Origin of the sequence: Aquimarina sp. MAR_2010_214 (assembly GCF_002846555.1) — a bacterium.
Taxonomy (GTDB): Bacteria; Bacteroidota; Bacteroidia; order Flavobacteriales; family Flavobacteriaceae; genus Aquimarina.
Map to the genome: position 1 here is coordinate 5,376,542 of NZ_PJMS01000001.1, position 57,671 is coordinate 5,434,212.

General features: G+C 33.9%; 59 protein-coding genes (2 of these 59 running past the window's edge). 24 read left to right on the forward strand and 35 right to left on the reverse strand.

Features of this window, described 5'->3' with window-relative positions:
* The 22 genes from rpsE to rpsL all read right to left on the reverse strand — a co-directional run.
* Positions 1-374, reverse strand: partial view of a 30S ribosomal protein S5 gene (rpsE, locus tag ATE84_RS23095; protein WP_025666460.1) — the 5' portion only. It extends 151 nt beyond the left edge of the window; the window shows 374 of its 525 coding nt (coding positions 1-374); the start codon lies at positions 372-374; the stop codon falls past the left edge of the window.
* A gap of 6 nt (positions 375-380) precedes the next feature.
* Complete coding sequence (rplR, locus tag ATE84_RS23100; protein WP_025666459.1) at positions 381-737, reverse strand: 50S ribosomal protein L18; 357 nt, start codon at positions 735-737, stop codon at positions 381-383.
* An 11-nt stretch (positions 738-748) separates the two neighbouring features.
* On the reverse strand, positions 749-1,291 hold the full coding sequence (rplF, locus tag ATE84_RS23105) for a 50S ribosomal protein L6 (protein WP_101450177.1): 543 nt from the start codon (positions 1,289-1,291) through the stop codon (positions 749-751).
* Between the two features lie 20 nt (positions 1,292-1,311).
* Positions 1,312-1,710, reverse strand: a complete 399-nt coding sequence (gene rpsH, locus ATE84_RS23110; RefSeq protein WP_101450178.1) for a 30S ribosomal protein S8 — start codon at positions 1,708-1,710, stop codon at positions 1,312-1,314.
* Positions 1,711-1,780: 70 nt separating this feature from the next.
* Positions 1,781-2,050 carry a 30S ribosomal protein S14 gene (gene rpsN / locus ATE84_RS23115; RefSeq protein WP_101450179.1) on the reverse strand — a complete coding sequence of 90 codons (270 nt, stop codon included), beginning with the start codon at positions 2,048-2,050 and terminating at the stop codon, positions 1,781-1,783.
* A 2-nt stretch (positions 2,051-2,052) separates the two neighbouring features.
* Positions 2,053-2,604 carry a 50S ribosomal protein L5 gene (rplE, locus tag ATE84_RS23120; RefSeq protein ID WP_101450180.1) on the reverse strand — a complete coding sequence of 184 codons (552 nt, stop codon included), beginning with the start codon at positions 2,602-2,604 and terminating at the stop codon, positions 2,053-2,055.
* 2 nt (positions 2,605-2,606) lie between these two features.
* On the reverse strand, positions 2,607-2,918 hold the full coding sequence (rplX, locus tag ATE84_RS23125) for a 50S ribosomal protein L24 (protein WP_101450181.1): 312 nt from the start codon (positions 2,916-2,918) through the stop codon (positions 2,607-2,609).
* Positions 2,919-2,931: 13 nt separating this feature from the next.
* A complete protein-coding gene (rplN, locus tag ATE84_RS23130; RefSeq protein WP_024770870.1) occupies positions 2,932-3,300 on the reverse strand; it encodes a 50S ribosomal protein L14 in 369 nt (122 codons plus the stop codon).
* Between the two features lie 2 nt (positions 3,301-3,302).
* Complete coding sequence (gene rpsQ, locus ATE84_RS23135) at positions 3,303-3,560, reverse strand: 30S ribosomal protein S17 (RefSeq protein ID WP_024770871.1); 258 nt, start codon at positions 3,558-3,560, stop codon at positions 3,303-3,305.
* Positions 3,561-3,572: 12 nt separating this feature from the next.
* Positions 3,573-3,767: a 50S ribosomal protein L29 gene (gene rpmC / locus ATE84_RS23140; RefSeq protein WP_025666452.1), complete on the reverse strand. Its 195-nt coding sequence runs from the start codon at positions 3,765-3,767 to the stop codon at positions 3,573-3,575.
* A gap of 12 nt (positions 3,768-3,779) precedes the next feature.
* Positions 3,780-4,199 (reverse strand): 50S ribosomal protein L16, encoded by a 420-nt coding sequence (gene rplP, locus ATE84_RS23145; RefSeq protein ID WP_025666451.1) that lies wholly within the window; start codon positions 4,197-4,199, stop codon positions 3,780-3,782.
* Positions 4,200-4,219: 20 nt separating this feature from the next.
* A complete protein-coding gene (gene rpsC, locus ATE84_RS23150) occupies positions 4,220-4,948 on the reverse strand; it encodes a 30S ribosomal protein S3 (protein ID WP_101450182.1) in 729 nt (242 codons plus the stop codon).
* A gap of 8 nt (positions 4,949-4,956) precedes the next feature.
* Positions 4,957-5,364, reverse strand: coding sequence for a 50S ribosomal protein L22 (gene rplV, locus ATE84_RS23155; protein WP_101450183.1), 408 nt, complete (start codon positions 5,362-5,364; stop codon positions 4,957-4,959).
* 8 nt (positions 5,365-5,372) lie between these two features.
* Positions 5,373-5,651, reverse strand: coding sequence for a 30S ribosomal protein S19 (rpsS, locus tag ATE84_RS23160; protein WP_024770876.1), 279 nt, complete (start codon positions 5,649-5,651; stop codon positions 5,373-5,375).
* Between the two features lie 6 nt (positions 5,652-5,657).
* Positions 5,658-6,482, reverse strand: a complete 825-nt coding sequence (gene rplB / locus ATE84_RS23165; protein WP_101450184.1) for a 50S ribosomal protein L2 — start codon at positions 6,480-6,482, stop codon at positions 5,658-5,660.
* Between the two features lie 9 nt (positions 6,483-6,491).
* Positions 6,492-6,782 (reverse strand): 50S ribosomal protein L23, encoded by a 291-nt coding sequence (gene rplW / locus ATE84_RS23170; protein ID WP_101450185.1) that lies wholly within the window; start codon positions 6,780-6,782, stop codon positions 6,492-6,494.
* A 5-nt stretch (positions 6,783-6,787) separates the two neighbouring features.
* Complete coding sequence (rplD, locus tag ATE84_RS23175) at positions 6,788-7,417, reverse strand: 50S ribosomal protein L4 (protein WP_101450186.1); 630 nt, start codon at positions 7,415-7,417, stop codon at positions 6,788-6,790.
* Positions 7,417-8,034 carry a 50S ribosomal protein L3 gene (gene rplC, locus ATE84_RS23180; RefSeq protein WP_101450187.1) on the reverse strand — a complete coding sequence of 206 codons (618 nt, stop codon included), beginning with the start codon at positions 8,032-8,034 and terminating at the stop codon, positions 7,417-7,419. Before rplC ends, rplD begins: the two co-directional genes overlap by 1 nt.
* 179 nt (positions 8,035-8,213) lie before the next feature.
* Complete coding sequence (gene rpsJ, locus ATE84_RS23185; RefSeq protein WP_010181931.1) at positions 8,214-8,519, reverse strand: 30S ribosomal protein S10; 306 nt, start codon at positions 8,517-8,519, stop codon at positions 8,214-8,216.
* Positions 8,520-8,530: 11 nt separating this feature from the next.
* Positions 8,531-10,657, reverse strand: coding sequence for an elongation factor G (gene fusA, locus ATE84_RS23190; protein WP_101450188.1), 2,127 nt, complete (start codon positions 10,655-10,657; stop codon positions 8,531-8,533).
* Between the two features lie 10 nt (positions 10,658-10,667).
* The gene (gene rpsG, locus ATE84_RS23195) at positions 10,668-11,144 is read right to left on the reverse strand and encodes a 30S ribosomal protein S7 (protein WP_024770882.1); all 477 of its coding nucleotides are present in this window, start codon (positions 11,142-11,144) and stop codon (positions 10,668-10,670) included.
* Positions 11,145-11,167: 23 nt separating this feature from the next.
* A complete protein-coding gene (rpsL, locus tag ATE84_RS23200; protein WP_024770883.1) occupies positions 11,168-11,542 on the reverse strand; it encodes a 30S ribosomal protein S12 in 375 nt (124 codons plus the stop codon).
* Between the two features lie 556 nt (positions 11,543-12,098).
* Here rpsL and ATE84_RS26375 point away from each other — a divergent pair.
* From ATE84_RS26375 to rlmB, 5 genes are all read left to right on the forward strand, one after another.
* Positions 12,099-12,572 carry a SusD/RagB family nutrient-binding outer membrane lipoprotein gene (locus tag ATE84_RS26375; protein WP_255412059.1) on the forward strand — a complete coding sequence of 158 codons (474 nt, stop codon included), beginning with the start codon at positions 12,099-12,101 and terminating at the stop codon, positions 12,570-12,572.
* Between the two features lie 65 nt (positions 12,573-12,637).
* The gene (locus tag ATE84_RS26840; protein WP_369828570.1) at positions 12,638-13,048 is read left to right on the forward strand and encodes a SusD/RagB family nutrient-binding outer membrane lipoprotein; all 411 of its coding nucleotides are present in this window, start codon (positions 12,638-12,640) and stop codon (positions 13,046-13,048) included.
* A gap of 279 nt (positions 13,049-13,327) precedes the next feature.
* Complete coding sequence (locus tag ATE84_RS23215; RefSeq protein ID WP_101450190.1) at positions 13,328-16,417, forward strand: TonB-dependent receptor; 3,090 nt, start codon at positions 13,328-13,330, stop codon at positions 16,415-16,417.
* 18 nt (positions 16,418-16,435) lie between these two features.
* On the forward strand, positions 16,436-17,893 hold the full coding sequence (locus ATE84_RS23220; RefSeq protein ID WP_101450191.1) for a RagB/SusD family nutrient uptake outer membrane protein: 1,458 nt from the start codon (positions 16,436-16,438) through the stop codon (positions 17,891-17,893).
* Between the two features lie 88 nt (positions 17,894-17,981).
* The gene (gene rlmB / locus ATE84_RS23225; RefSeq protein WP_101451213.1) at positions 17,982-18,716 is read left to right on the forward strand and encodes a 23S rRNA (guanosine(2251)-2'-O)-methyltransferase RlmB; all 735 of its coding nucleotides are present in this window, start codon (positions 17,982-17,984) and stop codon (positions 18,714-18,716) included.
* Positions 18,717-18,722: 6 nt separating this feature from the next.
* On the opposite strand, the gene ATE84_RS23230 is transcribed toward rlmB, so the two are convergent.
* Positions 18,723-19,466: a rhomboid family intramembrane serine protease gene (locus ATE84_RS23230; protein ID WP_101451215.1), complete on the reverse strand. Its 744-nt coding sequence runs from the start codon at positions 19,464-19,466 to the stop codon at positions 18,723-18,725.
* 183 nt (positions 19,467-19,649) lie between these two features.
* Between ATE84_RS23230 and ATE84_RS23235 the strand changes: the two genes are divergently transcribed.
* Positions 19,650-20,933 (forward strand): replication-associated recombination protein A, encoded by a 1,284-nt coding sequence (locus ATE84_RS23235; protein WP_101451217.1) that lies wholly within the window; start codon positions 19,650-19,652, stop codon positions 20,931-20,933.
* A gap of 50 nt (positions 20,934-20,983) precedes the next feature.
* Here the strand turns inward: ATE84_RS23235 and ATE84_RS23240 are convergent, their stop codons facing one another.
* The 6 genes from ATE84_RS23240 to radC all read right to left on the reverse strand — a co-directional run bounded on the left by ATE84_RS23240 (position 20,984) and on the right by radC (position 27,029).
* The gene (locus tag ATE84_RS23240; RefSeq protein ID WP_101450192.1) at positions 20,984-21,790 is read right to left on the reverse strand and encodes a hypothetical protein; all 807 of its coding nucleotides are present in this window, start codon (positions 21,788-21,790) and stop codon (positions 20,984-20,986) included.
* 5 nt (positions 21,791-21,795) lie between these two features.
* Positions 21,796-23,181 carry a DUF5723 family protein gene (locus ATE84_RS23245; RefSeq protein ID WP_101450193.1) on the reverse strand — a complete coding sequence of 462 codons (1,386 nt, stop codon included), beginning with the start codon at positions 23,179-23,181 and terminating at the stop codon, positions 21,796-21,798.
* Complete coding sequence (locus ATE84_RS23250; RefSeq protein ID WP_101450194.1) at positions 23,178-23,753, reverse strand: hypothetical protein; 576 nt, start codon at positions 23,751-23,753, stop codon at positions 23,178-23,180. Before ATE84_RS23250 ends, ATE84_RS23245 begins: the two co-directional genes overlap by 4 nt.
* Before the next feature lie 548 nt (positions 23,754-24,301).
* Entirely contained in the window at positions 24,302-24,988 is a 687-nt protein-coding gene (locus ATE84_RS23255) for a YjjG family noncanonical pyrimidine nucleotidase (protein WP_101450195.1), read from the reverse strand.
* Positions 24,981-26,285 carry a hypothetical protein gene (locus ATE84_RS23260; protein WP_101450196.1) on the reverse strand — a complete coding sequence of 435 codons (1,305 nt, stop codon included), beginning with the start codon at positions 26,283-26,285 and terminating at the stop codon, positions 24,981-24,983. Before ATE84_RS23260 ends, ATE84_RS23255 begins: the two co-directional genes overlap by 8 nt.
* A 45-nt stretch (positions 26,286-26,330) precedes the next feature.
* On the reverse strand, positions 26,331-27,029 hold the full coding sequence (gene radC, locus ATE84_RS23265) for a DNA repair protein RadC (RefSeq protein WP_101450197.1): 699 nt from the start codon (positions 27,027-27,029) through the stop codon (positions 26,331-26,333).
* 230 nt (positions 27,030-27,259) lie between these two features.
* On the opposite strand from radC, the gene ATE84_RS23270 reads away from it, so the two are divergent.
* Positions 27,260-27,703, forward strand: coding sequence for a hypothetical protein (locus ATE84_RS23270; RefSeq protein ID WP_101450198.1), 444 nt, complete (start codon positions 27,260-27,262; stop codon positions 27,701-27,703).
* Positions 27,704-28,051: 348 nt separating this feature from the next.
* Here the strand turns inward: ATE84_RS23270 and murC are convergent, their stop codons facing one another.
* On the reverse strand, positions 28,052-29,410 hold the full coding sequence (gene murC, locus ATE84_RS23275) for a UDP-N-acetylmuramate--L-alanine ligase (protein ID WP_101450199.1): 1,359 nt from the start codon (positions 29,408-29,410) through the stop codon (positions 28,052-28,054).
* Between the two features lie 392 nt (positions 29,411-29,802).
* Between murC and ATE84_RS23280 the strand changes: the two genes are divergently transcribed.
* Positions 29,803-35,838 (forward strand): alpha-2-macroglobulin, encoded by a 6,036-nt coding sequence (locus ATE84_RS23280; protein ID WP_233195882.1) that lies wholly within the window; start codon positions 29,803-29,805, stop codon positions 35,836-35,838.
* An 88-nt stretch (positions 35,839-35,926) separates the two neighbouring features.
* Complete coding sequence (locus tag ATE84_RS23285) at positions 35,927-36,586, forward strand: TIGR02117 family protein (protein ID WP_101450201.1); 660 nt, start codon at positions 35,927-35,929, stop codon at positions 36,584-36,586.
* A 63-nt stretch (positions 36,587-36,649) separates the two neighbouring features.
* Here the strand turns inward: ATE84_RS23285 and ATE84_RS23290 are convergent, their stop codons facing one another.
* Positions 36,650-37,252: a fasciclin domain-containing protein gene (locus tag ATE84_RS23290; RefSeq protein ID WP_101450202.1), complete on the reverse strand. Its 603-nt coding sequence runs from the start codon at positions 37,250-37,252 to the stop codon at positions 36,650-36,652.
* Positions 37,253-37,566: 314 nt separating this feature from the next.
* Between ATE84_RS23290 and ATE84_RS23295 the strand changes: the two genes are divergently transcribed.
* From ATE84_RS23295 to ATE84_RS23305, 3 genes are all read left to right on the forward strand, one after another.
* Positions 37,567-38,019, forward strand: coding sequence for a carboxymuconolactone decarboxylase family protein (locus ATE84_RS23295; RefSeq protein ID WP_101450203.1), 453 nt, complete (start codon positions 37,567-37,569; stop codon positions 38,017-38,019).
* Positions 38,020-38,035: 16 nt separating this feature from the next.
* Complete coding sequence (locus ATE84_RS23300) at positions 38,036-38,461, forward strand: DoxX family protein (protein WP_101450204.1); 426 nt, start codon at positions 38,036-38,038, stop codon at positions 38,459-38,461.
* A gap of 103 nt (positions 38,462-38,564) precedes the next feature.
* Positions 38,565-39,389 (forward strand): hypothetical protein, encoded by an 825-nt coding sequence (locus tag ATE84_RS23305; protein ID WP_101450205.1) that lies wholly within the window; start codon positions 38,565-38,567, stop codon positions 39,387-39,389.
* 187 nt (positions 39,390-39,576) lie between these two features.
* On the opposite strand, the gene obgE is transcribed toward ATE84_RS23305, so the two are convergent.
* Together obgE and ATE84_RS23315 are read right to left on the reverse strand one after the other, a co-directional pair.
* Entirely contained in the window at positions 39,577-40,575 is a 999-nt protein-coding gene (obgE, locus tag ATE84_RS23310) for a GTPase ObgE (protein ID WP_101450206.1), read from the reverse strand.
* Positions 40,576-40,661: 86 nt separating this feature from the next.
* Entirely contained in the window at positions 40,662-41,768 is a 1,107-nt protein-coding gene (locus ATE84_RS23315) for an adenylate kinase (RefSeq protein ID WP_101450207.1), read from the reverse strand.
* A gap of 304 nt (positions 41,769-42,072) precedes the next feature.
* On the opposite strand from ATE84_RS23315, the gene ATE84_RS23320 reads away from it, so the two are divergent.
* The 3 genes from ATE84_RS23320 to ATE84_RS23330 all read left to right on the forward strand — a co-directional run bounded on the left by ATE84_RS23320 (position 42,073) and on the right by ATE84_RS23330 (position 46,413).
* Complete coding sequence (locus ATE84_RS23320) at positions 42,073-43,227, forward strand: 5-(carboxyamino)imidazole ribonucleotide synthase (protein ID WP_101450208.1); 1,155 nt, start codon at positions 42,073-42,075, stop codon at positions 43,225-43,227.
* 94 nt (positions 43,228-43,321) lie between these two features.
* A complete protein-coding gene (gene purE / locus ATE84_RS23325; RefSeq protein WP_101450209.1) occupies positions 43,322-43,807 on the forward strand; it encodes a 5-(carboxyamino)imidazole ribonucleotide mutase in 486 nt (161 codons plus the stop codon).
* Positions 43,808-44,391: 584 nt separating this feature from the next.
* On the forward strand, positions 44,392-46,413 hold the full coding sequence (locus ATE84_RS23330) for a M3 family metallopeptidase (RefSeq protein WP_101450210.1): 2,022 nt from the start codon (positions 44,392-44,394) through the stop codon (positions 46,411-46,413).
* Between the two features lie 74 nt (positions 46,414-46,487).
* On the opposite strand, the gene ATE84_RS23335 is transcribed toward ATE84_RS23330, so the two are convergent.
* Entirely contained in the window at positions 46,488-48,869 is a 2,382-nt protein-coding gene (locus ATE84_RS23335; RefSeq protein WP_101450211.1) for a M20/M25/M40 family metallo-hydrolase, read from the reverse strand.
* A gap of 659 nt (positions 48,870-49,528) precedes the next feature.
* Here ATE84_RS23335 and ATE84_RS23340 point away from each other — a divergent pair.
* From ATE84_RS23340 to ATE84_RS23375, 8 genes are all read left to right on the forward strand, one after another.
* On the forward strand, positions 49,529-50,032 hold the full coding sequence (locus ATE84_RS23340; RefSeq protein ID WP_025666415.1) for a GbsR/MarR family transcriptional regulator: 504 nt from the start codon (positions 49,529-49,531) through the stop codon (positions 50,030-50,032).
* A gap of 89 nt (positions 50,033-50,121) precedes the next feature.
* On the forward strand, positions 50,122-50,565 hold the full coding sequence (locus ATE84_RS23345) for a hypothetical protein (protein ID WP_101450212.1): 444 nt from the start codon (positions 50,122-50,124) through the stop codon (positions 50,563-50,565).
* Positions 50,566-50,577: 12 nt separating this feature from the next.
* On the forward strand, positions 50,578-51,459 hold the full coding sequence (locus ATE84_RS23350) for a cyclopropane-fatty-acyl-phospholipid synthase family protein (RefSeq protein WP_101450213.1): 882 nt from the start codon (positions 50,578-50,580) through the stop codon (positions 51,457-51,459).
* Between the two features lie 12 nt (positions 51,460-51,471).
* Positions 51,472-52,380: a TIGR01777 family oxidoreductase gene (locus ATE84_RS23355; RefSeq protein ID WP_101450214.1), complete on the forward strand. Its 909-nt coding sequence runs from the start codon at positions 51,472-51,474 to the stop codon at positions 52,378-52,380.
* Positions 52,381-52,386: 6 nt separating this feature from the next.
* Positions 52,387-52,860 (forward strand): SRPBCC family protein, encoded by a 474-nt coding sequence (locus tag ATE84_RS23360; RefSeq protein ID WP_101450215.1) that lies wholly within the window; start codon positions 52,387-52,389, stop codon positions 52,858-52,860.
* Between the two features lie 112 nt (positions 52,861-52,972).
* On the forward strand, positions 52,973-53,527 hold the full coding sequence (locus ATE84_RS23365) for a sigma-70 family RNA polymerase sigma factor (protein ID WP_101450216.1): 555 nt from the start codon (positions 52,973-52,975) through the stop codon (positions 53,525-53,527).
* A 5-nt stretch (positions 53,528-53,532) separates the two neighbouring features.
* Positions 53,533-53,787: a hypothetical protein gene (locus ATE84_RS23370; RefSeq protein WP_101451218.1), complete on the forward strand. Its 255-nt coding sequence runs from the start codon at positions 53,533-53,535 to the stop codon at positions 53,785-53,787.
* A 49-nt stretch (positions 53,788-53,836) separates the two neighbouring features.
* Positions 53,837-54,091 (forward strand): hypothetical protein, encoded by a 255-nt coding sequence (locus ATE84_RS23375; protein WP_101450217.1) that lies wholly within the window; start codon positions 53,837-53,839, stop codon positions 54,089-54,091.
* Here ATE84_RS23375 and ATE84_RS23380 read toward each other — a convergent pair.
* Positions 54,080-54,820 carry a hypothetical protein gene (locus tag ATE84_RS23380; protein ID WP_143273694.1) on the reverse strand — a complete coding sequence of 247 codons (741 nt, stop codon included), beginning with the start codon at positions 54,818-54,820 and terminating at the stop codon, positions 54,080-54,082. The two genes, ATE84_RS23375 and ATE84_RS23380, sit on opposite strands and share 12 nt — an antisense overlap.
* A 227-nt stretch (positions 54,821-55,047) precedes the next feature.
* Here ATE84_RS23380 and gcvP point away from each other — a divergent pair, with 227 nt between their 5' ends.
* Positions 55,048-57,671, forward strand: the 5' portion of a protein-coding gene (gene gcvP, locus ATE84_RS23385) for an aminomethyl-transferring glycine dehydrogenase (protein ID WP_101451220.1). It continues 232 nt past the right edge of the window; 2,624 of the gene's 2,856 nt are visible here — the first part of the coding sequence; the start codon lies at positions 55,048-55,050; its stop codon lies beyond the right edge, outside the window.

The window sequence follows — 57,671 nt, forward strand, 5'->3', positions numbered from 1 at the left end:
ACAGATTCTAATACTGCACGGATTGCTCCACCAGCAATTACTCCGGTACCCGTAGCAGCAGGTAAGAGTAATACTCTTGCGCCACCATACTTACCTTTTTGTTCATGAGGTAATGTACCTTTATGTAATGGAATACGAACCAAATTCTTTTTTGCATCTTCTACCGCCTTAGCGATAGCTTCTGCTACTTCTTTAGACTTACCTAAACCATGACCTACAACACCGTTTTCATCACCTACAACAACTATAGCCGAGAAGCCAAATGCTCTACCACCTTTAGTTACTTTAGTTACACGTTGTACACCAACTAAACGATCTTTTAGTTCAAGTCCGCTTGGTTTTACTAATTCTGCGTTTTTATATTTTTGATACATATTTTCTTAGAATTTAAGTCCTGCTTCTCTAGCACCGTCTGCTAATGATTTTACTCTACCGTGATACAAATACCCTCCTCTATCAAAGGATACTGTTTCTACACCAGCTTTCTTAGCTTTTTCAGCAAGCGCTTTACCTACTAAGTTTGCTTTTTCTATCTTACTTCCTTTTGCTGAAGCAATGTCTTTATCTCTTGAAGAAGCAGCACTGATTGTCTTACCAGTTACATCATCTATGACCTGAGCATAGATTTCTTTATTACTTCTAAAAACAGATAATCTAGGACGTTGTTCTGTACCGCTTACATTTCCGCGAATACGCTTTCTTATCTTTAATCTTCTTAAATCTTTTGAGAATGCCATAACGTTAGTTATTATGCAGATTTACCTGCTTTTCTTCTTAATTGTTCTCCTACGAATTTGATACCTTTCCCTTTATAAGGCTCTGGTTTACGGAAGCCTCTAATTTTAGCTGCTACCTGACCCACCAATTGCTTATCATGAGAGGTTAATTTTACTATAGGATTCTTACCTTTTTCTGAAATAGTTTCGATCTTAACTTCTGGTGCTATGTCTAAAACTATATTGTGAGAGAATCCCAAAGCCAAGTCTAATTTTTGACCTTGATTAGAAGCTCTATATCCAACTCCTACCAATTCTAACTCTTTACTAAATCCTTCAGAAACACCATTAACCATATTATTAATCAAAGCTCTATATAAACCGTGCTTTGCTTTATGATCTTTGGCTTCACTAGGTCTTTCTAAAACAACCTGGCCTTCTTCCACTTTCACTTCGATACTATCGATCTCTTGAGAAAGCTCTCCTAATTTTCCTTTAACAGTAACAACATTACCTGTCACTTCAACAGTGACACCAGACGGAATAGTTACTGGATTTTTTCCTATTCTTGACATTTCTTTTGTCTTTTATACTGTTAATATACGTAACAAAGTACTTCACCACCTACATTCTCTTGCTTTGCACGTTTACCGGTCATTACACCGTGAGAAGTAGAGACTATCGCAACACCTAATCCGTTAAGAATTCTTGGAATATCATTAGACCCTGCATACTTACGTAGACCTGGCTTACTGATTCTTTGTAATTCTTTAATAACTGGTTCTTTAGTTAATTTATCGTATTTAAGTGCAATTTTGATAGTACCTTGTGTTGTATTATCTTCAAATTTATAACTTAAGATATATCCTTGATCGAATAATATCTTAGTGATCTCTTTTTTAACCTTCGATGCAGGAATCTCAACTACTCTGTGTTGAGCACTATTTGCATTACGGATTCTGGTTAAATAATCTGCTATAGGATCTGTATTCATTGTTTATGAATTTATGGTTTTGGTTTTCAATTTTTTAACTGAACCTTAAACCAATTAATTTACTTTATTATTACCAACTAGCTTTTGTTACTCCCGGAATTAATCCTTGGTTCGCCATCTCTCTGAATGTTACACGAGAAATTCCAAACTGACGCATATATCCTTTTGGTCTTCCTGTTAACTTACATCGATTATGCTTACGAACTGGTGAAGCATTTTTAGGCAATTTCTGTAATGCATCATAATCTCCAGCTTCTTTTAAAGCCTTACGTTTCTCTGCATATTTTTCTACAGTCTTAGCTCTCTTCACCTCACGGGCTTTCATTGATTCTTTAGCCATAATTAATTCTTTTTAAAAGGTAATCCTAGTTCGGTTAACAATGATTTTGCTTCTTTATCGGTTTTTGCCGAAGTTTCGAAGGTAACGTTCATTCCAGAAATCTTATTTACCTTATCGATATCGATTTCAGGAAAAATAATCTGTTCCAAAACTCCTAATGAGTAATTACCTCTACCATCAAAACCTGTAGCTTTAATTCCGTTAAAATCTCTAACACGTGGTAAAGCTGAAGTAATAAGACGATCTAAAAATTCATACATTCTTTCTCCTCTTAACGTAACTTTTGCTCCGATAGGCATTCCTTTACGTAATTTGAAAGAAGCTACATCCTTTTTAGAAATCGTTGCTATAGCTTTCTGACCTGTTATATTTGTTAATTCGTCTACTGCATAGTCGATTAACTTTTTATCAGCTACTGCTGCTCCAACACCTCTACTTAAAACTATTTTTTTAAGTTTTGGTACTTGCATTACATTATCATAGCTGAATTCTTCTGTAAGAGCTGACACTACTCTGTCTTTATACTCTTGTTTTAATCTTGGGATATAAGCCATAATTATATTACTTCATTAGATTTTTTAGAAAATCTCACTTTCTTATCTCCTTCTACTCTATATCCAACTCTTGTAGTTTCCCCTTTAGTGGTTAACAATGATAAGTTAGAAATATGAATAGGTGCTTCTTGTTTTACAATACCACCTTGTGGATTTGTAGCACTAGGCTTCTGGTGTTTTGACACTAAGTTCACACCTTCTACAATTGCCTTGTTTTTATCTTTCAATACTTTTTGTACTGTTCCCTCTTGACCTTTATTGTCTCCAGCGATAACACGTACTGTATCTCCTGATTTTATTTTTAGCTTTGTCATCTTTACAAATGTATTAAAGCACTTCTGGCGCTAGTGAAACAATCTTCATGAATTGCTTATCACGAAGTTCTCTTGCTACGGGACCAAAAACACGTGTTCCTCTCATCTCTCCTGTTGGAGTTAATAAAACACACGCATTATCATCAAAACGGATATAAGAACCGTCTGGTCTACGTACTTCTTTTTTGGTACGAACTACAACTGCAGTTGAAACTGCTCCTTTTTTAATGTTTCCATTTGGAGTCGCTTCTTTTACACTGACAACTATTTTGTCTCCTACAGAGGCGTATCTTCTTTTTGTACCACCTAAAACACGAATGACTAAAACTTCTTTTCCACCTGTGTTATCGGCTACTTTTAATCTAGACTCTTGTTGTACCATAATTACTTCGCTCTTTCAATTACTTCTACTAATCTCCAGCATTTGGTTTTACTCATAGGTCTTGTTTCCATGATCTTTACAGTATCACCAATATTGCAGTCGTTTTTCTCGTCGTGTGCAACGTATTTTTTCGTCTTTAACACGAATTTTCCGTACATAGGATGTTTTACTTTTTTAACTTCAGCAACCACAATGGATTTCTGCATTTTGTTACTAGTAACAACTCCTATACGCTCTTTTCTTAAATTTCTTTTTTCCATCTTTCAGCAGAATTAACCGTTTAATTCTCTTTTTGTTAGCTCTGTAGCCATTCTTGCAATAGATCTTCTTACTTTACGTAATTGTAAAGGGTTTTCTAATGGAGACATAGCGTGAGCCATTCTTAAATCTGAATACGCTTTTTGAGATTTACCAAGTTCCTCTTGTAATTCAGCTGTAGATAATTCTTTTACTTCTGATTGTTTCATAATCCTCAAATATTAAGCTTGATAATCTCTAGCTACTATAAACTTAGTTTTTACAGGAAGCTTCTGAGCTGCCAAACGTAAAGCTTCTTTAGCTACGTCATAAGGCACTCCACTTATTTCAAATAATATTCTTCCTGGTTTTACTACTGCTGCCCAATACTCAACAGCACCTTTTCCTTTACCCATACGTACTTCAAGAGGTTTCTTAGTTATAGGCTTGTCTGGGAAAATTTTAATCCACAGAGAACCTTCTCTCTTCATATAACGAGTAGCAGAAATACGAGCTGCTTCTATTTGTCTAGCAGTAACAAAACTTGAATCTAATGATTTGATTCCGAAAGTACCGTTAGAAAGTGTGTGTCCTCTTTGTGAAAGACCTTTCATACGTCCTTTTTGTTGCTTACGGAATTTTGTTCTTTTAGGCTGTAACATTGTTAATTTACTTTAAAAAATTACTTTCTACGACGTGATTTGTTATTACCTCCACCACTTCGTCCACCTCTGTCACCTTTTCCTTGTTTTTTGGATAAACCAACCAAAGGAGAAAGCTCTCTTTTACCATATACTTCGCCTTTCATAATCCATACTTTAACACCCAATCTACCATAAGTAGTGTGTGATTCTACTAAAGCATAATCTATGTCAGCTCTAAATGTTGATAAAGGAATACGACCTTCTTTATAAGACTCTGTACGTGCCATTTCTGCACCGTTCAAACGTCCTGAAATCTGGATTTTGATACCTTCTGCATTCATTCTCATTGCAGCCGCGATAGCCATTTTAATAGCACGACGATATGAGATACGGCTTTCGATTTGTCTTGCAACACTCGAACCTACCAAAAATGCATCAAGTTCTGGTCTTTTAATTTCAAAAATATTGATCTGAACTTCCTTTTCAGTAATTTTCTTAAGCTCTTCTTTTAACTTGTCTACCTCTTGTCCACCTTTTCCGATAATAATACCAGGTCTGGCAGTAGTGATAGTAACGGTTACAAGTTTAAGCGTACGCTCAATAATTACTCTAGATACACTAGCTTTTGATAAACGTGCGTGTACATACTTTCTAATCTTATCGTCTTCGGCAAGTTTATCACCGTAGTCATTACCTCCGTACCAGTTGGATTCCCATCCTCTGATAATACCAAGGCGATTTCCGATTGGATTTGTCTTCTGTCCCATAGTTTATATTAGCTTTGTGTATTATTGTTTGCTGCAACCACTATTGTCACGTGGTTAGAGCGTTTTCTTATTCTGTGTGCGCGACCCTGTGGAGCAGGACGAAGTCTTTTCAACATACTTCCTCCATCTACACGAATCTCTTTTACAAAAAGATCTGCATCTTCGATGCTAGCGTCTTCATTTTTCGCCTGCCAGTTTGCTATTGCAGAAAGCAATAACTTCTCTAAACGACGTGATGCTTCTTTAGGATTAAATCTAAGAATATGAAGCGCCTTTTCAACTTTTACACCACGAACCAAATCTGCGACTAAACGCATTTTGCGAGGTGACGTAGGGCAGTTATTAAGTTTAGCAAAAGCAATTTGCTTTTTATCTTCCTTAATTCTTTCTGCCATTTCTCTTTTACGAACTCCCATGACTTAAATTATTTTTTACCTTTATTTTTAGCACCAGCGTGTCCTCTAAAGGAACGTGTTGGCGAAAATTCTCCTAATTTATGCCCTACCATATTCTCAGTAATATATACTGGTACGAACTGGCGACCATTATGAACTGCAATTGTTTGCCCTACAAAGTCAGGAGTAATCATAGATGCTCTCGACCAAGTCTTAATAACAGACTTTTTATTAGCTTCTACATTTGCAGCTACTTTTTTCTCTAACTTATAGTGAACGTAAGGTCCTTTTTTTAATGAACGTGCCATATCTTATTATTTCTTTCTACGTTCTACAATATACTTATTACTCGCTTTCGTCTTAGAACGGGTTCTAAATCCTTTTGCAGGAAGACCTTTTCTAGAACGTGGGTGACCTCCAGAAGAACGTCCTTCTCCACCACCCATTGGATGATCAACAGGGTTCATTGCTACTGGTCTTGTACGAGGACGACGACCTAACCATCTTGTTCTACCGGCTTTACCTCCTACGATCAATTGATGATCACTATTAGATATAGCACCTATGGTAGCCATACAGTTAACTAATATCATTCTCACTTCACCAGAAGGTAATTTTACAGTAGCAAATTTACCATCTCTAGCCATAAGCTGTGCGAATGATCCAGCACTACGTGCCATAACAGCACCTTGACCTGGGCGTAATTCTATACAAGAAATGATTGTTCCTAGTGGAATATCACTAAGCGGCATCGCATTACCAATTTCCGGAGCAATACTACTACCAGAAACGATATTCTGACCTACCTGTAAACCATTTTGAGCGATAACATAGCGCTTCTCACCATCTTGGTAATTTAACAACGCTATAAATGCAGTTCTGTTTGGATCGTATTCTATTGTTGCAACTGTAGCAGGAACTCCTTGCTTATCACGTTTAAAATCAATGATACGATACCTTCTTTTATGACCACCACCTTTGTAGCGCATGGTCATTTTTCCTTGACTGTTTCTACCTCCAGATCTTTTTTTCGGAGCCAATAGGCTTTTTTCCGGCTTATCAGTAGTAATGGCGTCAAATCCATTTACTACTCTAAAACGCTGACCTGGGGTAATTGGCTTTAATTTTCTTACTGACATTTTCTAGTCTTAAAGATTACTATATAAATCAATTACTTCACCTTCCGCCACCTGTACAATTGCTTTTTTATAAGCACTTGTTTTACCAGTAACCATACCTGTTTTTGTATAACGAGTATTACGGTCTGGACGGACATTTAATGTTCGAACTTTAGTAACAGATACACCATAAGCAGCTTCAACTGCTTTTTTGATCTCTACCTTATTCGCTTTCTTGTCTACTACAAAACCATAGCGATTAAACACTTCACTATCTGCAGTAGCCTTTTCTGTAATAATAGGTTTTATTAAGATACTCATGGCTTCTATTTACTTAAATTCGTTTCAATTCCTTTCAAAGAACTTTCCAAAAGAATAACATTATTCGCATTAAGTATTTTATAAGTACTTAATTCTGAAGAAGTTACAACTTCTGAACTTTTCAAATTGCGTGACGACAAATATACATTTTTATTCGACTCTGCCAACACAAACAAAGATTTTTTGTTTTCAAGTCCTAAAGACTTTAAAACAGCAGTAAAATTCTTAGTTTTTACAGTATCAAAAGTAAAGTCTTCAATTACTGTTATCGCTTTGTCATTTGCCTTAATGCTTAGTGCAGATTTACGCGCTAATTTCTTTAAGTTCTTGTTCAATTTAAAAGAGTAGCTACGTGGTCTAGGACCAAAAACTCTACCTCCACCTTTAAATATAGGAGACTTTATACTACCTGCTCTTGCGGTACCCGTCCCTTTTTGTTTCTTTATCTTTCTAGTACTACCTACAATTTCTGCACGTTCCTTAGCTTTATGAGTACCTTGACGCTGATTAGCCAAGTATTGCTTCACATCTAAGTATACAGCATGATCATTTGGTTCTATACCAAAAACAGCATCAGAAAGGTCTGCCTTTCTTCCTGTTTCTTTTCCGTTTATATCAATTACCGCTACTTTCATTACTTCTGAATCGTTACATAAGCGTTTTTATGTCCAGGAACACATCCTTTAACAACAAGTATATTCTTTTCAGGAACTACTTTTAACACTCTTAAGTTTTGAATTTTTACTTGATCTCCACCCATTCTTCCTGCCATTTTCATTCCTTTGAAAACTCTTGCAGGGTATGATGCAGCACCGATAGAACCAGGAGCTCTTAAACGGTTATGTTGACCGTGAGTTGCTTGACCAACACCGCCAAAATTGTGTCTTTTCACAACCCCTTGAAAACCTTTTCCTTTTGAAGTTGCTGACACATCAACAAATTCTCCCTCGGCAAAGTGCTCAACAGTTACTGTATCACCTAATTTGTACTCCTCATCAAAACCTTTGAATTCGACAACTTTACGTTTAGCAACAGTTCCTGCTTTTTTAAAGTGACCTAGAGCCGCTTTAGTAGCATTTTTGTCTGCTTTGTCATCGAAACCTAATTGAACAGCTTCATAACCGTCAACCTCATCAGTTCTGACTTGGGTTACCACACATGGCCCAGCTTCGATCACTGTACATGGAATATTCTTTCCATTTTCATCGAAGATGCTGGTCATGCCGATCTTTTTTCCTATTAACCCAGACATATTTAATTATTTATTAATGATTTACTTATTCTCTATTGAAATTACTTTCAATTTATTTTATTCTTTTGCAAAAAAACAGGGTCAAAATACTTTCAACCCTGAATGTATTTTTTTGCCGTTTTTCCCTTGCATACAGCTTGGGACATTTTATTGTAAGCGCACTTACTATTAAAGTTTTATCACACTTTAATCTCCACTTCTACTCCACTTGGCAATTCAAGCTTCATCAACGCATCAATCGTTTTTGAAGAAGAGCTATAGATATCCAAAAGTCTTTTATAAGAACTTAATTGGAATTGCTCTCTGGATTTTTTGTTTACGTGTGGAGAACGAAGCACAGTAAAAATTTTCTTATGTGTTGGTAAAGGAATTGGCCCAGTTACTACAGCTCCTGTACTCTTTACCGTCTTTACGATTTTCTCGGCAGACTTATCTACTAAGTTATGATCGTAAGATTTTAGTTTTATTCTGATTTTTTGACTCATTTCTGTAATAATTAAGCGTTAACTCCTTTTGCAGCTGCAATTACTTCTTCTGAAATATTAGAAGGAGTTTCAGCATAGTGAGAAAATTCCATTGTAGATGTTGCTCTACCAGATGACAATGTTCTTAATGTTGTTACATATCCAAACATTTCAGAAAGTGGAACAGTTGCTTTTACAGTTTTTGCTCCAGCACGGTCTCCCATATCACTTACTTGTCCTCTACGACGGTTAAGATCCCCTACAATATCACCCATATTTTCTTCTGGTGTAATAACCTCTAATTTCATAATCGGCTCCATAATTACGGCTTTAGCAGCTTTTGCTGAATTTTTAAAACCTAATTTTGCAGCTAATTCGAAAGATAGTTGATCAGAATCCACATCGTGATAAGATCCGTCAGTCAATGTTACTTTAATAGCATCCACTTCATAACCAGCTAAAGGTCCATTTACCATTGCCATTTTGAAACCTTTCTCTATAGAAGGAACAAATTCTTTTGGTACGTTTCCACCTTTTATCTTATTAATAAACTCAAGTCCAACTACACCTTCATCTGCTGGTTCAATTGTAAATACAATATCTGCAAATTTTCCTCGTCCACCAGATTGCTTCTTGTACACTTCTCTATGTTCTGCTACAGCAGTAATAGCTTCTTTGTACTCTACTTGTGGCTGACCTTGATTTACTTCAACTTTGAATTCTCGTTTTAAACGATCTACAATAACATCTAAGTGAAGCTCACCCATTCCAGAAATGATTGTTTGTCCTGAAGCTTCGTCAGAACGCACTGTAAATGTTGGATCTTCTTCGGCCAATTTCCCTAATCCAATCCCTAATTTATCAACATCTGCTTTAGTCTTAGGCTCAACCGCAATACCAATTACAGGATCTGGGAAGTCCATAGATTCTAAAACAATAGGGTTTTTCTCATCTGTGAGTGTATCTCCTGTTTTGATAGATTTAAATCCAACAGCAGCTCCAATATCTCCAGCTTCTATATACTCAATTGCATTTTGCTTATTAGCGTGCATTTGATAGATACGAGAAATACGTTCTTTTTTACCAGAACGATTGTTCAACACATAAGAACCTGCTTCTAAACGACCAGAATAAGCTCTAAAAAACGCTAAACGTCCTACAAAAGGATCTGTAGCAATTTTAAAAGCTAAAGCCGCAAAAGGCTCCTTTACATCTGGCTTACGTATTTCTTCTTGATCTGTATTAGGGTTTATACCTGCAATACCTTCTTTATCCGTTGGAGAAGGCAAATAACGACATACCGCATCTAATAAAAACTGAACACCTTTATTTTTAAATGCAGATCCACAGATCATAGGAATAATACTCATATCCATTACAGCAGCTCTTAGCGCAGCATGCACTTCTTCTTCCGTAATTGAATCTTCATCTTCCATAAATTTCTCAAGAAGATCTTCATCATACGCAGCAACTTCTTCAATAAGTTTACCACGAAGCGTTCTTGCTTCTTCTTTAAGATCATCCGGAATATCAATAACATCAAACGTTGACCCTTGTCCTTCTTCATGCCATACAATAGCACGGTTCTTTACCAAATCAACAATTCCTTTGAAATCTTCTTCGTCACCAATATTTAATACAATAGGTACTGCATTAGAACCTAGCATATCCTTAACCTGCTGACATACTTCCATAAAATTAGATCCTTGACGGTCCATTTTATTCACAAAACCAATTCTTGGTACTTTATAGTTATCAGCAAGTCTCCAGTTAGTTTCTGATTGAGGCTCTACACCATCAACAGCACTAAACAAAAACACTAACCCATCTAGCACACGTAAAGAACGGTTTACCTCTACCGTAAAATCAACGTGACCCGGAGTATCAATTATATTAAAATGATATCCTTTAGTATCATCTACTGGTTTACCATTTTCTGTTGGAAATTTCCACTCACAAGTAGTCGCAGCAGAAGTAATCGTGATACCACGCTCTTGCTCTTGCTCCATCCAGTCCATCGTAGCTGCACCATCATGCACCTCACCTATTTTATGACTCACCCCGGTATAGTAAAGAATACGTTCGGTAGTTGTAGTTTTCCCTGCGTCAATATGCGCAGCAATTCCTATATTTCTAGTATATTTTAAATCTCTAGCCATTTCTTAATGATTAAAATCTAAAGTGAGAGAATGCTTTGTTTGCTTCAGCCATTTTATGAGTATCTACTCTTTTCTTAACAGCAGCTCCTTCTTCTTTTTCTGCAGCTATAATCTCTGCAGCAAGTTTCTGAGCCATAGATTTCTCATTTCTTTTACGTGAAAATTGAATCAACCACTTCATAGCAGTAGATATTTTACGATCTGGTCTGATTGGATTAGGAATCTGAAAAGTTGCTCCTCCTACACGACGGCTTCGCACCTCTACGTGTGGCATCACATTAGATAATGCATCTTTCCAAATTTCTAAAGACGTTTTTTCGTCATTTTGTTTTTTCTCTTCTACGATATCGATTGCATCATAGAATATTTTGAAAGCTGTCGATTTCTTTCCATCCCACATCATCATGTTCACAAAACGTGTAACTAACTGATCGTTAAAACGTGGATCTGGCAAAATCGGTCTTTTTTTAGCCTTTCTTTTTCTCATGTCTTCTTCTTAAAGTTTTTTAATTACTTCTTAGGGCGTTTAGCACCATACTTAGATCTACGTTGCGTTCTTCCTTCAACACCAGCGGTGTCTAAAGCTCCACGAACAATGTGATATCTAACTCCCGGTAAGTCTTTTACCCTTCCACCTCTAACTAATACTATCGAATGCTCCTGAAGATTATGTCCTTCACCACCGATGTACGCATTTACTTCTTTACCATTTGTTAACCTAACACGAGCTACTTTACGCATAGCTGAATTTGGTTTTTTTGGTGTAGTAGTATAAACACGTGTACAAACACCGCGGCGTTGCGGGCACGAATCCAAAGCAGCCGATTTACTCTTCTTAGTTATTTTGGCTCTACCTTTTCTTACTAATTGTGAAATTGTTGGCATAATTTGCTTTACACTATTATTAAATAATTTTATAATATCCCTTTTAAAGGGCTGCAAAGGTAGAAATATTTTTCAGCAAATCAAATCCTAAGGGATTAATTTTTATTCCTTTATAGATCTCACATAAAATAAATGAGGTAAAACAATCTTATTACTAATTATAATCAAGAATAAAACCTTCTATTCTAAACTTTAAAGTAGTGTCATAATTTAAAAACATCTACACACTTTTCTTTTTACCACACACACTTCATACCCTTTCAACCAAACAACCCATCACACAAATCCAAATCACTGCACTAATTAACACCATTTCAAAATCACTAAGAACACAAAAAAAGGAAGCAAAGGTCAAAGATTTAGTATTGATTTCACCTCACAAACAACAATCGACCAAGTAACTTCTGTTTTTGATCTTCAGAATACGGATATCAAGCAGTGGATCCAACACAACGATCGATTGGTAAGCCAAACCCTGATTTCATTTTAGGATGGAAAAACAGCTTTAGCTGCAAAAATTTTCATTTTTATTAGACTGGAAACAAGGTTTGGACAAATACTCAAGGTACGTTCATTAATATTAGCCGCAGATGAATGGAGAGACATACCTTTTACCGAAGCAGGTCAAGGCCTTGATATCACCTCACCCAAGTTTGATGATCAAGCTAAAGTAATCTATCCTGCTATTTTCCCCTTAATGCAAGGCGGTATTGAAAACCTAGAAAAAGAAGACGGGGATTTCCCCCTTACAGATATAAGGAGGAGATGTTTTTTATGGGGTAATATTTCATTATGGATAAAAACAGCAAGAGCAATAAGAGTGAGAGCACACTTACATCAAGGTAGTTACACCGAAGCATTAACAGACGCTCAAGCATCTTTCGCAGCAAGAGCTGACAACCTAAGATATACTTATACATCTACCAAACCTGGTCAATGGTACAGATTTAACGATGGAAGAACAGGCGATACTGAATTCCATCCATTTATAAAAAGCTTAATGGATGCCTTAATGACTCCTATAGAGTAGCTGTTTTTTCTGAAACATTCAAGACAGGCCATTCTTATTTAATAAGTGCGTTTGGGCAAGATTTAATTTCATATAGAGAGATTAAATTCATAGAAGTCGAATGTTTATCAAGAACAGGAGGAAGTGACGCCGCAATTTCTACAGCTTATCTAGCTGGTATCGAAGCCCCCTTTGAAGAAGTAGATCTTACAAGTACTCAGTATAACTCTTATATCGGTAATGCGGCTGTTAACCCCGGCGTAGGAAGTATTGCTTTAGATCCTCATATTTATACTCAGAAATATATTGAGCTTTTTGCACAACCAGAAGTTTATAATGATTATAGAAGGACTGGTTTTCCAAATCTCACCCCTACTTCTGGGACACAAGTACCAATAAGATGGAATTATTCTAGTAACGAATTATTATTTAACACAAATACTCCAGGCCCTAGTGAAGCAGATTTATTTAAGCCAAAAGTTGATTGGGATCAATAAGGTTTGCGATCGACATTATTAGAAATAAGTTTAAAAAATTATGATAGTTACAACACTAATTTCTAAGTACTTATCTTTTAAATCAAAATTAAAAACCTGTAATTCAGTTTACAGGTTTTCTTTTGTTTTTGTGCCATAATCTAGTGTAAAAAAAGCCATCTACTATTATAAATATTTGGCCTCTTGCGATTCTTATTTTTAAATTTTTAATAACTAAAAGTTGTTTTATTAAGATATTATGATGAATTTTGGAACTGGCTAATTCAAATAAATTGTAAAATGAGAACAAAGTTTAGTGGAATTTTAACGCTACTACTAGCGTTTGTTGTGCAATTCACTTTTGCACAAGAAAAAATGATTTCAGGAACTGTAACCGATGATAAAGGGTTACCTCTTCCTGGAGTTAATGTTGTTGTAAAAAATACAGCAAGTGGTACTCAAACTGATTTTGATGGAAACTATACACTTCAAACAAATCGAGGTGCTGTACTTTCTTTTAGTTATGTCGGATTCGAGACAAAAGAGGTAATAGTTGGGGATAACACCTCAATTAGTGTTCAATTAACAACTTCATCAGCAGAACTTGAAGAAGTTATAGTAACTGCCTATGGTCTTGGAAGAAAGTCCACAGTAACTGCAGCTATATCAACAGTTGCAGCACAAGATATTGAAGATTTTGTCCCTACAACGAGTATTGACAACATTCTTCAAGGTCAAGCAGCTGGTGTTTCAGTAACAGCAGCAAATGGTAGACCAGGTAACACAGCATTTGTACAAATTCGTGGAGTTGGTTCCATTAATGCTAGTACAACTCCTTTGTATGTTATTGATGGTGTACCAATACCTATTAATGAAAATGAGCAATTCAACCCTTTAAACAATCTTAACCCTAATGACATTGAGTCATTATCTATATTAAAAGATGCAGCTTCTGCATCCAAATATGGTTCTAGGGGTGCAAATGGTGTTGTTTTAATAACAACTAAAAAAGGTAAAGCTGGTGAAGCTAAAATTAGTTTCAACTCTTCTTACGGTTTTGGAAAGCGTACTTCTGATCCTTTTGATCTAATGAATGCAGAACAAAAATTAGAGATTGAACGTCAATTTGCTGCTTTAAGAAACACTGATGGATCTATTGGTGTGCCTGCAGCACAAAGTCTTCCTGGAGCTACATCTACTCCCGAACAATTACGAGCACTGATTGCATTGGACACTGATTGGGAAGAAGAACTTCTAAGAACGTCTGTAATACAGAATAATTCATTATCTATATCAGGAGGATCTGAAGATTTGACATATTTCCTATCACTTGGATACAATGTAGATACTGGAATTATTGATCGTATTGATGGTTTTGAAAGGATATCAGCGAGATTAAACACTACTTACCAAGCAAAGAAGTGGTTAAGTATTGGAGCAAATGTATCTGCTGCACGTAGTACAACAGATCTACCAAGAGATAGAAACAATGTTCAGAATCCATTTAGAGGAATGTACGACTACAATCCTTATGCTCCGTTATATGCAAGAGATGCAAATGGTGCTATCGTAACTGATGCAGATGGAAGACCTGTTTTCAACCGTGGTGGAGGGATATTTTTCCCAATTGCAGAAGCTTTAACCACAGAACCAGAAGATAACCGAAATCTTTTATTCTTAGGTAGTGTATATGCAGATATTGCGTTTTCAGATAAATTCTCAAATCGTTTTGCTGTAGGTTTAACTAACAATAGATTTAATAGAACCAATCGATCACTTCCAGGTGGGGTATTACAAGGATTTATCGGGGTTGCAGGATTTGAAGGAACACAAACTGAAAACATCAATATTGATTTTGAATATAATGTAAGTAACCTGTTCACATATACTGATACCTTTAATGATTCACATAACCTTAATGCTAGTATATTATTAGAGTATAATGAAAGTATAAGAAACGAAAAATTTGTCTCTTCAAGAGGATTTCCTTCTCCTAACATTCCATTTTTAGATGTTGCCGCTGAAGCAACAGCTGCTGGTGGAAATGAAGCCAGAAGAATTTTATTCTCTCAAGCATTTTTTGGTGATTATAACTATGAAGAAAAATATATTGCTTCAGTTTCTGTAAGACGTGATGGATCATCACGATTTGGGCCAGATAATAAGTTTGGTACTTTTTACAGTGGTAGTTTAGCATGGAATATAGCACAAGAATCTTTCTTACAGTCTTCTGCTTTCAATAACCTTAAATTAAGAGCTTCTTATGGTACCTCTGGAAATCAGAATATACCTGATTTCGAATTTATCAATGCAGCAGATTTCTCTACTTATAACAGAAACACTGCACTTCGTCCTTTAAGAGTGGGTAATCCTGAAATCCAATGGGAATCACAAGCTATTCTTGATATTGGTTTAGAATTTGGATTATTAAACAACAGAATAAACGGTGTTGTTGATTACTTTAAGAAAAATTCTCGTGATTTATTATTAAACAGACCTATTTCTCAAACCGTAGGAGATGAAGATAATGGTTTATTTTCTAACGTAGGAGAAATTGAAAATTCAGGTGTTGAAATAAGCCTTAATGCTGATATTATCAAAACCCAAGATCTTCTTATTTCTCTTGGAGGTAATATAACTTTCATCGATAATAAAGTGAAAAAATTAGTAGATGGGCAAGATATCATTACAGGTGTTTTCGGAAATATTATTCTAAGAGAGGGAGAAGAAACGTTTTCTCATTATTTAGTTGAGTATGCTGGTGTGAACCCTAATAATGGTGCTCCTCAATATGTTGATTTAAATGGTAATATCACAGAAACCTTTAGTGCTGGTGATTTAAAAATACAAAAAGACAAAAGCCCGCTACCGAATATGCAAGGAGGCTTTTTCGCATCCTTAAAATACAAAGGTTTTGGATTAAGAGGAGATTTTGTATTTTCAGCAGGAAACTACATATTAAATAGACAAAGAGCAAGTGGAGAATTTATTGGAAATATAGATTCAAACCTTCGTACTAGCGCGTTCAATTATTGGAAACAACCTGGTGATACAAACGTACTACCAAGTCCTCTTTTCCAAAATGATGCCGATCAATTTGCAACTACAAGATTCTTAGAAAAAGGAGACTACGTTAGACTAAGAACTTTAACTGTAGACTATACTGTTCCTAGAAAGTTTATAGATGTATTACCAATAGACAAACTGAGACTTTATGTTACCGGGCAAAATATCTTAACCTTTACAGATTATGAAGGTGACCCTGAAATTGGTCTTGGATCAGCTGAAAATGGTGAACCAGGAGATGCTGGTTTCGTTGCCGGATCATTCTCACAGTTTAGTTATCCACAGATTAAATCTTACCTTTTTGGTGTAGAGATTGGTTTTTAAAATTTAAAAAATAAAATAATGAAAAATAATATTTCAAAATTAATTGTTTTATTCCTTACGTTCGGCTTTTTTGCCTGTGACGACGAATTAAACGATCTACAACCCTTTACTGAGGTTAATCCTGAAACATTTTTAACGGATCTTAGCTCTTTCCAAAATGGTATTGATGGAATTTACCTTCAAATGCGGAACTATTATGCTAGTCCAGGATCTGGTTATCAAGGAATTCCTGACATACTATCTGATAATACAATACAAGTACAGAGTGGTAGAAAATCTAATGACGTCTATCATGATTATAGATATGTTGCAACAACGGCAGGTGCTATTCAATTATATTGGAGTGAAGCCTATGAAGCCATTAATGTCGCTAACATAGTTATTGGTCAAATTGACAATTTATCAGCTAGTGCTGAGAAAAATAATATTTTAGGTCAGGCGTTAGCAGCTAGAGCATGGGCTCATTTTGATTTAGTAAGAATGTATGGTCAAGTGCCTACACAAAATACTGGTGCAAATGCTTCTCTAGGTGTTGTATACTTAAAAGTTGAAGATGGTGATACCGGTGATCCACTTGCCACTCCTTCAAGAGAAACTGTAGCTGAAAACTACTCTGAAATTATTGAAGATCTAGAAAGAGCAAGTACTCTTATTGGTACTAGTAATGGTGAAGGACGATTAGATAAAAATGGCGTTTATGGTCTTTTATCAAGAATCTACTTATATAACGGTGAATATCAAAAAGCAATCGATGCTGCTAATGAAGTCACTACTCCGCTTGCAACAGTTGCACAACTCCCTGGAGTTTATACTGATTCTAATAATGCTGGAATTGTTATAGAATTAGGAATAAATACAGCTACTGAAACTACTAACAATAATGTTGGAGTTTTATATAGTCAAGCAAATTCTAGTAATGATATCCTAGAGTATGCAATCGATTTTGGATTCTTTAATAGTGTTTCAAATGATGATGCCAGAAAAGATGTTATGCAATATGTTGCATCTAACACAGGAGTAAGCTTCAATGGAATTAAAAAGTTTCTTGGAGAAGAAGGACAAATAAACGGCCGTGCTGATATTAAAGTTTTGCGTGCTGCAGAAGTTGTTTTAAATAAGGCAGAAGCTCAGTTTGAATTAAATCAAGAATCTGCAGCTTTAACAAGTCTAAATCAGTTAAGAGCAGTTAGGTATTCTCCTTTTGTTGCTGGAACAGAAACTGGAACAGCTCTTGAAGATGCTATTCAATTTGAAAGAAGAGTAGAATTATCTTTCGAAGGACATAGATTTTTTGACATTAAAAGAAGGGGAGAAAGTATTTCTCGTTCTAATAATGGAGAAGTTATAGATGGAACAGGAACTGCACCTGAAGCATTAACAATACCTGCTGGTAATTTCAGATTCCAATTCCCAATTCCTCAAGCTGAAATAAATGCAAATACTGGTTTTAGCGGTCAGCAAAACTCTGGTTACTAGTTTGTAAAGAAAACAAGTAACTTATATGATAAAAAACATCCCGATGAAATTTCATCGGGATATTTTTTTATACTTATCTTTGCAACCTATGAAAAATGATTCCCTGGTTTTTGGCATTAGAGCCATTATAGAAGCTATAACATCTGGTAAGACTATTGATAAGCTTTTTATTCAAAAAGGATTGCAAGGTGACCTAGCCAAAGAATTAATGAATCTCGTAAGGAAACATAATATCACCATTAACTATGTTCCTGTAGAAAAACTAAACAGATTAACCCGTAGTAATCATCAAGGCGCTGTCGCCTACACCTCTCCTATTGATTTTCATGACCTCGAAGACCTTGTCATAAATGTTATAGAATCCGGAGAGACTCCTTTATTTTTGATTCTCGATCAACTTTCTGACGTTCGTAATTTTGGAGCTTTAATTAGAACCGCAGAATGCACTGGAGTACACGGAATTATAATTCAGAAAAAGGGAGGAGCACCCGTTAATGCAGATACCGTAAAAACTTCGGCTGGTGCAGTATTCAAAATTCCAATATGCAAGGTAGATCATATAAAAGATGCTATGTTTTATTTACAAGGTTCTGGTGTACAGATAGTAGCTGCTACAGAAAAAGCTGACACTACTATTTATGATACAAATCTAACCATTCCTACTGCAATTATCATGGGAAGTGAAGGCAAAGGTATTTCCCAATCTGTACTAAAACTAGTGGACCAACAAGCTAAACTACCTATGTATGGAGATATTGCTTCATTAAATGTATCTGTAGCCTGTGGTGTGTTTTTATATGAAGTTATAAGACAAAGGTTATAATACCGACTATTCTCCTTCAGATTTATCTGTATTAGATTTATATTCGTATATAACACTAATCTCTTCATCTAAATCTTCCTGAGGCAGGTTTTCGATAAAATTACCATTCTCATCAAAATGCTTTAAAAACTCATCTTCTTCAGGTTTATAATGTTCGGATTCCCAAATATATTTTTTTGGTTGTACTACTCCTTTTTTAATAAAAAATGCTAGCGCAGCCCCAGATATAATACCAGACAAGTGACCTTCCCATGAAATTTTAGGATCTATAGGCAACACATACATTACCATACTCCCATAAATAAAGACCACAACAAAAGATAATGCTATTAACCGGAAGTGCTTTGCCACAATACCTTTAAAAAACAAAAACCCAAAAAGCATATAGATTACCCCACTTGCTCCAATATGATTTGCAGGTCGCCCTAATAACCAGGTTAAGAAACCGGTAAGAAAAATCCCTATACATAATACTTTCCATGCATTCTTTTGGTAGAAAAAGAATAACGCAGCTGATAAAATCAATAGTGGTAATGTATTATGCCACAAATGTGTGATATCAGAATGAATAAAAGGGGAAAATATAATACCTCTTAGACCAGTAATTGTTCTAGGATACACTCCAAAATGATTAAAACTAATATCAAAACGAACCTCAAACCAAAAAACTATCCAAATAAGGAGCACAAACAATAGTGGATACCCTACTACTCCTGTATTAAATTTAAAATGAGTTTCTTTTTCTTGCATAGTATTATTAATTATATCAAAAAAAAGTCCAAAAAGTAAAGTCCGGTTAAAATGACAGGTCATTACTAATTTTGAATTACAATTTTCGATTTAGAGTCATGGTTATTTTAATACTATGTTAACTCATTTTCTAGTTGATTTATTTTCCTTTCAGATCCAATGAAGCTTTGTAACTTTGCAGCTATGAATACAAATAAACCACTTGCAGAACGAATACGCCCAAAATCTCTGGAACAGTACCTTAGTCAAGAACATCTTATTGGTAGTGATGGTTCTCTAACTCAACAGATCAAAAAAGGGCTTATCCCCTCTTTAATACTTTGGGGACCTCCTGGTGTCGGAAAAACAACATTAGCTAATATTATTGCTACCGAATCAGGAAGGCCTTTCTATACTCTAAGTGCAATAAACAGTGGTGTTAAAGAAGTAAGGGAAGTTATAGACAAAGCCAAACAAAGTGGAGGGCTGTTTACCGCCAAAAACCCTATCCTATTCATTGATGAGATTCATCGTTTTAGCAAATCCCAACAAGACTCTTTATTAGGTGCTGTAGAGAAAGGATGGGTTACACTTATTGGAGCGACTACTGAAAATCCAAGTTTTGAAGTAATACCTGCACTTTTATCTCGCTGTCAGGTGTACACCCTTAACCCTTTTGGAAAAAAAGAATTAGAAGCATTGCTACATAGAGCCATGCAAGAAGATGAACACCTGAAATCTAAAAAAATAGTACTCGATGAAACAGCATCTTTATTAAAATTGAGTGGTGGAGACGCTCGTAAACTGTTAAATATTTTTGAACTAATTGTTTCTAGTCAGGACCAGGAACCTATCATAATCACGAATGATTTGGTTTCAAAATTAGTGCAACAAAACACTGTACGATATGATAAAACAGGAGAACAGCATTACGACATCATCTCGGCTTTCATTAAATCTATTCGAGGCAGTGATCCTAATGCTGCAGTATACTGGCTTGCACGAATGATTGAGGGTGGTGAAGATCTTAAATTTATTGCTAGAAGATTGATCATACTAGCTTCTGAAGATATTGGAAATGCTAATCCAACTGCTTTGATTATGGCAAATAATTCATTTCAGGCAGTCAATACTATTGGGTATCCAGAAGCTAGGATTATATTAAGTCAATGTACAGTTTACCTTGCTTCTTCGCCAAAAAGCAATGCATCATACATGGCTATAAATAAAGCTCAGCAATTAGTAAAGCAAACAGGTGATTTATCTATTCCACTACATCTAAGAAATGCACCTACCAAATTAATGAAAGAATTAGGCTATGGAGAAGATTACAAATATGCTCATAATCATAAAGATAATTTTGTAAAACAAGAATTTCTTCCTAGCGAGGTTACCAACACAAAATTATATGATCCAGGTGATAACCAACGTGAGCAGTCATTTAGAGCATTTCTTAAATCAAGATGGGGTGATAAGTATGAGTATTAGTTTCTTTTTTTACTCATTTTTAATCATTTCTTTTAAAGAATGATCAAACGTTACTGTCTTGCAAATGTATCTGTAATAAGCTTATTGGTTACTGGATTAATACGCTCTAATATAAAATTACCGTATCCATCAAAATATCCATTTCCACTTAAATCTCCTGCTTGAACTATATAATTTTTCCCACTTCCCGATTTAAAAATTTTCCCTATAGAGTTTTGCTTTTCTTCACTACCAAACATCTCATAACCATATTCTTGCTTTACAAACACATAGTTCACATCATTAAAAAGATATGTAATAGAGTTTTCTGAAGGAGGAATAACTTCTATAGTTTTTTCTTTTACTTCTTTAGTTGAGTTTGGATTTTTCCTTTTACTGCTTGACTCACTAACTATATCTCTTTTAACTATCTTTTCTTCTTTATCTCCACTATACTTGTAGTTAAGAGCTCCTATACTTTTAAATGAGTTTCTGAGAGCTTCATGATATGCAGCTTTAAATTCTTTTTCTCTACTTTTCCCTTCTACAGATGTAAATACAACACTACCATTACAATCTATTAGTTCTAATGTTAATTTTGTTAAAAACAAACCTTGTTTTCGCTTTAGATCAGCTCTTAATGCCTTACAGCCATTAGCCTTAAGGTCTTCTGGGAAGTTTTCTCTCTGTATAAAAGCTTCAAAACCATATTTAGTCAATAAAAATTTAGTAAGCGAATTAAGTTGATATTTATCCTCCCCTTTTAAAAAGCTATAGCTCTTGGGTACTATCACATATTTATATTCATTGATATTTTTTTGAGCATTAACACTTAATGTAGAAATCAAAATAATCCCTAAAAACAAAATACGTAGCATATCTATCACATTATAACATTAAAACCTAGTTGTACCGAAATACCTCTTGCTTTTGCAAGGTTAGTATATTCTAGCAAATTATTAGCTGAAATATAAAAATTAATTTTGTTAATATGAATAGATGTAAGAAATCCTATATTATAATATGAATAATCATCAATGGTATAGGTAAGTTTTGTCCTCAAAAAATTAAAAAACCGCTTATAATAAAACAATGAAGCCGCATATTGAGGTCTTTTGGGTCTAAATTGAGTAAATAACTGTATCCCAACCGCATCCATATATGGAGGTTTTTCTCCTTTAAGATAACAATCACATGTACCATCATCATATCGATTAAAAGAATACTTAACCGAGCTATTCAATTTTAAAGGGCGCATGGTTATATATGCTTTCCTCAATGTATCAAACGAGACAGCTTCTTCAAGTTCATCTAAAAAATTTTGAGAATCCTCGCCAGAAAACTGAATCGGTGTTTCAAACCCTTCAAAAACATAATTACCTCGTGCCTGATAAGTTTCTACATCTTTAGCATACAATATCATCCCCAAATCATTTGCACTTCCTGTAATAGTAAGTTGTTGATTTATTTTATGAGTAAACCCTATATCTACACCAAGCCCCAGATTACCTCCTAAAAGTGCTCTTCCTATTAATTTTTTTGTAACTTCTCTTTCCTCAGCTCCTTCAAGAGATGCATAACCTGATGTTCTTAAAGTAACATCTGCATTACTAATCACATGCTGGTAAATATTATTTCCTTCTGACGTTTCTATTGTAGTAAAAATCCCTTTATTTTTAGCACTACGAACATGAAACATACTAGAATATAATTTGGCTCGGACTCCAAAAGTTGATTTTTTATTCACCTTTTTTGTATACCCAAAATGGTATGCTGTTAACAACTCTGCAGATCCATTTATAGTCGAAAACCGAAACGGTTGATTAAGGAAATCTCGATTTCCCTGATAAGCAAGAACTGCAAAATCTTTTGGAAAATATCCAATAACATCTAATTCTTGATAAATTCCTCCTGAGAAATAAATATTTTTGTTTCTCTTACTTTTCCAACCAAAGCTAATAAGTTCTAACTGTTGTGTTAAAGTTAAATAGTCATTACTGCTTAGTTTATTAAGCGTAATTTCTATTTTATCATTAATATCCCTTCCATCATCTGCAAACACATCATAAATAGATGCTCCTCTTAATCCCACATTTACATGAAGCTGTGATAAAAAAGGCACTCCTACATGGTAATCAAAATTAATATCAGCTCCAGGATTAAGCATTAAAGATTGAGGAAGATCGGTAAAATCATATAAAGTCTCCTTATTTTGAGAATATCCCATACACCCCAACAAACTCATAAGCAAAAACACAACAATCCTCATAGCTCGTAATTAAAAAAGTAAGCTCCCTTGGATCGCAACTCAAGAATCCCTTGCAAATCACTATTTACATTTTGTACTCTTATCGAAGAAAATAGTTTTGTAGCATCTTTCAAAACGTTGATTGTAACATTATCTAGGACAATTACTTTTGTTGTGATAATAGGATTCTTACCTGTTCCATTTCCCGAATTGGCCATCATACTATATAAAGGCCCTATACGCTCACCATTATCGTTTAAGAATCCAAAATCAAAATTAAAATCACGTTTAATTGTATTTGTAAACTTAAAAGTTAATTCTACACGTTCTAAATTATCTACTACAAAATCAGTTCCTAAAAGATCATAGTTAAAAGTGTCATTTACTAATACTTCTGGAATAACAATTGTTGGATCTATATTAGAATCTACAAATTTACTTGTATCAAATCGAGAATACACGAAGTCTATCTCATAGACCGGGGTAAGTACTACATCTTCTACCTGATCAAAATCTACATCTTTTACGCAAGAAATTAATGGCATTAATATGCATATGATACAGAGCCATACATAAACTTTTTTTATTTTCATTTTTTTGAGAAAAGCTTTTTACACAGAATTCATCTTAGCTTTTTAGGTTCAACCGAAAAAATAGTATTCTTTCATTCAAAATTGTTTTTTTGCATTACATAGCGTCGGCATGAAACAATAAAAAACAATTTTGAGTAAAAAAGTATTTATAGGGAATTACAAAAAGTTAAGATGAGTTATTGAATTATTAGTTATCTATATCGTTATTTCCTGTTGATTTTCTTTATTTTTAAGATTCACTTTTGATCTTTTATTATAACAACAGTATAAATTATGAATACCCTATTTTCAAATTGTTAAATTATTTTGGGTATTATAAGATATAGTTTAAAATACTTAATAATCAATGTTTAGACTATTCAAAAAGTTTCAGGAGAGGATGGATATCTGAATTGAAGTTAGTTTCTCTTGGATAAACTCGTAGAGCATTTAGAGCGATGTGCTTTCAAACTTTAATCGTAAGTCTAGAGCCAGAGGTATTAAATCTTCCTAGAATAAATTACAATAAAGTCATCTTAACTTCATAACTAAAATATAAATATTTATGATTAAAGATAATTTTTAATCTGTTTTAAGTCAGAAACTTGAATATGATGCGGTGGTAATTTTTCTTTATGATAATTAAAACATATAGTTTGAAATCCTACCGCTTCTGCTCCCATTATATCAGCTTCATAATTATCTCCAATCATTATACTACAATCAATTCTCGCGCCAGATTTCTGTATTGCTTGTTCAAAAATAGAAGGGTTTGGTTTTTTAACTCCCGCTTCTTCACTATTCGTTATAGTTTTAAAATAATGTGATATTCCAGAATTTGATAGTTTCCTGTTCTGCACTTCTCTAAAACCATTGGTAATGATATGCAAATCATATTTTGGATTGAGATATTCTAATAAATCCTGGGTTCCATCAATCAAATAGTTATGCAGTGGCAAAAAATTAATATAATCATCAGACATTGTATCTATAATTTCTAAAGAAAATGCTATATCAAGATGCATAAAAGCCTCTGTTAATCTACTTCTACGAAGTTGCTTTTTACTTACTTTTTCTTCTCTGTATAACTTCCAATACTTCATATTAATTGGTTGATATATAGCTAGAAAATCTTCTATTTTAGTATTGATATTAAATTTTTCAAAAATCATCTTAAAAGCTAGAGATGAATTTCTATCAAAATCCCAAAGAGTGTGGTCCAGGTCAAAAAAAATATGCTTTATTGTATTATTCATCTTCTTTTATCCAAATAAATTCTAAAATTGATTTCCAAAAGGGTTGGTTTTGCAGATCACTAAACAATGTATTACTAAAAACCGGAATAAAAACTCCGTTTACCTCTTTTACTTTATCCATATATATACTGATTTCTTTTCTTGCAGACATCATATCATTAATATCCTCTCTATCACCCTGACTGGCAAAACAAAAGGAATGCACTATCAAAGGAGTCTGCACTTCATAATCAAGATCATAGAACATGAACGGAGAACAAGTTCCTGCTCTAAAACCAGATTGTTTCGGGTACCCCATAGAGTAATCTTCTTCTATCTCTAATTCGATAAAATTGCGATATGCCTCTGGTAATTTTATTTTAAAAAAGGAACAAAGCGCATATTGAAGTCTTCTATTAACAATATTCTCTATTCGTAATTTTTCCTTTTTCAAAAGCGACAAATCAGTGATAGCCTCATATGAAACTTTCAGTCCCGCGTCGATATAATCTGCGATATGTTTAATAATAGTATGATGTTTTGGACGATTATAACCTACATTTTTTTCATATTTAGAATAGTCTCCTAATCCAAATAACACTTTAGCCTTTCTTTTCTTCTTTTTTTGAAGTTGAATAATAAAATCGAATACATCATATGGATCCTTTTTTAGTCCAATCAAGACCTTAATTCTATCTGTTAGTTCATCAAACTGCAATTTCCATAAATCACGAATCCCTCCACCTATGGATCGTAAAACTCCTTTATTCTTATACGCAAAAGTCTGATTTACAGAAATAACAGGGATAATTGTAAATTTCTTTTCTCGAAATTCGAGATCAGGATATTTCTCTAAAAGAACTTTTTTTAATTTATATGCCCATATATCTACTACCGGATCTTGTAAAAAATCATGGATATATCCTATACTTTCTGTAGCTGGAAAACGTCCCATATTATCTTTTACATGCGGTAAATATTCCTCATACCGTGTTAAAAGATAAAAAGCAGCTGCAAAAATGTCAAAAGGTAATGCCGAATCAGTATGTTTAACATCAAAAAAACATTTTGTTTCTTCCCAATCAAAAACTTGAACATCTATGTTATTCAATCCATGTTCAAAAAGCAAATCAACACTCTGAAAATAAAGCTCCTTTCCCAACGGTTGTCTTCCATACGAAAGCTTAGGACCATCATGAGCGATAAAAGTTTCTATTTTAGATGTTAGATCAACATCCAAACCCAATATCCGCTTGCACATTTGTTTAAACGTATAAGATACTCTTGGGGTAATTTTTTGTACGTGAATTAATAGCATATTGTGTATTATGAATTATGGTTTATAATTCCGTATGTCTCACTTCTATAATATGGATTCATCTGCAAAGCTAAAATAGTTTTTTTCTGTAACAACAAGATGATCTAGTAGATTGATATCCAAAGTTACCCCTGCCTGTTTTAGTTTTTGGGTCAACATTTTGTCTGACTGACTAGGTGTTAATGTTCCGCTAGGGTGATTATGCCCAATTATTATTCCTGTAGCTCCATATTCTAATGCTGATCTAAAAACGATCCGGGCATCCACCAAAGTTCCTGTTTTTCCTCCAACACTTATTTGCTTTTTCTGGAGTACTTTGTTTGCATTATTCAAAAACAACACCCAAAACTCTTCATGTTCAAGGTCTCCAATGATAGGTTGAAAAAGATAAAATGCATCTTTACTGCAAGTAATTTTTGGCACGACTGGTACGCTTTCTTCTCTTCTTCTTCTTCCTAATTCTAAACCAGCAACAATGGTTATAGCTTTAGCCTCACCAATACCCTTAAAACTCATCAATTGTTTCACTGATAATCTCCCTAACATATTAATTTCATGATCTACACTAGCCAAAATACGTTTACTTAATGCAACGGCACTTTCTTCACGATTACCCGAACTAATTAGTATTGCAATCAGCTCTGCATCTGTTAGTGTTTGTTTCCCTTTAGCGATTAATTTTTCTCTTGGACGATCATTTTCACTCCATTCCTTGATAGAAAATGAAGAATTTAATTTACTCATATTACAACTTTAACAATTAAAAATAGTCTGTAAATCCTACCTGTAAGTATAAACTATTTATCTCAATTACAACAACTTATTCCTGAATTAATATCATCATATTAACACTTCATTTATTGCCTTTCTATATTATTTTACCGTATATATTTGTTTGAAAATGAAAGTTTTACTATATTTGGTCACCCTTAATCCAAAAATGAATATTTTAACACCTTCAAATTAACCTATTTATGAAGAATATTTTTACTTTCGTTTTACTTCTTGCAACTTTAAGTTTCTATGGGCAGGATAAGAAGATTTCGTTTCTTAACTTAGTAGGAAATAACATACAAGTTCCAGAAGGATGCCAAGCGCAATCAGAATATGAGCTACAAGCTTGTGACGGAACATCCATAAAATGGGATTATTATAATGACGACATGTTATCTGCAGTTTTTGATGCCACAATAAGTGCTTTTGCAGAAAGTAATAATTCAAAATCAGAAGTAACTTTTACTTCTTTTGGTGCTCAATTGAAAGGATACAAATTCAAAATGGGTACTACTTTCCAGTATTTCTTGAAAGGAACAATCAAAGATCAACCATTAATGATTAATTTGGGAACCCCAAAAGATATTGCAAATAATGATGATCTAGATGGGTTTTTAAGTCTATTCTTTGATGAGGTAAGTTAAAATAAAACATATACATATATACATAAAGGCTAATCAGATGATTAGCCTTTATTTTTTGGTGCAAAAATGATATTTAGAGTACACATCATTTAAAAAACTTGATATGAAACCTCTCTTCGATCCAACTGTATGTAGTGAAATAGAAAATCGCACAAACAAACTATCTATTACCAGTAATGCTGTCTGGGGAAAATGAATGTTTCACAAATGATTTATCACTGCCAATTTCCATAAAAAATTACTTTAAAAAAAGACCTCCCTGAGCTTAAACCCAATATGTTGGTGAAATTATTCTTCAAAAAATCTATGTATAATGATAAACAATGGAGAAAAAATCTACCAACACATTCAGTTTTCAATCCAATGTTTCACCTCGTCAAAATCTAATCCTCCATAATTACCACTACTCATAAGTAATAGTGCCGAATTAGCCAGGTCTTTCTGCTTTAAGTATTGCTGAAAACTCTCTGGTTCTGTATAAATAATGAGATCATTGCGATTAAAAGCTTTTGCTATTTGAGAAGCAGTAACTTCTTCTAACTGCTTTATCTTTACTGCGTGAGGAGAGTAAAACACTACGGCTTCATCTGCAGCATCTAAAGCTCCTTCATACTCTTTCAAAAATGAAGCATCCAGACTACTATAGGTGTGTAACTCGAGGCAAGCCACCACATTTCTATTTTGATACTGCTCTTTTACCGCTTTTGTGGTTGCGCTTACTTTAGATGGACTATGAGCAAAATCTTTATATGCCACGGCATTATCACTTTCTGCAATCTTTTCTAATCGTTTTGATGCTCCTTTAAAAGAAGCAATAGCTTCATAAAAATCATCCTCATCTATCCCCATATGTTGACAAATCCATTTAGCTCCAGCAAGATTATTTAAATTATGGGCGCCAAATATTTCAATAGGCATTTCTCCTTCGGGAGTATGTAATAACGTTTTCCCATCTTCTACGCTATATTCTGGAGTGACATATTCGAATTTTCGAATAGGGTTTTCTGTTAATTCTGCTAGTTTTTTCACCTCAGGATCTTCTTCATTATACACCAATGCACCTCCATTGACAATAGAATTCATAAAAATTCTAAACTGATCAATATAAGTCTCAAAAGTTGGAAACACATTGATATGATCCCAGGCAATTCCACTTACCAAGGCAATATTAGGGTGGTATAAATGAAATTTTGGTCTGCGATCAATCGGTGAAGACAAATATTCATCTCCTTCTAAAACAATAAAATCATTCTCTTCTGTGAGATGTACCATAGTATCAAAGCCTTCTAATTGCGCCCCTACCATATAATCCACCTTTTTATCATGATAATGCAACACATGCAAAATCATAGAAGTAATCGTTGTTTTACCATGTGATCCCCCTATTACTACCCGGGTTTTATTTTTAGATTGTTCGTACAAAAATTCTGGATACGAATATATTTTCAACCCTAATTCCTGAGCCTTAACAAGTTCTTTATTATCTTTTTTGGCATGCATCCCTAAGATAATTGCGTCAAGATCAGTAGTTATTTTCTCTGGAAACCAACCAAATTCAGCAGGTAATAATTCATACCGTTCTAATCTTGATTTTGAAGGCTCAAAAATAGTATCATCGCTTCCTGTGATTTGATATCCTTTTTGATGTAATGCTATGGCCAGGTTATGCATCGCACTACCTCCAATAGCTATAAAATGTACACGCATAGTAAACTCTTAAATAAGAGAGTAAAGATACAATTAACAATTAGCTAATAAAATAATGAGGTGGTGAAAAATAATTTCAACTCTTATTATTTTCCTCATTAGATTATAGGGTTTCCTAAACAAAACAGTGATTTCCCTCATTTATCATTTTATCAGATTTCTTTTAGCCTTTTCTTAGCTGTCAATTAAATTCTAACAAATTTTGATTTATAAACAACAAAATTGTTATGACTCATTTCAAATACGTAGTTTTATAACGCTATTTACAAAATATGAGCGTTACTATATAAAATGGTATAACACTTGTGTTTATGTTTATTTCACAATCTAAAATATATACGATGAAAAAGCACATCATCCTTATTATAATCTGCATATCAAATTTATATGTCATGAAAGGCCAAAATAACTACCAAGATGATTGGAAAAAAGTTGAAACTTTTAACCAGAAAGGATTGCCAAAATCTGCTTTAGAAGTAGTTGAAGCTATATATAACAATGCTAAAAAAGAAAACAATGACAATCAGGTAATCAAAGCATTACTTCACAAAGCAAAATACATGTTTACCCTAGAAGAAAATGCACAGCTTACCATCATCAAAGACTTAAAAAGCGAGATTAATGATAGCAAATTTCCAAAAAAGAATATTCTGGAAAGCATTCTTGCTAATTTATACTGGCAGTATTTTCAACAAAATCGATGGAAATTTTATAACAGGACTCAGACTTCAGAAAAAGTTGATACCGAAGATTTTAGAACCTGGGATCTGGAAACATTATTTAAAGAAGTCCACTCACATTATCAAAAATCAATTAAAAACGGGGTATTAGCACAGCAAACAAATCTTAACAAGTTTGATCAAATCTTACATACCTATTCTGATTCTAAAAAATATCGCCCTACACTGTATGATTTTTTAGTTCACAATGCTTTGGATTTCTATAAAACCTCTGAAACCAATATCACCAAACCTTCGTATGCTTTTACAATAGATGACAAAAAACACTTACAGGAACACACTGTCTTTTCATCTTTAAAAATAGAAACCAAAGATTCATTATCATTACAATTTAATGCTTTAAAATTATTTCAGAATTTAATAAAATTTCATGCAAGAGACAAAACACCAGATGCTTTAATTGAAGTAAATATAGAACGCATAAAATTTGTATCAGAAAATGCTGTTTTTGGAGATAAAAAGACCATTTTACTCGACTGTTTACGATCAGAAAAAAAGAAATTTGCTACCCATAGCGCTTCGGCTTTATATGATTATGAAATTGCAAATTTATATAAAGAATATGCTACTACTTATATTCCAGAAGAAAACGAAACACATCGCTGGAAATTAAAGGAAGCCTTAGAAATATGTGATGCTACAATTAAAAAGTTCCCCGATTCTAGAGGAGCCAATCAATGTAAAGCACTAAAAAGTGAAATACTTCAAACCGAATTAAACATCAAAACCGAGAAATATGTTCCTATACAAAAACCGGGCAGATTACTAATCACATATAAAAATCTGAATAAGCTACATTTTAATGCTTTTAAAATCACCTCTAAGCAATTAAAAAACTTAAATAAATTATATAAAACTGAGGATCAGATCAAATTCTTGAGCTCTTTAAAGTCAGTAAAAACTTGGGAATCAGAAATTCGCGATGAACATGACTATCAAACTCATACTACCGAAGTATTGTTGCCAGAACTAGAACAAGACTCATATCTTATTTTAGCAACTATTTCCAAAGATCTTTCTCAAAAAAATATGTTTTCTTACGGAAATACCCAAGTTAGTAATCTGGCATTAACAGAAAACAGAACTCCGCAAAAATCAATCTTTCAGGTTTTAAACCGTAATAATGGTACTCCCATCTCCAATGCCAAAATACATCTGAAAACTGATAATCAAAGAGGGTATGGTAATAAATTAGACAAAACCTTAATTACCGATGCAAAAGGTCAGGCTTATTTAACAGTGAATACATACCACTATGATGTTAGTATTACTGTTTCGCATGAGAAAGATGTAGCCAGGTTTGAGGGATACTATCTAAACCAATCTTACAAACCCGATCATAGTACAGAAACCAATACTACTACTTTTCTATTCACAGATCGAAGTATTTACAGGCCAGGACAAACTGTATATTTTAAAGGGATCATGATGTCTTCTGATGGCAAAGAAGAATTTAAAGTATTACCTAATCAATCTACTTTTGCAACACTAAAAGATGTAAACGGACAGGATATAAAAACCTTAAATTTCAGAACTAATGATTATGGATCTTTTAGCGGTGAATTTATCGTTCCTGCTTCTGGACTTACTGGGGTATATACTATACAAACTAATAACTTCAATAGTACTTCATTTTCTGTTGAAGAATATAAACGACCCAAATTTGAAACTAAATTTAATCCAGTTACAGAGACGTATAAAGTTAACGATGAAATAAAACTTACTGGAGTTGCAACAGCTTATGCCGGTAGTTCAATTACTGATGCCAAAGTAGTCTATAGAGTACACCGTAAAGTGCAATATCCTCGCTGGTGCTATTGGTATCCACGATATACAGTAGAACCTCAAGAAATTACCCACGGAGAGACCGTTACCGATGAAAAAGGAGAATACACTATTAGTTTTAAGGCACTCCCTGATCTTGGAGTATCCAAAGAGGATTTACCGATCTTTAATTATGAAGTTACTGCAGGTGTAATTGATATTAATGGAGAAACACGAAGCACTACAACACTAGTTAATGTAGGGTATCATGCATTGACTGCAGGCATTACAATCAAAGATAAGATTGATAAAACACAAAAGGACAACACACTCACTATAACAACAATTAACCTTAATAATGAGTCTGTCGAGGCAGCAGGAACGATTAAAATTTATAAACTGAATGCTCCTAAAAGACCTATGCGAATTCGCCCATGGAAAGCACCAGATTATGAAGGTTTCAAAAAAGAAGAATTCGTAACATTATTTCCTCATGATGCTTTTAAAAACGAACATGATTATCGAAAATGGGATAAGGGGAATTTGGTATTCGACAAACCTTTTAACACTTCTGCAACAAAAGAGAATGAAAAAGGAACGCAACAACTTTCTTTAGGTACTATCAAAAAATGGGAATCTGGTAAATATATTATCGAATTAAATACCAAGGATCGATTCGGTCAGGATGTAAAGGACATACAGCACATCACACTATACAATCAGGAAGACAAAAATATTAGTGACCAGCAATTGTTTGAAATTACCACAAATAAATCGACATATAAGATTGGTGATGAAGCGATTGTAAAGTTCAGTTCTGCTTCAGAAGACATAACAATTACCGTTGATATTGAGAAGGATCATAAAATTATTGAGACAAAACTTATTAAACTCTCCAAAAATAGTAAGACTATCAAAATTCCGGTTACAAAAGAAGACCTAGGGGGATTCTCCATTGGATATAGTTATCTAAACTATAACGGATATCAGAGTGGAGCAATGATAATCCCAGTACCTTATGAACCTACCGAACTTAGTATAGAAACCAAAACCTTTAGAGACAAATTACTTCCTGGTCAACAAGAAACCTGGAGTTTTACAATCAAAGGTCCCAAAGGAGATAAGGTTAGTGCAGAACTACTAGCTAGTATGTATGATGCTTCTTTAGATCAGTTCAGACCTCATCAATGGTATTTTAACCCTATCAATCGACCTACATATTACACACAGAGTAAAAGGCATGCTGCGCAGAGTTTTGGAGTACTTACATTTAGATTAGAAAATCATAGTGGTCCAACGTATTATTATAGCAGTCAAGCATACGATCAATTAAATTGGTATGGCTTATATTTTGGGCAACAATATTTTGGAAACGGATATAGAAATAAGGACATTATGGAAAGTGGTGTTCCTGCTCCAATGATGAAAAAGTCGGCTGTTACCGATGAAGTTGCAATGGAAGAAGCAGAATTTAATGATGATAAGGCTGCCGGAGTTGCTGGTGATATTGCCGAGAAAGATAAAGAAGAAAGTAAGGCAACAAAACCAAAAGAACAGCAATCTCTTGAAGGTGTCAAAATTCGGAAAAACCTGCAGGAAACTGCTTTTTTCTTTCCGCAGTTAACAACCGATGCAGATGGTAATGTGAGTTTTAATTTCACTGCTCCCGAAGCATTAACAAAATGGAAATTACAGCTGCTATCACATACCAAAGGTCTAAATGCTGCAACAACGACTTTAGAAACAGTAACTCAAAAAGAATTAATGATTCTTCCTAATCCGCCCAGGTTCTTACGAGAAGGTGACAGGATTGTACTAAGCTCTAAAATATCAAACCTTGCTACCAAAGACCTTAACGGTATTGTAGAGCTACAGCTATTTGATGCTTTAACCAATAAAGTGATAGATGCAAAGCTTAAAAACAATAATGCTCGTCAAAATTTTATGGTAAAAGCCAAAGGAAATACTAATGTATCCTGGGAGCTTCAAATCCCTGATGATGTGCAGACTGTACAATACAAAATTATAGCCAAAGCAGGAGATTTTTCTGATGGAGAACAAAATATACTTCCGGTATTAAGTAATAGAATGTTGGTTACCGAGACATTACCTATGTGGATTCGTTCTAACCAAACAAAAACATTTACGTTAGATAAATTAAAGGATAACACCTCTAGCACATTAAAACATCATAAGCTTACTCTAGAGATGACTTCTAATCCAGCTTGGTATGCTGTACAGGCCCTACCCTACCTTATGGAGTATCCATATGAATGCGCAGAGCAAACATTCTCTAGATATTATGCAAACACTTTAGCTAGCCATATTGCTAATTCTAACCCTAGAATCCAGGAAGTATTTAATCAATGGAAATCCAGCGATGCACTACTTAGCAACCTTGAAAAAAACCAAGAGTTAAAATCTCTGATGATTCAGGAAACACCTTGGTTGCGTGATGCGCAAAGCGAAACAGAACAAAAGAAACGAATCGCTTTATTGTTTGATCTTAATAAAATGAATAATGAACTACAATCTGCATTAAACAAATTAAAACAAATGCAGTATGGTTCTGGTGGGTTCCCTTGGTTTCAAGGAGGACGAGAAAATAGGTTCATCACACAACATATTACTACAGGGTTCGGACATTTAAAAAAATTAGGGGTTACGAAGTATGATGGAGATACCTCAAATATGCTACAAAATGCAGTTCGTTTTCTCGATGCAGAGTTTGTAAAAGAATATAAGGAACTTAAACGATATTGTGAAAAAAACAAGATTGATATCAATAAAAATCATTTAAGCTATACTCAGATTCATTATTTGTATATGCGTAGTTTCTTTACAAATATCAAAAGGCCAAAAAGTACTAATGAGGCTTGGAACTACTACCTGGGGCAATCTAAAAAATATTGGCTAAGTCAAAGTCTATATGCCCAAGGTATGCTAGCCTTAATAACACACAGAAATGATGATAGCACAACAGCTAAAAAAATCATAAGATCACTAGATGAAAAAAGTATATCTAGTGAAGAATTAGGCATGTATTGGAAATCAAATACAGCAAGCTGGTTCTGGTATCAGGCTCCAATTGAAACTCAATCGCTAATGATTGAAGTCTTCTCTGAAATAGAAGTAGAACCTAAACGAACTGAAATTGTTGATAATCTGAAAATCTGGTTACTTAAAAACAAACAGACCAATCGCTGGAAAACTACTAAAGCTACTTCTGATGCAGTATATGCATTATTACTGCAAGGGAGTGATTGGTTATCAGTAACAGACATGGTAGACATCGTATTAGGAGATCAAAAAATCGATCCAGGTAAAATGGAAGATGTTAAGGTCGAAGCTGGAACAGGATATTTTAAAACCTCTTGGAATGGTAATGAAATAAAACCTAATATGGCAACTGCCAAAATCTCTAAAAAAGGGAAAGGTATTGCCTGGGGAGCTTTATACTGGCAATATTTTGAAGAGTTAGACAAAATCACTTCGGCAGAAACACCACTATCTTTAAAGAAAAAATTATTCTTAAAAAAGAATACAGATACCGGTGAAGAAATTACAGAGATTACTTCAAAAACCAAACTAGAATTAGGCGACCTAATAAGGGTACGTATCGAATTAAGATCTGATCGTGCAATGGAGTTTGTTCATATGAAAGATATGCGAGCATCTGGCCTGGAACCAATTAATGTAATCTCACAATATAAATGGCAAGATGGTTTAGGATACTATGAAAGTACAAAAGATGCTTCTACTAACTTTTTCTTTGATTATTTACCTAAAGGAGTATATGTTTTTGAATATGACCTTCGTGTAAATAATAAAGGAGATTTTTCTAATGGCATCACTACCATACAGAGTATGTATGCTCCAGAGTTTTCTAGTCATTCTGAAGGAATTAGAGTAACTATCGAATAGCATAATAAATTTCTTTTAATTATTTTAGTCTTCTCCGATCATGTTAGGTGTTTTCGGAGAAGACTAACTAATATCCAGATTTTACCGTATGAGATTACTCAAAAAGATATTAAAATATATTGGGGTTATTTTAATATTTCCAATATCATATCTTATTGCATCCTTAATACTAACTTATATACCGGTAAATGAAAAAAAAGATAGTAAAGAAAAAAACCACACTATCTACCTGAGTTCTAATGGAGTTCATTTGGAAATTATCATTGCCAAAAATGACTTAAATATTATTCTTTTAAATGATCAATTGGATGCTCCTCAGGCACAATATTTCTCATTTGGTTGGGGCGATAAAAACTTTTATATTGAGACTCCGTTATGGGCTGATCTTACTTTTGTTAATGGATTTCAAGCTTTATTTCTTAATACTTCAACCTTATTACATGTTACCAGGCATTCTTCTGTCCAGGAGGATTGGGTAGCTTTACATATTAATCAAGAACAACTCAAAAAGATAAATCAATATATCTCTACTACTTTTAGACTAAATGCTGAAAATAAAAAGATTGTATTACCTGGTTTAGGATATTACAAAAATGATGATTTTTACGAGGCAATAGGAAGTTACACATGCTTTAATACATGTAATAGCTGGGTAAACACAGGATTAAAACAAAGTGATATAAAAGCATGTTTATGGACACCTTTTGATTTTGGGTTACTTGATATGCATAAAGATCAATCCAGATAAATAAAAAAGACCTGCCTGGTTAATACCAACAGGTCTAGAAATATAATATGATAAAGCTATGATTTATTTCTTAGGCATCATTACCGCATCTATAGTATGAATCAATCCATTAGATGCTTTAACATCAGTAGTAACCAAGTTACCTCCATTACCCATTTGATCTATAAGGAACACTCTATCTCCTTTCATTGTTGCAGTTAACAATGCTCCTCCTATAGTTTTTAACTTAACACTACCATTCCCTTCTTTAATTGCAATGGCAATATCTTCTTCTGTTATGACATTAGGAATAATATGGCAATTTAAAATAGTTTTTAACTGCTCCATATTTTCTGGTTTTAATAATCTCTCTACAGTCCCTGGTCGTAATTTATCAAAAGCTAAGTTTACCGGAGCAAATATCGTGTAGGAGCCTTCGTTACCTAATGATTTTGTTAATTCGGTAGCTTTAATAGCCGATGTGAGCGTAGAAAACCCTTTATCCATAGAAGCGAATTCAAGTATAGTTGGTAATTTTTCTTCAACTATTTTTGACTGTGTAGTAGTTTGCGCTATCAACTTATCGCTTTGCCCCTGTATAGTATTGCCATTTTTTGAGTCATTACATGCAACAGTTAACAATAAACTAAATAAGGCAAAAACTGGTAATACATTTCTAATTTTCATTGTAAAGATTTTTCGTTTTTTTGTTTGTATAGGGAACGGGATAAAGATGTTTTCCTTTGATAAACTTCGGTTAAATAAATCTTAAAAAAATACTAAATTCATTATTCAACAATTTTAAAAAATAAAAAACATCTCCATATAATTATTCTATAAAGGTAATAGGGGTAACAAAATTATGAGCGTTAACTTATTATTCGTAAAGTTTCTTCTAGTATTCGTTTTTTAGCCATAACCATAATGAATTTCTTAATCTAGATTATTTTTTTAGTCATCTTATATATTGAATTTTGTCATGAGTAATTAAAATCAAAAACATGAAAGCAGACAGAATCAATATCAGTGAGGTCAATCCAAACGCTTACAAGCCTATTTTGGCACTTTATAATGACATTAAAAAAAGTTCATTAACCGATTTAGAATTTTTATTGATAGAAATTAGAGCGTCACAAATTAATGGCTGTGCTTATTGTGTTCAAATGCATATTGAGGAAGCCATTAACCAAGGAGAAAAACAATATCGTATACATGCCTTACCGTATTGGAAAGAATCCCCTTTCTTTACAGAAGAAGAGCAGATCATCCTCGAAGTAACAGAAGAGGTTACCCATATTTCTGTAGATGGACTAAGCGATGAATTGTATCAAAAAGCCATTCACCTATTTGGGGAAGAAAAAGTGGCCGATATTATTATGGCTGTTTGTTGTATTAATGTATGGAATAGAATAGGAAGAGCCACTTTAATGACTCCCAAACCTTCTCAAAAATAATTAAATTTTTATATCAATGAAGATTATCTATATCAAGCTTTTTCTAAGGGCGAGCATTGCTTTAGGGTTTTTATCCGCAGTAGCGGACAGATTTGGGTGGTGGCCTAAAGAAAATTCTGCCTGGGGTAACTGGGAGAGTTTTATTGAATACACCAAAGTTATTAACTCATGGGCATCTGATGGTATGGCTAATATTCTTGGTGTAACTGCCACAATAGCAGAAGTTGTATTTGCTTTATTCTTGATTATTGGTTTTAAAACATCGTTTTTCGCAAAACTAAGTGGGATATTACTATTACTTTTTGGGCTTGCAATGACATTTACTATTGGCATTAAAGCTCCTCTTGATTATTCTGTCTTTTCTGCAGCAGCAGCATGTTTTGGACTTAGTTTGATCAAAGAAAAATATCTAGAAATAGATATCTTACTAAACAAAAAGTAGAACTCACACATTAATGGGGTTAGAAAGTAAAATCAGGTATAAACCCTCTTTTACATCACTATCGTAATATGTATTTTTAAGTAACACAAAAAAACAATATATTATGAGTCTAATTAATTCTATTCAACGCCCTCCTGTGCCTTCGGGAGCACTTGCGCCAACTACTAATGCTCTTTTAGAATTCGAAGGGTATTGGTGGTGGACCAATTATCCATTTGGAATATCTGGAACCGGTTATTGGTTTAACAATCAACAATGGGATCCCAGACTGGCAACTGTAGATAGTGATGGTCTACATCTTAAAATGCAAAAAACCACACTTCCAAATGGTGCACCCAACGAATGGTCATCTATAGAAGTAGTACTATGGGGAGACACTGCAAACAACCCAAACGCTCCAGGCACTATCCCTAACCGATCATATCCTGGATATGGAACTTATCTTGTAGCTGCAACCACTTCCGGTTCTTTTAATTCTATAGCAAATAATTGTTGCTTTGGCGTTTTTACCTACCAATTTGAAAGTGATCCGGGGCAAACCAATTCTCATAGAGAGCTGGATATGTTAGAGTGCAGTCGATGGGGTAATTTACCTGATCCTACCAATGCGCAATTTACATTGCAGCCTTGGGAACCTAAGGGTAATGTACACCGTATCACGCTAAAGGATAAAGGAGATATAACCATAGTTATGGATTGGCCAGATGAATCTACTCCTGTTACATATTCTATTTACTATGGCATTCATGACTTAAATTCCTTGCCTAGCACACCAGATATTACTTGGACCACTTCTAATAAACAAAATACTTATATTCCTAATGAAGGCCACCAAACAATACATTTTAACTTATGGAGGCAACCACAATCAGTTAACCCATCTGAAGATCAAGAGGTAATTATTAAGAAATTTCAGTATAAAAAGTAACGGAATCTTTCTTAATTTAGATCACAGTGAATATTTTATAAGAATAACATAATTATCTAACTGATAAGTATTCTGATTCTACGATTCGACTTTTCCTTAATTGTAATAAATCAAATAGGAAAACTTCCTTTTAAGAATCAGAATATTTTCTGTGCAGAAGTTAAATTAAAATTAAGAAATCAAAGTTTCAATCATTCAGCATTTGCCAAAGTTTATCTTTTAGTTCCTGCAATCCTTGTTGTGCTACCGAAGAAATAAACAAGTAAGGAACATTGAGTTGCTGATCTAACTCCACCTTCAATTCTTCTTGTAACTCATTATCCAACATATCAGATTTTGATATTGCTATAAGTCGTTCTTTATCTAATAAATCAGGATTGTAACGCCTTAGTTCATCTAAAAGGATTTCATATTGTTCTTTGATATCAGGAGCGTCTGCCGGAACCAAAAACAACAAGGTAGAATTACGTTCGATATGGCGTAAAAAGCGATGACCTATGCCTTTACCTTCTGCTGCCCCTTCTATAATACCAGGAATATCAGCCATTACAAAGGTTTGAAAATCTCTATATTCTACAATACCAAGGTTTGGTTTAAGTGTAGTAAACTCATAATCGGCTATTTTCGGTTTTGCCGCAGTAATAACAGATAGTAAAGTAGATTTCCCTGCATTAGGAAATCCTACCAAACCAACATCTGCCAACACTTTGAGTTCTAGAGTAATATCATGTTCTTGCCCTTCTACACCCGGTTGAGCATAGCGAGGGGTTTGGTTTGTTGGGCTTTTAAAATGCCAGTTACCTCTACCTCCCATACCGCCTTCGGCAGCAATATACTCCTGCCCTAATTCGGTAATTTCTTTAATGATATTTTGGGTCTCGGTATCTCGAATCACTGTTCCCAGGGGTACATCTACATAAACATCTTCTCCATCAGCTCCTGTACTTCTACTTTTACTACCATGTCCTCCGTGATCAGCTCTTAAATGACGTTTAAATTTAAGGTGATGTAATGTCCACATATTAGGGTTTGCACGAATAATAACATGGCCTCCACGACCTCCATCACCACCATCGGGGCCTCCTTTGGTAATGTATTTCTCACGATGTAAGTGTACAGATCCTTTCCCCCCGTTCCCGGAAGTTATGTGTAATTTTACATAATCTACAAAATTCCCTTCTGTCATAATTCGTTTCCTATATCAACCTAATAAAAATCAGGAATACCTCTATTTTACATTTATTATACTGGATCAGACTCAGCTTTCACAAATTAAAGTTTGTCTATAACGCTACTCAATCTCTCAGTAATCTCATCAATACCACCTACTCCATCTACCCCAAAATACTTATCTTGTTTTTGGTAATAATTCTTTAAGATGGCTGTTTCATCATAATATACTTTAATACGATTACGTATCACTTTTTCATCTGCATCATCGGGTCGTCCTGATGTTTTTCCTCTTTCGAGTAATCGTTGTACCAATACCTCATCATCTACCTCTAGAGCAACCATTGCACTAACCTTTGCACCTTTTGATTCTAGTAATTTAGCTAGTGAATCTGCCTGGGCTTCAGTTCTGGGAAATCCATCAAAAATAAAGCCTTTAGCTTCTGAATTTTTATCAACTTCGGCATTAAGCATATTAATTGTAACCTCATCAGGCACCAATTGACCTTTATCAATATATGATTTTGCCAAAGTACCTAACTCTGTTGCATTTTTTATGTTGTATCTAAATACATCTCCTGTGGAGATATGTACAAGATCATATTTTTGTTTTAAAACTTCTGCCTGTGTTCCTTTTCCCGCTCCTGGAGGTCCGAATAACACCAAATTTGTCATGTTGTTTGGTTTTAATTGATAAACTTCTGTAAGATTACGCCCTAATCCATTATAATCAAGTCCGTATCCTACAATAAATCGGTTTGGGATCTCCATCCCAATATAATTTATATTAATTTCTTTAGTATATGCCTCAGGTTTATAAAATAGAGTAGCAATTTTGTATCCTAAACACCCTTTTTCTACTAACATTTCTGTCAATACTTCTATTGTATTACCGGTATCTACAATATCTTCTAGAATCACTACTGTTCTGCCTGGCACTTCTTCACCTAACCCAACTAATTCTTTAACCTTGTGTGTAGTTTCTGTTCCTTGATACGAAGCTAATTTCACAAAACTAATTTCACAATCATAATCAAACCGTTTCAAAACTTCTGACGCAAACATAAAAGCACCATTTAACACACCTAAAAACAAAGGGTTTTTATCCGCCAGATCTTGATTTAATCCAGCAGACACTTTGTCTATAGCAGTTTCTATTTCTTCCTCGTTAATAAAAGGAATAAACTGTAAATCGTGTAGTTTTACCATTCTATTTTATACTTGTTCTGGTTTGATTTTTTAATTTAAAGCCGCAAAGATAGTGATTAGAAATGAGCATAGCTAAGAATTACGGTATCAACCTTATCATGACTACAGACAGGTTAAAATGATGAGGCATAAATCTTATATTGATCTGGATCAATATAAGGCTTAATCATCTGTATATAAAAAAAGATTCCTCCCAAATGAGCTTTCTCACAGTTTACTTATTGCATTTACCTTACATTATTGTGGTTATTCCTTCTGAAAAAATTATTTTTGCATTTTTAAGATAAATTTTGAAACCCCGGAAATGACAAATTTTTTCTCATCAAACTTTAAGTTAGGAATATTAGGAGGAGGTCAATTAGGCAAGATGATGCTCTATGACACTCGAAAATATGACATTCAAACATATGTCCTCGACCCAAGTCAGGATGCTCCTTGCAAAATAGCATGTGATCATTTTCAACAAGGTAATTTGATGGATTATGAAACTGTTTATAATTTTGGAAAAAAGGTAGATGTACTTACTTTTGAAATTGAAGCGGTAAATCTAAAAGCTTTAGCTCAACTAGAGAAAGAAGGTAAAAAAGTTTATCCAAGTTCAAAAACTCTGGAAAAAATACAAAATAAAGGAAGACAAAAGCTTTTCTATAAAGAAAATAAGATTCCTACTGCGGAGTTCACACGTTTTTCTAACAAGGCGCATCTTACCGAAGGTATTACCAATAACAAAATCAAACTTCCATTTGTATGGAAAAGTACGCAAGGAGGATATGATGGCAAAGGTGTTTCAATTATTAGATCTGGAGCCGACTTAGCAAAAATACCTGATACAGAATGCATTGCAGAACATCTAGTTGATTTTAAAAATGAATTAGCTGTAATTGTTGTTCGCAACCCTAGTGGAGAAATCAAAACTTATCCTGTGGTAGAAATGGAATTTCATCCAGAGGCCAATCAAGTAGAATATGTAATTTGCCCGGCAAGAATTGATTCTAAAATTGCTCAAAAAGCAATACAAATTGCTGAGAATGTATCTAAAGCTTTTGAGCATGTGGGGGTATTGGCTGTAGAAATGTTTCAAACACAAGATGACAAAATTCTCGTAAATGAAGTCGCACCAAGACCACATAATAGTGGGCATTATAGTATTGAAGCTAGTTATACTAATCAATTTGAGCAACACATAAGAGCTGTTTTGGATTTACCCCTGGGAGCAACAGAAAGTAAAGTAGGTGGTATTATGGTAAACCTAGTAGGCAAAGAAGGATACACAGGAGATGTTATCTATGAAAACATAGAAGAAATCATGAAAATGAAAGGTGTTACACCACATATTTATGGTAAAAAACAAACACGTCCTTATAGAAAAATGGGACATGTTACCATAATTCATGAAAACATAGATGAAGCTAGAAAAATAGCTGAAAAAGTAAAAAACACAATACAAGTAATTAGCTAGCAAAGGCTTAAATACTTATTTCATATACCTTCATATCTTATTATGATTGATAACTTTGAACAAATAAATACTAACAATAACAAATAATAATATAATGAGCAAGGTGGGAATAATAATGGGTAGCACTAGTGATATGCCAGTAATGGAAAAAGCTATCGAAGTGTTACAAGGTTTTGATATCGAAGTGGAAGTAGATATTGTTTCGGCACATCGTACCCCAGAAAAATTATTTGACTATGCCAAAAATGCACATACTAGAGGTATACAAGTTATTATAGCGGGAGCTGGTGGTGCTGCACATCTCCCTGGAATGGTAGCTTCATTATCTCCTTTACCAGTGATTGGTGTTCCTGTTAAGTCGCGTAACTCAATTGATGGGTGGGATTCTGTTTTGTCTATTTTACAGATGCCTGGAGGAGTTCCTGTGGCTACAGTAGCCCTGGACGGAGCTCTAAATGCTGGTATTTTGGCAGCACAAATTATAGGTGCAAATGATAAATGTGTTTTAGACAAAATCTTAATCTATAAAGAAGGATTAAAGCAAAAGGTAATTGAAGGAGCTAAGCAGATAAAAAAATAGCAAAAAAAAAGAGCCACTTCTCAGTGACTCTTTTGAATATCAGGCCTTACAAAAGAATATAACAATATTTATTAACCAACTTAAATATATTACACAAAAAATTCATCGTAAGACCATTACTCTTAAAACCTACAACAAAGGTAAAACCTTACTTTAATTACACAATAGAAGTAATGCTAAAATATTCATAATTTTCGATGAAATACATATTTCATCGATGAAATTTAATTTTTAACTATTTTTTAAGATTTTTTTGATCAGAAAAATAGACAGAAAAATCAAATATTAGGCAAAAAACAGGTTTTTAGATGAAAAATAGAAGACAAAAGAGCTGCAAAAATGCAGCTCTTTCGATATATTTGGTCTTTGCATTAGAACAATTATTTATATTCATACCCCAAATAAAAATAATCTTCTATTCTAAATACCAGACCATACTAATAAACCTAATCAAATCTATTGGTATAAAATTTAGTTTAATTAAAAACACTCCGAACCTCTAAGTGTTTTTCGATAAAAGGCTATTTTTTTCCGATATAAGAAACTTATAATAAAAAAAACAAGAAGAAATCATTATTACGACAATGAACAATCCACTATTAAAACCATTTGATGCTGCGCCATTCTCAGAAATAAAGTCAGATCATTTTTTACCAGCTATAAAAAACGGTATTTCTATTGCTAAAAAACAAGTAGATGCCATAGTCACTAATTCAGACCAGCCATCATTTTCTAATACTATAGAAGCTTTAGAATATTACGGAGAGCTATTAGACAGAGTCACCAGCGTCTTTTTTAATTTGAATAGTGCCGAGACTAATGAAGAAATTCAAAAAATAGCACAAGAAGCCTCTCCCTTGCTTTCAGAATTCAGTAATGATATAGCTCTTAATTTGGACTTATTTAAGAGAATCGAAATAGTATATAAACAAAAAGAATCATTAGATCTTAATCCAGAGCAATCCAGACTTCTTGAAAAAAGATATAAATCATTCTCGAGAAATGGAGCTAATCTTCCTGATGAAAAAAAAGAAAAACTTAGAGAAATCGATAAAGAGCTTTCTACGCTAAGCTTAAAGTTTGGTGAAAACGTGCTTGCCGAAACTAATAAATTCGAGATGTTGCTTACCGATGAATCTGATGTATCTGGCTTACCAGAAGGAGCAAAAGAAGCAGCCAAAGCTATGGCAGAAGCAAAAGGTAAAAAAGGATGGTTAGTAACCCTGGATTACCCTAGTTATATTCCTTTTATTACTTATGCTGATAATCGCGAACTGCGTAAAAAACTGGCTCTTGCTTTTGGATCCAAAGGTTTTCATAACGATGATCTGGATAACCAAGATATTGTTTTAAAAATTGCAAATCTTAGACATCAACGCGCTCTTCTTTTAGGGTACTCCTCTCATGCAGATTATATTCTGGAAGAAAGAATGGCAGAAACCCCCGACACTGTGTTTTCATTTCTAAATGAGATTTTAGAGAAAGCCAAACCTGCATCAGAAAGAGAATTTAAACAATTAGAATCCTATGCTAAGGAATTAGATGGGATTGATCAATTACAAAAATGGGACGGAGCCTACTATTCGGAAAAGCTAAAACAAAAACTCTTTGATCTTGATGATGAAAAATTGAAACCTTATTTCAAGTTAGAAAATGTAATTGAAGGTGTTTTCACTGTAGCTTATAAATTATTTGGTCTTCAGTTTAAAGAAGTTAGTAATGTAGACACCTACCATGAAGAAGTAAAAACATATGAAGTTACCGATACTGAAGGTAATTTCATTTCATTATTTTATGCAGATTTTCATCCCCGACCAGGTAAACGTAATGGTGCATGGATGACCTCTTATAAATCGCAAATGAGAAAAAATGAGGAAAATATAAGACCCCATGTTTCTATCGTCTGTAATTTTACCAAACCTACCCCCAGTAAACCCTCTTTATTGACCTTTAATGAAGTAACTACTCTATTTCATGAATTTGGCCATGCATTACATGGCATGTTAGCTGACACTACGTACCCTGGTCTGTCAGGAACTAGCGTATATTGGGATTTTGTAGAATTACCAAGCCAGGTCTTGGAGAATTGGTGTTATGAAAAAGAAGCTCTGGAGCTTTTTGCCAAACATTATGAAACAGGTGAAATAATTCCTATGGAACTGGTTGAAAAGATTAAAGAATCCGCAACCTTTATGGAAGGTATGGCTACACTACGTCAATTGAGTTTTGGATTACTCGACATGTCATGGCATGCAAAAGATCCTAGCGCTATTAAAAACGTAAAGGAACATGAAAAAACTACTTTTTCAGCAACTTCTTTATATCCCAATGTAGAAGAAAACTGTATGAGTACGGCTTTTTCGCATATTTTTCAAGGAGGATATTCTGCAGGGTATTACTCTTATAAATGGGCAGAGGTACTAGATGCTGATGCTTTTGAGTATTTCAAAGAAAATGGAATTTTTAACCGTGAGATTGCTACCAAATTTAAAGATCATGTCTTATCAAAAGGAGGTACCGAAAATCCTATGGTTCTTTACAAGCGTTTTAGAGGTCAGGAACCAAAACCTGAAGCTTTATTAAAGCGAGCAGGGTTAATCAAATAAAAATACCATATCAAGTCTGTTGAAGCTAAAAACTTCAACAGGCTCGATATGATAGATTTAAGATATCTTCATTATTACTTTATAATCATTTGCTTTGTAGCATTTTTTGATCCATTAAAAAGTGTCAAAAAGTATACTCCAGTAGAAAACTTTGAAGTATTGATTTGAGTAGCTTTACTTTTAAGTCTAACCTCTTGTACGATATTTCCTTTTACATCTACAACCAACATACTACCTGATTTCCATAATCCATTATTAACAGTAATCTCTATATGACCTTCTGTTACAGGGTTCGGATAAAAGTCAAAAGACATGCTATCATCTGTTAATAAATCAGCAGTTGAACTTCTTGCAAAAAGTCCTCCACAAGGTCCAATACGATTCCAACTACTAGTAGTTTTTTCATAAAGATAACCACTATAGGTTACTCGATCACCAACTTGATAGGTTTCAGAAGAACTATACGGTGCAACACCAGCACAAGGATCAGTGCTTCCTCCTTTGGTAGTTACATTGATTACATTACTTGCAGCGGATACATTACCAGCAGCATCTTTTGCTTTTACACTAAATGTATATGCAGTACTAGCTGTTAACCCCGTGATATTAGCTGTGGTTCCTGAAACAGAAGTTTCGACAGCATTTCCTTTATACACATCATATCCAGTTACTCCTGTATTATCTGTAGAAGATGTCCATGATAGCGTTAAAGTGGTCTGCGCAATATTTGATGCAGCTAATCCTGTTGGAGCAGAAGGCACTTGGGTATCTCCCCCACCGGAGCCTCCTATAACAACAGTATAATCCTCTACTTCTCCATATTCAAAAGACTCACAAGCTGTAGGAACTGCATTATATTTCATAGAAACTCGCATTCTTGTGCTTCCATTTTTTGCTTCTGATGGCACTGTAAAACTACCACTCACTGGTGTTGTTTTTGAAGCTGTTTTGCTCCAAACTAATTCTCCAGAATCAGCAAAATCTTTATCCTGATTAAAATCAATCCATACAGCGTATCCTTCGCTATAAGTAGTTCCTGGCCATTTTGGTGTAACGGTAATAGTATGAGATGCTCCTTTAGAAAGATTTGTAGTTTCTACTGTAAAATCACTATATCCACCACTTCCTGCTGTAGAGGTTTTGCTTATTGTTCCTAAAGCAACTTTACCAATATACTCATCTGATGTTTTTTGCCCATTAGAAGCGCAATATCCAGTTGGAGGATTACCACCAGAACCTGCATTAGAAATTTCGATAAGATATTCTAAAGCTAATTTTGCAAATTTGGCAGCATGAGTTGCATTTGCTGTAGGAAAGTTTGATGATGTATCTCCAGAAGTATGAATCTTAGGGTTACTCTCATTAAATCTTGCTTCAATAGGAAATGCTGTTTCGTATCCCTGTTGTGCAAAACTATGGTGATCAGAACACCCATAATTACATGCAGAGTTATTATATGTAATTTTATGTGTTCCAGACGCATTGTAATGATCCATTAATTTCCTTAAGAAATTATTTAAAGAAGTACTATTGTATGAATCTGTTGTAATAAAAACATCCTGTGTAGAACCTTTATAATTTGTCATATCTAATTGCATATAACTCACTATATTCACATTACGATTTTTATAATCTCTCGCAATTTCTTTAGATCCTACCAATCCTACTTCTTCTGCAGCAAATGCCATGAATTCAACCGTTCTTTTTGGCTTGTAATTCATATTAAATAACACTCTTGCAACTTCTGTAATTGTTGCAATACCAGAAGCATTATCATCTGCTCCCGGAGCATTATCCTGGTTACGTGGTGATGTTGAATCTAAATGCCCTCCTAGTATTACATACTCATCTGGTTTTTCTGTTCCTTTTATGGTCATGATAACAGACGGCATAGAAGTACCTGAATGATTCACAAGTCTAACAGATACATCACTACGGTTACCAGCAAGACCTTCCCATTTTGTTTTTAAATCTGTAGAAGCTCTTTTTGCACTACTTCTTGTATGGTATCTGGTTCCATAATTTTCTAATTCTTTAATATGCTTATCGATATTAGAATTATTGACCAACCCCAAACTTTGATTTACCAATTGATCCTGGGTGATTTCAAAAGCAACCGCTGCTTTTGCCGAAGAACTATTTTTTGATTTTTGAATTGAATTAACTTTTGCTATTGCTTCTATAGCAGCTTTTTCAGAAGTTTCATAAAAATATCCTGGCCCATGCCTTAATCCTGTGTGATGCAATTCTTCTGCAGAATGCTCATTAAGCATTACGGCACTATACCCATTAATCGACTTAATGATTTTTACATCATTTGGATGATTCTTTTTTAGTTTCAATGCATCCTGGGTATCCATCGTGGCATGAAACATTTTTGACCGTTCCTGCGCATAAATGCATGATGTTAATACGCTTAGCGATATCGCTAAAAAAAATAAATTTAGTTTTCTCATCGTTAGTTTAGTTTGTTGAGTTTGTACTTGTGTTTATAATTTGTGTTTATTTATCTAAAATACATAATATCATGGTTGATAAAAAGACGTTTTATCATAGAATAATCAAGGTAAATCCGTAATAATCTATCAATTACTAGGAAGATAAAAGTAAATACGTTTTGTTAATCGTTACCCCGGAAATGTTAAATCTCTAACCCCTTTATAACATAGATTATAGTGAAGTAAAAAGTTTTTTTACCAAACTATCTAAATACGTACTTTACCAGAAATTAAAGTTTTCCTCTATCTTTTATAGTAACCAAGTCCTATTTGTGAAGTAATGTTATAGATCAATTGCAAAAATCGAGAAAAACCCCGAGTCGTATCGCAAATGTCTTTAAGTAGGTTATTAAGTTTCATAAGTTGATTTTTTGATGTGTTTGTGTATTTTTCAGTAAACTAAAATATCAAAAAAACTCTTATCAAGCCAATACATGCATGTCCTAAATCAATGAAAAGATGTCCTAAAACACAATTTAGTACACCTCTTTGGGTATACTATAGCCAATACGTCATATCAATATAATAGTTACCTCCAAATTATGCGTTTTTTCAAAATTGGACCAACAAACTTTCAGTATTTTTTGAAAGTTTGAAATTTTTTATATATTTGCAATATGAATTATGATGAAGCAAAAAATAAGTTTATTTCTACATGGGGATCTTTAGGAACCTTATGGGGCATTAATAAAGCTATGGCACAGATCCATGCTCTATTATTAATATCTCCAGAACCTCTTTCTATGGAAGATATCATGGAGCAATTACAAATTTCAAGAGGTAATACCAGTATGAATTTACGCCAATTGATGGATTGGGGTATTGTTTTTAAAGAAAACAAAATGGGAGAACGAAAAGAATATTTTACCTCAGAAAAAGACGTACAGGAGCTGGCAAGACAAATTGCCAAAGAGAGAAGTCGACGAGAGTTACAACCAACTATCAAAATTTTAAAAGATGTTTCGAACATCGATGAAGATGGAACAGCAAAAACCAAAGAATTAATAAAACAAACCAAAGCTTTACATGAAATGGCTGATACATTAGACATTTTGATGAATAGAGTTATTGGTCAGGATCATAACTGGATCACAAAGGCATTGGTAAAGCTAATTAAATAAAAAAGCTGCAAACAAAAGAAAGGAGAAATTCTCCTTTTTATTTTCAATATTAGTTTCAATTTTTTCTGAAACTTTAAAACTATAAAAACATGAAATTCGATATTCCAAACTGGTTAATCATAGCAGGAGGTATTGGTCAAATATTTACTGCCTTAATATATCCATATATAAGACATAAAGTATTTGATTGGTATACCGATGTAAAGCAACTAAAACCTCTTAATCAAGAAATCGCAAAAACGTATGGACGATATATCCAAGGTCTTAATTTTTCTTTCGGATTAATAGCAATCCTACTTACCTCCCACCTTAAGGAGCAATCTGAATTAGCAATAGCATTAACTGGATTAATTGCAGCATACTGGGTTGGTAAAGTTGCAACACAAATAGCATATTATCCTATGTATGAAATTCCGAAGAAAAAGATATTTAAAATAGGTAGCTATTTTATGAATTGCCTATTCCTCCTTTTTGCTACTGTTTATACTTTATTGTTAATCTATAATTGTATAGGTTTTTTTGACCTCTACTAAAACTATATCATCATGAGCACATTTACCATATTACATAAACTAAAGCTTAAAAGATCATCTACTAGGGAAAAGATAATCCAGTTTTATGATGAAGCGACAGAAGATTATGAGTTCTGGAGTAACGATTTCAATATGCATTTTGGGTATTATATCCCTTTTAAAACAAGTATCCTTAAAAGAGATTCAATGCTCAATGAAATGAATCAGCAGGTTTTTGATCGTTTACAAGTCGCTAAACAAAATTCACTTGTTGCCGATCTTGGATGTGGTATTGGCGGCACTATACAATATGGACTGAGAAAATATCCTTTATTACACATCATTGGTGTAACCCTATCATCATTTCAAGTTAGAGAAGGAAATAAAAGATTGCAACATAAGAATGGATTAATTATAGAAGAAAACTATCATCATACATCTTTTAAAACTAATAGTGTAGATGGAGCATATGCTATAGAAAGTTTCTGTCATTCTGGACACAGTAAAGAGGCCTTACAGGAAGCACATCGAATATTAAAACCAAACTCTAAATTAGTGATCGCAGATGCGTTCTTAAAAAAAGATGAAGAACAGTTATGTATAGGTAGTAATTACTGCTACGAACAACTTTGCAAAGGATGGAGTTTAGAAGGTTTAGGAAGCATCAAACAAGTAGAAAAAACTCTAAACCAAATAGGTTTTAAGAATGTAACTATCGAAGATGTATCATTTAGAGTTGCTCCTTCTGTTCTTCACGTACCTTTTGCAATCACAACATTTATATTAAAAAAACTATTCAGAAAAGAAGCTTTAAAGCCGCAAAGTTGGAAAAACCTGAAAGGATCACTATTTGCATTACTTTCTGGAATACACACAAAAAGTTTTGGATACTATTTAATTACAGCAGAAAAATAAAATCAGAAAACAATGAAAAAAATAGTCATAGCAGCAGGAACAGGTTTTCTTGGAAAAATACTTATAGCATATTTTAAAACAAAAGTAGAATCTATTACAATTCTAACCCGTGGAAAAAGTAGAACAGAAAATAATGTTCAATTTATGCATTGGGATGCAAAAACCACTGGAGATTGGGTACATGCACTAGAGAATGCAGAAATAATAATCAATCTAACCGGTAAGTCTGTAGATTGTAGATACACCCAAAAGAATAAAGATCTTATTCTAAATTCAAGAGTAACCTCTACCGCTATTTTGGGAGAAGCTATAAGCAAATGTAAAAATCCTCCCAAAATCTGGTTAAACTCATCAACAGCAACCATCTATAGACACTCTTTAGATAAAGAAATGGATGAAATTAATGGAGAAATAGGAACTGGGTTTTCTGTTGATGTTGCTACATCATGGGAAAAAACATTTTTTAACCAGCAAACTCCCAAAACCAGAAAAGTAGCATTAAGAACCTCTATAGTCTTAGGCAAAAAAGGAGGAGCTTTACCGCCAATTCTTAATTTAACCAGAATTGGATTAGGAGGAAAACAAGGCAATGGAAATCAAAAATTAAGTTGGATACATGAACTAGACTTTGCAAGAAGTATCGAATTTATCATAAAAAATCCTGGTATTAAAGGTGTGATAAATATTGTTTCTCCTAAACCCGTAACCAATTCAGTCTTTATGAAAACACTTAGAGGAGTTGTGAAAATTCCTTTGGGAATTCCTATTTCAAAACCTATACTAGAATTTGGAGCACGAATTATTAAAACCGAAACCGAACTCATACTCAAAAGCAGAAATGTAATTCCTTCAAAACTCATGAATAATGGATTTCAGTTCTTGTATCCCGATATTAAACCCGCATTAATTACACTTATTTAGAAAATTATGACAAGCATACGACTAACAACCCAAATAAAAGCTCCTGTCAAAAAAGTATTTGATTTAGCCAGAAGTATTGACTTTCATATGATGTCTGCAGAAAAAACAAAAGAAAAAGCTATAGCAGGAAGAACTTCAGGATTAATAGAATTAGGAGAAACCGTTACCTGGAGAGGACAACATTTTGGAATCTATCTCTTGCATGAAAGTAAAATTATTGAGTACAATTATCTTTATAATTTTACTGATGAAATGATCAAAGGGTGTTTTAAAACTTTTAAGCATCAGCACATTTTTTATAAAACACCATCAGGTACAGAAATGATAGATATACTCAAATACGAAACACCCTTTGGCATTTTTGGTAGATTATTTGATAATTTTATCTTAAAAAGATATCTCACTCAATTTCTTAACGCTCGCAATCGGTCCATAAAATCACATTTAGAAATCAGAAAACACAGTAAAAATGCTTCCTAATACCTACCAACAAAGATTCAATAATTGTTAACGTAAAATACTGATTAGTTAAAGCATTTATAAGATTCAACTTTTTATCCTATTTTTGGTGAATATAACAACAGGAAATATAATGTCAACAAACACCATAGACCCTAATACATGGGTGGATAAGTACAGTGATTACCTATTTAACTATACCATTGTAAGAGTTGATGATAAAGAAATTGCGCAAGATTTAGTACAAGAAACATTCTTTGCAGGACTCAAATCAATGAAAAATTTCAAAGGTGAAGCTAGTGAACGTACTTGGCTTATTTCTATCCTGAAAAGAAAAATCATCGATCACTATCGTAAAATTAATAGTAATAAAGGTAAAGCAGAAGTAAGAATGAACTATACTTCTGACTCTGAAACTGAAGGTGACTGGTTAGAAGAGCGTGTAGCTGATCCTTTTGATGGTAATGCAGAAGGCGAGATCGAAAATAAAGAATTGGGCTTAGCCATACATGATTGTATGGGAAAATTACCTCAAAAACAAGCCCGTATTTTTAAATTAAAAACAATACAAGGTTTCGATACAGAAGCTATTTGTAATGAATTTGAAATCACTGCGTCTAACTTATGGGTGATTATCCATAGAGCACGTACAGCAATGGCTGAATGTCTAGAAAAAAATTGGTTTTAGGGAAAATGAGTAATAAAAAGGGAATATTAGTAAGTTGTTCAGAAGCAAATCATTTCTGTGATAAAAATCAGTATAAAGAAGCTACTTTTTGGGAAAAAGTAAAGCTAAACATACATTTGATATATTGTAGAGTTTGTAGAAAGTATTCTACAAATAATGGAAAACTAACGCGATTAATGAAAGATCCGAAAGTAATTAGCATTAATCGTTCTGATAAAGAAGTAATGAAAGAACGATTAAAACAAAGAATGCAACAGTAATAAATTAATTTGTAATGCCCTCGAATAAAAGAAGTACACAAAGAGTATAATGAAAACTAATAATAAACTATTTGTATCCTGTGAAGAAGCAAAACATATTTGTGATAAAAACCAATATGGAGAAGCTTCCTTCCTAGAAATAGTAAAACTTAACATTCGTCTTGCATATTGCAAAGTAACCCGAGCATATTCTAAAAAAAACATAAAACTCACAAAGACTATTGACAAGTCTAAAATTGAATCAATTAGTGCCTCTGACAAAGAAGCAATGAAAAAAGAAATACAAAAAGAATTAACTAAATAAAGATTCGAGAATAACCAGAATAAGCAACCACATTATCGGAATACTCTCTACCCAAAAAGAACAATAATATTCTGATTGTTTTTTTTCTGTTCCCCACAAAAAGAAAAGGCTTATAGTAGTTACTAATATCTTACTTAAAATTTCTGTCGAAGATATCAACTCATTTTTTACAGCTGTTAATAGCAAAAAGATAACCAACAAAATACTGCCAAAAACTTTAGTTCTTGTAATTCCAATTTTTTGCGGAACTGTTTCTAATGCTGCATTATCATATTGAAGATCTCTTACTTCAAAAGGTAACATCATAACAACAATAAATAAAAAACGCTGAATCATTTCTATCAAAAAATTTAAGTTCAGATTTCCTTCAGCATGTATTAACGGAACCAACACAGTGACACCTGCCCATATTACACCAATTATAAAGATCTTTACTCCTGCAAAACTCCTCAAGTTCTTCCTATTAGGAAAAACAGGTACTACATATAGTACTGTTAATGCAATAAATGGCAGCATATATAACCAGGTACGAATTGATATTTTAAATGCAAAATAGATAAACGACAAACTACAAAGGATCGTCAAAATACGAATGCCTTTCATCGATTTGGTTAATCTTCTGTGGTAAAGTTTAGAGACTTTAGAATATTTCACAAAATTATATGCAGTAATAGCTCCTAAAAAAGAAAAAAGAATGAAGGTAAATTGATCAGTTATTCCATATTTCATAAAGGTAACTTGTATCAAAGCACAGATAGCTAAAGCAACATGAATACTGCCGTTAATGTAGAATCTAAATATATCTTTTAAGGTTTTCACTTTGTTTATTAGGGGTTATGTGTTAACAAAACCCGAATTTGGTTAAAAACTTGATAGGTCTAGGTTAATTTATTGTGAAAGTTTTAGCATTTAAATATGTATTTTTGAAATCTCAATTTTCAACTGTTTTTTTCGTTATGAAAACCGATTCCTTTAAACTACGTCATATAGGTCCATCAACAAAGGATCTTAGTGATATGCTAAACACAATTAAAGCAGATTCTTTAGAACAATTAATATACGAAACTGTTCCTGATGATATTCTTTTAAAAAAATCATTAAATCTTGATTCTGCCATGAGCGAACAAGAATATTCTGCGCACATACAAAAGCTTTCGGCAAAAAATAAAGTATTCAAAACCTATATAGGTTTAGGATATCACGAGGCTAGTTTACCCGCAGTTATACAACGTAATATCCTTGAAAACCCAGGGTGGTATACCGCTTATACACCATATCAGGCAGAAATTGCACAAGGCAGACTAGAAGCTTTGTTGAATTACCAGACTATGGTTTGTGATCTTACCGGTATGGAATTAGCTAATGCTTCTTTATTAGATGAGAGTACAGCTGCTGCAGAAGCAATGACGATGTTATTTGCTGTACGATCTAGAGATCAGAAAAAAAATAATGTAAATAAGTTTTTTGTTTCCGAAGAAATATTACCTCAAACACTTTCCTTATTACAAACAAGAGCAATTCCTTTAGATATTCAATTAGTAATAGGAAATCACCAACAATTTGACTTTTCAACCGAATTTTACGGTGCTATTTTGCAATATCCGGGTAAATCTGGTCAGGTACATGATTATGCTGGTTTTGTTGAAAAAGCTCACCAAGCAGAAATCAAAGTTGCTGTAGCAGCAGATATATTAAGCTTAGTATCATTGAAATCTCCAGGAAGCTTTGACGCAGATGTTGTGGTAGGAACTACGCAACGTTTTGGGATTCCTCTGGGGTATGGTGGTCCGCATGCTGGTTTTTTTGCCACAAGAGAAGCGTATAAAAGAAATATCCCTGGTAGAATTATTGGGGTTACTCAAGATGTAAATGGTGGGCGTGCCTTACGAATGGCATTACAAACTCGAGAACAACATATTAAAAGAGATAAAGCAACTTCTAATATCTGTACCGCACAAGTACTCTTGGCTGTTATGGCCGGAATGTATAGCGTGTATCATGGTCCAGAAGGCTTAAAATATATCGCTTCAAAAGTTAATGCTTTTGCAGTAACACTAAGTACAGAATTAAAAAAATTAGGATTCAATCAACTTAATACTGCTTATTTTGATACCATTCGCATACAAGGTGATGCGACCAAAATAAAAGAGATTGCAGAAGCTCATGAGGTAAATTTCTTTTATCCCGATTCTGAAACCGCTTCGATTTCTTTAAATGAGGCAACAACAATTGAAGATCTAAATACCATCTTATCAATTTTTTCCAAAGTTGCTGAAAAAGAATATTCGCCTATTCAGGAAATTGATAATGCTGATAATATAGATCATAATCTGAAACGTAATACCGAGTTTTTAACAAATGATGTATTCAATTCTTACCATTCTGAAACAGAATTGATGCGTTATATTAAAAAATTAGAGCGTAAAGATTTATCATTGAATCACTCAATGATTCCTTTAGGATCATGTACAATGAAACTTAATGCTGCCTCAGAAATGTTGCCACTTAGTGATCCTCAATGGGGAAACATACATCCTTTTGCACCTATAAATCAAGCTCAAGGGTATCAAGAAGCTCTAAAAAAACTCGAAGAACAACTTACCGAAATCACTGGTTTTGCTGCTACATCCTTACAACCAAATTCGGGGGCACAAGGAGAATTTGCAGGATTAATGGTAATTCGTGCATATCATGAATCAAAAGGCGATCACCATCGTAATATCTGTTTGATCCCATCATCAGCCCATGGTACCAATCCAGCTTCTGCTGTAATGGCAGGTATGAAAGTAATTGTTACCAAAGCCACAGAAGAAGGTAATATTGACGTAGAAGATTTACGAGAAAAAGCAGTAAAATATAAAGATAACCTTGCCGCTTTAATGGTTACCTATCCATCAACACATGGAGTATATGAATCTGCTATTAAAGAAATTACTCAAATTATTCATGATAATGGTGGACAAGTATATATGGATGGTGCGAATATGAATGCCCAGGTAGGTTTAACCAATCCTGGAGCAATCGGCGCAGATGTATGCCATCTTAATTTACATAAAACTTTTGCCATACCTCATGGTGGAGGTGGCCCTGGCGTTGGTCCAATTTGTGTAGCCAAACAGTTAGTTCCTTTTCTGCCTGGTAATCCAATTATCACTACTGGAGGAGATCAAGCAATCACCGCAATTTCTGCAGCTCCATGGGGATCTGCTCTGGCATGTTTGATATCTTATGGATATATTACTATGCTTGGGGTAGATGGTTTAAAAGAAGCTACTCAATATGCTATTCTAAATGCTAATTATATCAAAGAATGCCTTGATGGTCATTATGACGTGTTGTATGTAGGAGAAAAAGGAAGAGCTGCTCACGAAATGATTTTAGATTGTAGACCTTTTAAAGCAAACGGTATAGAGGTTACTGATATTGCAAAACGACTTATGGATTATGGATTCCATGCTCCTACAGTTTCTTTTCCGGTAGCCGGAACCATTATGATCGAACCAACAGAGAGTGAAAGTAAAGCAGAATTAGATCGTTTTTGTGATGCTATGATCTCAATACGCAAGGAAATAGCAGAAGC

Bases quoted from the DNA above. Each gene is read 5' to 3' on its own strand.
- purE (WP_101450209.1), top strand. From the start codon at position 43,322: ATGAGCAAGGTGGGAATAATAATGGGTAGCACTAGTGATATGCCAGTA.
- ATE84_RS23345 (WP_101450212.1), top strand. From the start codon at position 50,122: ATGAAATTCGATATTCCAAACTGGTTAATCATAGCAGGAGGTATTGGT.
- ATE84_RS23380 (WP_143273694.1), bottom strand. From the start codon at position 54,820: ATGAAATATGGAATAACTGATCAATTTACCTTCATTCTTTTTTCTTTT.
- ATE84_RS23285 (WP_101450201.1), top strand. From the start codon at position 35,927: ATGAGATTACTCAAAAAGATATTAAAATATATTGGGGTTATTTTAATA.
- rplB (WP_101450184.1), bottom strand. From the start codon at position 6,482: ATGTCAGTAAGAAAATTAAAGCCAATTACCCCAGGTCAGCGTTTTAGA.
- ATE84_RS23215 (WP_101450190.1), top strand. From the start codon at position 13,328: ATGAGAACAAAGTTTAGTGGAATTTTAACGCTACTACTAGCGTTTGTT.
- ATE84_RS23350 (WP_101450213.1), top strand. From the start codon at position 50,578: ATGAGCACATTTACCATATTACATAAACTAAAGCTTAAAAGATCATCT.
- ATE84_RS23360 (WP_101450215.1), top strand. From the start codon at position 52,387: ATGACAAGCATACGACTAACAACCCAAATAAAAGCTCCTGTCAAAAAA.
- ATE84_RS23320 (WP_101450208.1), top strand. From the start codon at position 42,073: ATGACAAATTTTTTCTCATCAAACTTTAAGTTAGGAATATTAGGAGGA.
- ATE84_RS23260 (WP_101450196.1), bottom strand. From the start codon at position 26,285: ATGCTATTAATTCACGTACAAAAAATTACCCCAAGAGTATCTTATACG.
- rplF (WP_101450177.1), bottom strand. From the start codon at position 1,291: ATGTCAAGAATAGGAAAAAATCCAGTAACTATTCCGTCTGGTGTCACT.
- ATE84_RS23295 (WP_101450203.1), top strand. From the start codon at position 37,567: ATGAAAGCAGACAGAATCAATATCAGTGAGGTCAATCCAAACGCTTAC.
- rpmC (WP_025666452.1), bottom strand. From the start codon at position 3,767: ATGAAACAATCAGAAGTAAAAGAATTATCTACAGCTGAATTACAAGAG.
- ATE84_RS23375 (WP_101450217.1), top strand. From the start codon at position 53,837: ATGAAAACTAATAATAAACTATTTGTATCCTGTGAAGAAGCAAAACAT.
- ATE84_RS23255 (WP_101450195.1), bottom strand. From the start codon at position 24,988: ATGAATAATACAATAAAGCATATTTTTTTTGACCTGGACCACACTCTT.
- ATE84_RS23220 (WP_101450191.1), top strand. From the start codon at position 16,436: ATGAAAAATAATATTTCAAAATTAATTGTTTTATTCCTTACGTTCGGC.
- rplN (WP_024770870.1), bottom strand. From the start codon at position 3,300: ATGGTACAACAAGAGTCTAGATTAAAAGTAGCCGATAACACAGGTGGA.
- ATE84_RS23240 (WP_101450192.1), bottom strand. From the start codon at position 21,790: ATGCTACGTATTTTGTTTTTAGGGATTATTTTGATTTCTACATTAAGT.
- obgE (WP_101450206.1), bottom strand. From the start codon at position 40,575: ATGACAGAAGGGAATTTTGTAGATTATGTAAAATTACACATAACTTCC.
- rpsL (WP_024770883.1), bottom strand. From the start codon at position 11,542: ATGCCAACAATTTCACAATTAGTAAGAAAAGGTAGAGCCAAAATAACT.
- ATE84_RS23290 (WP_101450202.1), bottom strand. From the start codon at position 37,252: ATGAAAATTAGAAATGTATTACCAGTTTTTGCCTTATTTAGTTTATTG.
- rpsJ (WP_010181931.1), bottom strand. From the start codon at position 8,519: ATGAGTCAAAAAATCAGAATAAAACTAAAATCTTACGATCATAACTTA.
- ATE84_RS23335 (WP_101450211.1), bottom strand. From the start codon at position 48,869: ATGAGAAAACTAAATTTATTTTTTTTAGCGATATCGCTAAGCGTATTA.
- ATE84_RS23365 (WP_101450216.1), top strand. From the start codon at position 52,973: ATGTCAACAAACACCATAGACCCTAATACATGGGTGGATAAGTACAGT.
- rplE (WP_101450180.1), bottom strand. From the start codon at position 2,604: ATGGCTTATATCCCAAGATTAAAACAAGAGTATAAAGACAGAGTAGTG.
- ATE84_RS23235 (WP_101451217.1), top strand. From the start codon at position 19,650: ATGAATACAAATAAACCACTTGCAGAACGAATACGCCCAAAATCTCTG.
- radC (WP_101450197.1), bottom strand. From the start codon at position 27,029: ATGAGTAAATTAAATTCTTCATTTTCTATCAAGGAATGGAGTGAAAAT.
- ATE84_RS23340 (WP_025666415.1), top strand. From the start codon at position 49,529: ATGAATTATGATGAAGCAAAAAATAAGTTTATTTCTACATGGGGATCT.
- ATE84_RS23230 (WP_101451215.1), bottom strand. From the start codon at position 19,466: ATGCAAGAAAAAGAAACTCATTTTAAATTTAATACAGGAGTAGTAGGG.
- rpsG (WP_024770882.1), bottom strand. From the start codon at position 11,144: ATGAGAAAAAGAAAGGCTAAAAAAAGACCGATTTTGCCAGATCCACGT.
- rpsS (WP_024770876.1), bottom strand. From the start codon at position 5,651: ATGGCACGTTCATTAAAAAAAGGACCTTACGTTCACTATAAGTTAGAG.
- ATE84_RS23250 (WP_101450194.1), bottom strand. From the start codon at position 23,753: ATGAAAATAAAAAAAGTTTATGTATGGCTCTGTATCATATGCATATTA.
- ATE84_RS23355 (WP_101450214.1), top strand. From the start codon at position 51,472: ATGAAAAAAATAGTCATAGCAGCAGGAACAGGTTTTCTTGGAAAAATA.
- ATE84_RS23315 (WP_101450207.1), bottom strand. From the start codon at position 41,768: ATGGTAAAACTACACGATTTACAGTTTATTCCTTTTATTAACGAGGAA.
- rpsN (WP_101450179.1), bottom strand. From the start codon at position 2,050: ATGGCTAAAGAATCAATGAAAGCCCGTGAGGTGAAGAGAGCTAAGACT.
- fusA (WP_101450188.1), bottom strand. From the start codon at position 10,657: ATGGCTAGAGATTTAAAATATACTAGAAATATAGGAATTGCTGCGCAT.
- rplW (WP_101450185.1), bottom strand. From the start codon at position 6,782: ATGAGTATCTTAATAAAACCTATTATTACAGAAAAGGCTACTGCAGAT.
- ATE84_RS23245 (WP_101450193.1), bottom strand. From the start codon at position 23,181: ATGAGGATTGTTGTGTTTTTGCTTATGAGTTTGTTGGGGTGTATGGGA.
- rplP (WP_025666451.1), bottom strand. From the start codon at position 4,199: ATGTTACAGCCTAAAAGAACAAAATTCCGTAAGCAACAAAAAGGACGT.
- ATE84_RS23370 (WP_101451218.1), top strand. From the start codon at position 53,533: ATGAGTAATAAAAAGGGAATATTAGTAAGTTGTTCAGAAGCAAATCAT.
- rplX (WP_101450181.1), bottom strand. From the start codon at position 2,918: ATGACAAAGCTAAAAATAAAATCAGGAGATACAGTACGTGTTATCGCT.
- ATE84_RS23305 (WP_101450205.1), top strand. From the start codon at position 38,565: ATGAGTCTAATTAATTCTATTCAACGCCCTCCTGTGCCTTCGGGAGCA.
- rlmB (WP_101451213.1), top strand. From the start codon at position 17,982: ATGAAAAATGATTCCCTGGTTTTTGGCATTAGAGCCATTATAGAAGCT.
- rplD (WP_101450186.1), bottom strand. From the start codon at position 7,417: ATGAAAGTAGCGGTAATTGATATAAACGGAAAAGAAACAGGAAGAAAG.
- rplC (WP_101450187.1), bottom strand. From the start codon at position 8,034: ATGTCTGGGTTAATAGGAAAAAAGATCGGCATGACCAGCATCTTCGAT.
- rplV (WP_101450183.1), bottom strand. From the start codon at position 5,364: ATGGGAGTTCGTAAAAGAGAAATGGCAGAAAGAATTAAGGAAGATAAA.
- rpsQ (WP_024770871.1), bottom strand. From the start codon at position 3,560: ATGGAAAAAAGAAATTTAAGAAAAGAGCGTATAGGAGTTGTTACTAGT.
- ATE84_RS23330 (WP_101450210.1), top strand. From the start codon at position 44,392: ATGAACAATCCACTATTAAAACCATTTGATGCTGCGCCATTCTCAGAA.
- murC (WP_101450199.1), bottom strand. From the start codon at position 29,410: ATGCGTGTACATTTTATAGCTATTGGAGGTAGTGCGATGCATAACCTG.
- ATE84_RS23280 (WP_233195882.1), top strand. From the start codon at position 29,803: ATGAAAGGCCAAAATAACTACCAAGATGATTGGAAAAAAGTTGAAACT.
- ATE84_RS23300 (WP_101450204.1), top strand. From the start codon at position 38,036: ATGAAGATTATCTATATCAAGCTTTTTCTAAGGGCGAGCATTGCTTTA.
- rplR (WP_025666459.1), bottom strand. From the start codon at position 737: ATGGCATTCTCAAAAGATTTAAGAAGATTAAAGATAAGAAAGCGTATT.
- ATE84_RS23270 (WP_101450198.1), top strand. From the start codon at position 27,260: ATGAAGAATATTTTTACTTTCGTTTTACTTCTTGCAACTTTAAGTTTC.
- rpsC (WP_101450182.1), bottom strand. From the start codon at position 4,948: ATGGGACAGAAGACAAATCCAATCGGAAATCGCCTTGGTATTATCAGA.
- rpsH (WP_101450178.1), bottom strand. From the start codon at position 1,710: ATGAATACAGATCCTATAGCAGATTATTTAACCAGAATCCGTAATGCA.